Raw genomic sequence first — 55,625 nt, 5'->3', positions numbered from 1 at the left:
GATCTCGCCGAGGAGATGATCCGGCCAGTAGCGGTAACGCAGGCTCGTCAGGGTGTCGCGCATCGGCATTCCAGCAAGGCGTTCGATTTGGGAAGATCGACGTCCCGGGCGGGGCCGCCCGGGACGTCGAGCGGGAATGGTTCGACTATTTTTTCAGGTCACTGAGATTCCAGCACGCGGTCTGGCTGTCCGCGTTCTCCTTGGTGATCGGAATCAGCGTCGTGTATTCCGAACCCTTGATCGAGCCGGCCTTGGCGCCCGACGACAGCAGCCATTTGATCGTGCCGGCCATCTGCGCGGCCTGGGTCGGCACGTCGTAGCTCATGTTGAGATCGAACGCGCCGGACTTCACCAGTTCGCAGGCGCCCTTGCGCTCGCCGCCGCCGGAGGTCGCAACGAATACCTTGCCGGTCAGGCCGGCTTCCTTCACCGCGGCGGCGGTGCCGATGTCCATACCGTCCCAGAAGCCGACGATGCCGCAAAGATCAGGATTCTGCTTCAGCACCGTTTGGGTGATCGCCTTGGCCTTCGCGGCATCCCAGTCGGCCGCCTGGCTCGAGACCACCTTGATCTCCGGATGCTTGGCGAGCACGTTCTCGACGCCCTTGAGCGTGTAGGCGCTGGCGGCCGCCGAGAGCGCGCCCTGCACGATCGCGATCTTGTTCGACTTGCCCTGGCAAGCCTTCACAACCGCCTCGGTGTCCCGCTCGCCGATCTCGATCCAGTTGGCGCCGACGAAAGCCGACGAGCGATAGGCCGATCCCATGTTGATCTGGATAACGTAGATGCCTTCGTTCTCGGCGCGCTGCAGCAACTTGGCGTAGGTCTGGACGTCCGGATTGTGGATCACCATCACGGCCGGCTTCTCCGAGATCAGCGAGGTCACTGCCTGCGCGCCGGCATTGGTGTTCCAGTTGGGATCGCGGATCTCAAACTTCACGCCGAAGGGCTCGAGCTCCTTCTTCATGCCGGCGTACCAGCCTTCGGTGAGGTCGAAGTTCATGGCGACCGGAACGTAGGCCACCGTCTTGCCGGCGAGGGCTTCCCTGAACGGCTTCTGGAACGGCTCGTCCAGGCCCTGCTGGGCCAGAGCCGGGGCGGCGATGGCGGCAAGCCCAAGCGCCGCGGCGATCACCTTTGCAGTCCTGACAGCGTATTTCATTGCTTCCTCCTTGGTCGTGATTGAATGTTCTTGTGGCTTGGTTCAGATGTCGCCCTGCTGTGCCGTTTCTTCGTTGCGCGGATTCAGGAATGAATCCGTGATGACGGCGAGCAGCAGGACGACACCCTTGACGAGATTTTGTCCGGCGTAGGAAATGTCCATGATGGTCATGCCGTTCAGCATGGTGCCGATCAGCAGCGTGCCGATGATGACGTTGAGCACGCCGCCGCGGCCGCCCGACAGGCCGATGCCGCCGAGCACGACGACGAGGATGACGTCGTAGATCAGGGTCGAATTGAAGATGCGGGTCGGCATCGAGTTGACCGATGCCGCCATCACGAGGCCCGCGAAGCAGCCGATCAGCGCCGCGACGACGTATTGCAGCACGATGATCGGGCGCGAGGGGATGCCGGTGACGCGGGCGGCGTAGGGATTATCGCCGATCGCGTAGATATAGGCGCCCCAGCGCGTCTGGCGCAGCAGGAACGCGACCACGACGCAGGCGATCGCGAACATCACGATCGAGGTCGGAATGCCGAGGATGGTGCCTTGTCCGAGTCGCTCGAAGCCCTTCATGCCGTCGCTCCACTGCACGACGTCGAGCTGAAACAGCGCGGCCTGCCCGAGGCCGGCGAGCAGCAGGCCGGTCGCCAGCGTCGCAAACAGCGAAGGGACCTCGGCATAGGCGATCAGCCAGCCATTGACCAGGCCGAACGCGATCGTGAGCAGCACGGCCGTCACCAGCGCGGTCGGCAGCGAGTGGCCGTTCTGCACCATCTGCAGCACGAGCCCCGGCGGCACCGCGAGCGCTGCGATCAGGGAGATGTCGATGCCGCGCCCGATCACGACGATCGCCATCGCAAGCCCGAGGATGCCGAGCACCGCGACGTTCTGCAGCAGCGTCAGCATGTTCTCCGGCGTCAGGAAGCCGCGCAGGAAGATCGAGAACGCCAGGAACAGCACGGCAAAGACGGCGAAGACGATCTCCTGTTGATTGAACCGCAATCGCTTCATTGCCTCGTCCTTCCTGCGGCTATGGGTGCGCCGTCTGCCTGGATCTCGTGCGGGAGCCGGTCGCGACGCGGCCGGGCCGCGTCCTGGCTGCGACCGCAGCGTCGACGAATGCGCCGACGGTGTTGATGTAGGCCTCGATTGAGGTGCCGCGTCTGCGGTACTTGGCGCGTTTGACGTACCAGTCCTGCAGCAGCGGTTTGATCAGCGAGGCCGTCAGCGTGACCTGGTCGATCGCGAAGACACCGCTGGCGACGCCCTGCTTGAGGACGCCGGCGATGATCTTCTCGGTCATCACCTCCATCTCGATGGCGCGCTGGCGCTCCGCCGGAGGAAACGATTTCGCTTCCATGAAGCAGAACACGAACCAGGGCTGCATCGCCTCGCTCATGCGGACATGGGTCGCGATAATCCAGTGCAGATGCTTGCGCGCATCCTGCTTCACATCGGCGGGCGGCGAGTTGAGGACCTCCGCCACCGTTTCGGCGACCTCGCCGAGGATCATCGACAGCAGCGTCGGCTTGCTGTCGAAGTAGGTGTAGAGGCCGCCCATGCTGAGGCCGGAGGCCTCCGCGAGCTGGCGCAGCGTGGTGGCGTGAAAGCCGTGCTTGTTGGAAAGCGTGAGCGTGGCGCCGATGATGCGCGTGAGATTCGGAACGGCGAGATGGGTTTTCTGGACCCGGATGGAATCCCGATGACGTTCGAGGATGCGTGCGCAAAGCACGTCCATCGCGAACGCATTCGCCGTCCCCGGTCGCTGACGCGCGAGACCCACGTTGCCTCCCTGGCTATGCTCCCGGACCATTTCATTTTGTTGCTGGTCCGGGCTGGGCTCTATGCCCTTGCCTAATTCCTAGCCCACGAAATGGCGCCCGGAAAAGGGGGATGATGAAATTTTCTGAGGGAGCGCTCGCTCGTTTTTTGGTCCGCGGCCGTGTTTGCCGAGCCTGGGCGCGGCGGCGCTCTGGCTATCGTCGGGAACTTTTCGCGCTGAAAGCACAGCACAAATTCCAGGTAGTCTGGTCGACCAGCACGCCGGTTAGACGGGCGTCACATTCCGATGATGGGCGTGTGGGAAGCTCAAGAGCGCAACGGCTTGCTGATTCGATGCGAAAATCTGACGTGACGTGCCCCCACTGCCAGGCCGGCTATCGCCGGATCGAACTGACGTCGAAGGGCGGCGTCGCGGGTGAGTTTCGCTGCCTGGTGTGCGACCACATCATCGAGCTGATGGATGGCTCGACCGATGTCGCCTTTCGGCTGACCGTGCAGCCGGGCAAGACGTCCTACGCCTACTAGAGCTTTCGGTTCGCGTGAAGGACACGTGCTCAAACACAGGGTAGCAGCGCCGGTCGGTGGCGCCATGATCAACGCTGCTGCGGCAGGTTGACCTCGCTCCTTCGCGCCTCCTGGCTGCGGCGCTCGGCTTCGCCGCCGGATCGGGACAGCATGCCGATCGCGACGATCGCCGCGGCAAAGCCGGCGGCGGCGCCGACGCCGAGCGCCCAGCGCGGGCCGAGGTGATCGGCGACCCAGCCGACGATCGGTGCGCCGATCGGCGTGCCGCCGAGCGCAACGCCGAGCCGCAGCGCCATCACCCGTCCGCGCATCGCCGGCTCGGTCGAGAGCTGCATCAGCGCGTTCGAGGTGTTGGTGACGGTCAGCGCGGCGACGCCGATCACGACCAGCGCCGCGGCGAACAGCCAATAGCTCGGCGCCAATGCGGCGAGCGTGCAGCCCAACCCGAAGATCGCGGCGCCCAGCATCAGCGAGCCGAAGCGCGGCTCCTCGCGGCTCGCGGCAAGCAGCGCGCCCGACATCGTTCCGAGCGCCATCATCGACGACAGCAGGCCGAAGCCGCGCGCGTCGGTGTGGAATACGCCGACCGCCATGGTGGAGATGAAGATCGGAAAGTTCAGTCCGAAGGTCCCGATCAGGAACAGCATGATCAGCGTCGCCCTGAGATCGGGCCGGGACCACACATAATGAAAGCCCTGCATCACGCTGCCCTTGGTGCGATGGGCGCGCGCGTTCGGGCGCAGCTCGGAGGTGCGCAGCAGAGTCAGCGACGTCAGCACCGCCAGGAACGATGCGCCGTTGAACAGGAATGCCCAGCCGGTGCCGACGGAGGCGATGATGAGGCCGGCGACGGCCGGGCCGATCATGCGCGCGGCGTTGAACGAGGTCGAGTTCAGCGCGATCGCGTTCGAGAGGTTGGTATCGCTGACCAGCTCGGCGACGAAGGTCTGCCGCACCGGGGCATCGAGCGCTGCCGCGCAGCCGAACAGGAACGCGAAGGTGTAGACGTGCCAGAGCTGCACCAGCCCGGTGACGGTGAGAATGCCGAGGATGAGTGCCAGCGCGCCCATCGTCGCCTGGGTCGCCATCAGCAGCTTGCGCTGGTTGAAGTGATCGGCGGCAAAGCCGGTCCACGGCATCAATAATAGCTGTGGCCCGAATTGCAGCGCCATCACGATGCCGACGGCGGACGCGCTGTGATTTGTCAGCTGGGTGAGAACCAGCCAGTCCTGCGCCGCGCGCTGCATCCAGGTGCCGATGTTGGACACCAGCGCGCCGGCCGCCCAGACCCGGTAGTTGAAGCTCGCGAGCGATCGAAAGACGCGTCTCATGTTCTCTGAGGTTCATTCCCGCCGTGAAACCGCCCGAACCGCCGCGCCAGGAACAGGCCGATCAGAAGACCGCCGAGACCGAGCGCTGCGACGTCGCTGGTGGTTCGCAAGCCGAAGTCGCCGACGCGGCAGACCAGCAGATATCCGACCGCGAGGTTGAAGAAGCCCCACACGATGTTGACGGTCGATGAGGACAGGCCTTCGCCGGGCGGCTTGGCGAACGGGCTCTGGAACGCTTCGCCCATCATGCCGGCGACGACGTGGGGGATCGCATTGGTGAGGAAGGCGCCGCCGAAGAAATAGGCGACAAGATCAAGCCAGTTCATGCGCGTTGGTCCTTTCAACGAGATCGATGATCGCCTGCGTCGAGCCGGTTTCGCCGAGTCGCGGGAACACGTGCTCGATGCTGTAGGCATGTGCGTGCGGCCGCGCATCGGTCATGGCGTCGATCGCAAGCGTGACGTTGAAGCCCGCTTCATAGGCCTGTCTCGCCGTCGATTCGACGCCGCCCGCGGTGGCGACGCCGACGATCACGACTTGCGTGACGCCACGCGCTCTCAGCAGGCTTTCGAGGTCGGTGCTGGCAAATGCGCCTCGCGTTCGCTTGGTCACGACGATGTCGCCGGGCTGTCGGTCGAGCTCCGGAATGAGATCGGTCCATCCGTCGGGAAGCGGGCCGCCAAATGGATTTCCAATTGGATTTCCAATTAGATTTCCAATTAGATTTCCATGGCGCGGCGCCTGCTCGGTTCGTCCCGGCGAGCTGCCGTCGACATTGACCAGCGCGACCGGCAGACCGTGCCGTCGGAACGCAGCGCCAAGCGCGGCGGCGCGAGCCACGATGTCGCCGATCGGGTGGGCGAAGGGCCAGCCCATGAGGCCGCTTTGTAGATCGATGACGATCAATGCGGTGATCGGATCGAGCGTCGTCAGGGCCATGGTCGTTACCTTTCTCGCAAGCTGTCGCAGTGCAGCCGGCTCAATCCTCGACCAGCCGCTTCAGCAAGCCGACGGCGGCGGCGAGTTCGTCCTGCTCCCGCGCCGACAGCCGCGCGGCGATGGTGCGCGACAGCCAGTCCTGCCGTGCGGCGCGGCCGGTGCGCAGCCGCTCGCGGCAGCTATCGGTGAGCGACATGATGGTCTGCCGGCCGTCGTCCGGATCCGGCACGCCGCGGACCAGGCCGGCGGCCTCGAGCGCCGATATCGCCGAACTCATCGACTGCGGACGCATGCCCTCTGATCGCGCCAGGCTGGACACGGTCGCGGGGCCGTCCTTTTCGAGGCGAAGCAGCACCGCGACCTGGGAGGGCGGGAGGTCCTCGCGCTGACCCTGCTCGCGAAGCCGCCGCTTCAGCGTTCCAATCAACAGGCGAAGATCTTCGGCCAGCGCGGATGTGCGCGCCGAGCCGGGACGGGCCGGTACATTGCTCATGCCGAATCGGATAGCATATATGAAGGTAAACTGTAAAGATTATCTTCGCAGTTTATCTGCATACGTGTCCTGCTGCAGCCAGCCGACTGGTCTGACGCTGCTCGCGGCCGGATCGGCGCGGCACGCGGGGCGTCCGCGCGTGTGACGCCGGCCTCAGCGCGGAATGAAATGGATGGTGAGGGCTTCGAGCGCCTCAGCGCAATGGCGCGCGCTTACTCGGGCGCAGCGTCGCTGCTTGCCGCGGCCTCGTACATCTCGCGCGCGCGCCTGGTCACGGCCGCATAGCGCGCCGTCGCGCTGAGGCTCATCAGGCCGGCGCGCACCAGTCCGAGAATGGCGCGTCGGGAGTGGAACGGTCCGGTCTTGCTCGCGGCATATCCGCGCGGATAGAGCTGCAGGCGACCGGCGAGCGCTTCCTGCAACGCCATCTTCTGGGTCGCGCTCAGGCGCCGGCGCCGCGCGGGCTTGCTTGCTTCCGCCAGCATGCGCAGCTCGATGCCCGACGGTTTTCGTGGTGCGCCCTTCATTGTCAGCTCACATTCCGGCCGACTGGCGCGACCTTTCGCGAGGCCCGGCGCCCGGCCGGCATCGCCATGGACGCCGGCATGTGGCACATCATGGCTTGCGCTGTTGCTCATTCGTGAGACAGAACCGTATTTCGAGCAGCCGCGGCATCTGACGAAGGTCAGGACCGGTTGTGACGAAAGTCATATTCGTTTGCGACCGCTGCCGGCTTACGCCAGAGTGGGCTGCTCGCTGAGCTGATGGGCAACGCATGATCGATCTGAGCGCGGATTTGCTTGCGGCCGCAGAAGCCGACGTCATCGGTCTCGCCGTCATCGGCGCCGATCGAAGCATGCAGCGGAAGATCGGCCGGCTGGTCGAGTGGCTTCCCGCAACCGGCGTCGATTGCTGCGAGTGTGTGTTGCTGGTCGGCATGGAAGCCGAGCTGGCGGCGCTTGCCAGCGGCCAGCGGGACATGATCGCGCTGGCCGGTGTGCGTGGCGCGTCGCCTGACATCACGCAGCCGATGACGGCGGTCGTGCTGTGGAACGGCGCGCAGTCGCATTACTTCGTCATCGCCATGCCGGATTTTGCCGGCCGTCAGGTCGAAACGCTGCTCGGCAGCGAGCGCCGCGCCCGGCGCCTGATGGAGCAGCAACTCGAGGCGGCGAGCGCGGAGGTGCGCTTTGCCTCGCTGGCGCGGACGCGGCTGCGGCTGGCGCGCGATCTGCACGATACGCTGGTGCACTCGATCGTGGCGCTGCTGACCCAGATCCGGCTGATCCGGCATTATTTGTCGGCCGATCCCGCCCGTGTGGCGGACAGCCTCGCGACCGCTGAAGATGCGGCCGCGAGCGGCCTGAACCGCGCCCGCGAAGCCATCGACCGCCTGCGCACGCCCGACGACCTGAAGCTTGATCCCGATGTCGAGGGGCTGCTCAGCGACTTCGCCGCGCGCAGCGGTGTCAGGGTGTCGATCCAGATCGACGAAGCGGCGCGCCCCGGCCTGCGCGATTGCGGCTTGACGGTTCAGCGCATTCTCAGCGAGGCACTGCGCAATGTTCAGACGCATGCGCGGGCGCGCCGCGTCTCCTTTCACGCCTTCGACGAACCGGCCGCGGTCGGCCGCAAGCTGATTGTCGAGATCCGCGATGACGGCCGCGGCTTCGATCCCGCGGTCCCGACGCCAGGACATTTCGGATTGATTGGCATGGCCGAATTTGCTGAACTTGTCGGCGGCAGCTGCGCGGTGGAGAGCGCGCCCGGGCAGGGAACGCTGGTCCGGATCTCGCTCCCCGTGGCGGTGCCGCCGGCGGCGTCTGCCGGCGTGCTGGCCGATTGAATTCGTTGCCGCGCATGCAACGCGTTTTCGAGAGGATGACGGAAAGCCCGTGAGCAGAATTGAGAAGATACGGGTGCTGATCGCCGAGGATCAGACGCTGATCAGGGAAGGTATCGCGACGCTGCTCGCCCAGCAGAACGACGATTTCGAGATCCTTCCCGGCGCGGCCGACGGCGAGCAGGCCATCGAATTCGCGCGGCGCTATCGGCCGGATGTCATCCTGATGGATTTGCAGATGCCGCGGGTCGACGGCATCGCCGCGACCCAGCGGATTCTCCGTGAATTGCCGCAGACCCATATCGTGGTGCTGACGACGTTCGAGACCAACGACCTGATCTTCGAGGCGGTGAGCGCAGGCGCCAAGGCGTATCTCTTGAAGGACGCCAGGATGGAGGAGATCGCCTCGACCATCCGCGCGGTCATCAACGGCCAGTCCGGGCTTTCGCCCGGCGTCGCCGCGCGCATCCTCGATGAGTTCAAGCGGCTGCGCGGCCCGCGCGTCTCGGCGAAGCTGCCGGTTCGCGATGGGCTGACGGCGCGGGAGAATGAAATTCTTACGCTGATCGTCGAGGGCAAGAGCAACACCGAGATCGGCGAGCAGCTGCATTTGGCCGAAGGAACCGTGAAGAACTATGTCAGCACGATTCTGGAGAAATGCCAGGTCAAGAACCGTACAGAACTCGCAATAAAGGCAATAACTTACTAGAAATAATTGGCCGTGATCGCACAACCACGCGGTTGATCCGGCTGAGATTGCTCGCCTTTCTCTGGGCCGCGCCCGCAAAATTGGCTATAGGGTTGTTTCGGATTTGCTTTTTGACACCGCAGGTCCGGATTGCGCGGCTACGAGTAAGCGGGAAATGACCATGAAGGGTATCGAGCGCCAGACCAAAGGTACGGACGGACCGGCGGACGCTGCGGCGGCCGGCAACGGCGTGGATCCGGCGGCGCATGGCATGGCGGCGATCGATCAGGTTCGCGACCTGCTGTTCGGCGGCGCGCAACGTTCGCTCGAGACCAACCTCTCGGGTCTGCGCGAGGAGATGCAGGCATCGCTCAAGCAGATGCAGGCGGACTTCACCAACGAGCTCACCGCGCTTTCTGCGCGGCTCTCCGACCTCGAGCGTGATACCGAGCAGAAGCGCCTCGACTCGCTGAAGGATGTCGGCGCGGCGATCACCCAGCTCGGCTCGGTCATCAGCGGATTGGGATCCGGCCGCACGGGCAAATAGCATGGCAGCTGCTGCCGGCCAGAACCGCGAGATCGAGCAGCTCAAGACATTGCTGTTTCAGCCCGAGGCGACGCGTCTGACGTCGCTGGAGGCCGACCTCGACTCGCTGCAGCGCTATGTCGGCAACGCCGACCGCCTGGAGACGGCAACCGCGGGCATCCTGGTCGAGGCGCTGGAGCGCGCCGAGGTCAACCGGCCGCGCGAGCTCGCCAGCGCGATTGCGCCGGTCGTGGTCTCGGCGATCCGCAGCGAGATCAAGAACTCGCGCGAGCAGATGATCGAGGCGCTCTATCCGATCGTCGGCCGTCTGGTTAGCGCCGCGGTGGCGAATTCGTTCAGCGAGCTGGTTGCCTCGCTCGAGCAGCGCATCAATGCGTTGACCTCGGCGCAATTGTGGGTCGGCCGCGTCAAGTCGCTGGTGACGGGACGCCCGATCAGCGAATTCGTGCTCGCCGATCAGCCGCCGCAGATCAACAGGCTCCTGATCATCGAACGCGGCAATGGCCGCCTGATCGCGGACTGGAAACGCGATGCGGCCGCCGACGAACGCGCCGATCTGCTCAGCGCGATGGTCGCGGCGATCCTGGAATTCTCCGTGCAGGCGCTCGCCGGCGAAGGCAATCTGCAGACGCTCGATTTCGGCGGACGGCAGCTCGCGCTGCGCGCCTCGCCCCGCTTCATCCTGGCGGCGGAGTGCCTGGGACCGCTGCGGCCCGCCGACAACGCCAGGATCAACTCGTTGTTCTTCGATGCGATCGAGCGCATCGACCGCGGTGCGGATTGCGACGGGCCGATGCTGGCGTCGCTGGCAGCCGCGATCGAGACCGACGATACGCCACGGCGAATCGCGAGCCGGCGCGGCAAGGTGATCCTTTTCGCCTTGCTCGCGGCATTGGCCGCGCTGCTGCTCTGGCTTGCCGCGACATCGGTGACGCGCGGCCTGTTGGAGCGGCGGACCCAGGCGGCGCTGGAACAGCTCGCCGCAAAGCAGCCGTTGCTGGCCTCGTTCCCGCTGCGGCTCGACTTCGATCACGGCAGCCGAAGCGTGGCCGTTTCAGGCATCGAGCCGAGCCAGCTGGAAACCGCGCCGTTGATCGATGCGCTCGCCGCGGCCGCGGCACCGTACAAGATCGTCAACCACATCGGTCTGGTGTCCGCACCCGAGCAAATCGCGGCATCGCAGGCCGGCATCGCGGGCCTGCAGCAGAGCCTGACGCGCCTGCAGGCGAGCCTCGACCAGATGCGCGAGGCGATCGGTGCGCAGGCGAAGTCGGGCGACCAGAAATATGCCGCCCTGACCGAGCAATATGACAGGCTCGGCGAGCAGTATGCCAAATTGGCCGAGCAATATTCGAAGCTGCAAGCCGTCGCCGACGGTCCGGCGGCGCGGCTCGACCGCTTCATCGCCACCACCGCGATCTTCTTCGCGAACAATTCAGACGAAGTCCTCGACAACGACCAGGCCGATCAGCAGCTGCGCGAACTCGCCGGACTAATGGCGAACAACGATCTCAGGCTGCGCATCGTCGGCTATGCCGATCAGAGCGGCACGGAAGGCACCAACCGGACGCTGGCGCGCAAGCGGGCCGAGCAGGTCCAGCGCAGGCTGACCGCGCTGGGGATCGATCCGTCGCGGCTGATTTTGGTTTCGCGCGCGGCGACGATGCCGATCACCGACCGGGTCGACGCCACCGTCGGCGGCAACCGCCGCGTGGCGTTCGAGACGGTCTATCGAGGCGAAGTGGCCCGCTGATGCTCACCGCGAAAGTCATGCTGCTCGGCGACATGGGGGTCGGCAAGACGTCGATCCTCTATCGGCTGATCTACAACCGGTTCGAGGGCCAGTACAAATCGACGCTGGGCGTCGAGATCCTGAGCCACGACGTGGCGCCGGCGGATGGCAGCGATCCGACGCGCCTCGTGCTGTGGGACACCGACGGCGATTTCGGCACGCAGATCTTCGACACGGTCTATGTCACCGGCGCATCCGCCGCCATCATCGTGTCCGACGTCACGCGGCCGCAGACGGTGACCCGCATGGTGGAACTGGTCCGCGGCTTCGAGGAGCGCTTCCCCGGCCGGCCCTACCGGGCGCTGCTGAACAAGATCGACTTGCCGGAAGCCGCGGGCAGCGCGGGCGCGATTGCCGGGCTTGCGAAGTCGAGCGTCAAGTCGGTCAGCGCCAAGACCGGCGTCGGCATTGCCGAGAGCTTTATCGAAGTCGCCCAGACCATCCGCCGCCGCCAGCTCTAGTTAGCGACAACGCGCACACGTCTGTGTCAGCCGTCCCGACTTCTCGGGGCTGGCGAATCGGGCCGGGACGGCTGACTTCATCGCACGTGGGGCGTACGATGAAAGGCTCTCGCGCGGCCGCAGAAAGCCGCACGCTTTCCCCGCCGACAGCACCACGCCGTCCCACACTCCGATAGTGACGATGGTCATCTTCCGCTCGGCCAATGGCCTGCCTATCGTCCGCCCCGTCACTGGAAACAGCCACGGGACGAACGGTGTCTCGGGCGCACGGAGCGAGAGATCATGAGCATTTTTGGAAGCATCATGGGGGCAATCTTCGGCCACGGCGCCCAGGCCAAAACCGCTGAGAGCACGACGACGGCCGCGCCCGGCGCAGCGCCATCGACATCGACGTCTGCATCTGCTGCGCCCGGCACGGCGGCGCCACAAACCGTCGACGTCGCCGCGATCGTCGACAAGGCGGCCGCGGCGACCGGCGAGAAGCTCGACTGGCGCAGCTCGATCGTCGACCTGATGAAGGCGCTCGGCCTCGACAGCGGTCTTGCGGCGCGCAAGGAGCTCGCGAAGGAGCTGCACTACACCGGCGATACCAGCAACACCGCCACCATGAATGTCTGGCTGCATCAGCAGGTGATGGCCAAGCTCGCCGCCAATGGCGGCAAGCTGCCGGACGACATCAAGACCTGACGTCCCGCCTCGAGCCGTGCGCGGCGCTCGCGCCCGCACGGCTCCGAACGATGTGTATTGCGTGAGGAGCAGTTGCGATGACCTCATCTCATCCTGCCATCCTGAACAGGCCGCGCGCTGGTGTGGTGCGGTCCGCCGTATTGGTCGGCGCGGCACTCGGATCCGTCGCGCTGGCGCTCGGCATCGATATCGCCATCGCCCGCGCGGATTATTCCGGCGACGAACCGCGGCCGGAAAATTCGAATGTGCAGCGCGCTACGCAGAACCCGCCGCCGGCGCGGGTCATCCTGCCGGCGCCGTGGGAGCAGGCCGCGCCTGCGCAGCCGGTCGCGGCACCCGCGAAGCCGGCCGATCGCAAATAATCCTTCGCCCCCCTTGGAGCGGTCGGCGACCCGGTCGCCGGGCCGTGCCACGGCATTCATTTGGAAAACAGGAGATCACATGCTGAAGGAATTCAGGGAATTCGCCATGAAGGGCAACGTCGTCGATCTCGCCGTCGGCGTGATCATCGGCGCGGCATTCGGCGCGATCGTCTCGTCGATGGTGGCCGATATCATCATGCCGATCATCGGCGCGGTCAGCGGCGGGCTCGACTTCTCCAACTATTTCACCGCGCTGTCGAAGTCGGTGACCGCGACCAACCTGGCCGATGCCAAGAAGCAGGGCGCGGTGCTGGCCTGGGGCAGCTTCCTGACGCTGACGCTCAACTTCCTGATCGTCGCCTTCGTGCTGTTCATCGTGGTCCGCCTCATGAACCAGCTCAAGCGCGAAGCGCCCGCGGCGCCGGCCGAACCGCCGAAGCCGACCAAAGATCAGGAGCTGCTCACCGAGATCCGCGATCTCCTCAAGTCCCGCGCGTAACGAGTGGCGCTTGTGTCCCTGCGTACAGCCCCCAGCTCTGGAGCCTCACCATGCCAGATCAGGTCAAGCTGCCCCGAAAATTGTCGCAAGAGCCCGGCGGTGCAGAGCCGCTACGGCCGAGCCACCGGCGGGTCATCGAGGAGCTCGATCGCTGGGCCAACAGTCCCGGGCTGCAGCCGCCGAGCGATGAAGAAAAACCGGACGACGACAAGCGCTAGGCGGCCGTGACCTCGCATGGCCGGATCGCGGCCGTTTCGGTCAAGCCCGCCGGGCCGTCGCGATCAGCGCGGTCGACGGAATCGCGAAGCTGTCGCCGACCCGCCTGCGCTCGATCTCGGCGCGGAAGGCGCGCGCGACTGCGGCGCTCTGGTCTGCATCGAGTCCGCTCCAATGCGGCATGAACTCGAACAATTTGTCGACGTCACCGGGATTGGCGACATTGAGTTTGAAGTCGTGGGTGATCTCTGTGACGACAGGATCGGAGAAGCCGGCGGCGACGAGCGCAGCGGCGAGGCGGCCGGGGTCGGCGAGCTCGGCGAGGCCCGTGCAGGGCATCGGCGTGACATTGTCGGGATAGAGCCGCCGGATGATCTGCGAGAGCAAGAGATGCACGGCGGCGCCATCGGCGCTCTTCCAGACCGCAATCGCCGCCGATCCGCCCGGTCGCGTCACCCGTGCCATCTCGCTGAGGCCGGTGCGCCAGTCCGGAAACAGCATCACGCCGAACACCGACACTGCCGCATCGAAGGCGGCATCCGGCAGATCGAGCGCCTGGCCGTCCATCTGCCGCGCCTCGATATTCGCCACACCATGCGCGCGGACACGCGCCACCATGCCGGCGGAGAAATCGATCGCGGTGACCTCGGCTCCGGTGCGGGCGGCGGCCAGCGCCGCGGCGCCCGTGCCGGTGGCGACGTCGATCACCCTGGATGACGGGTCGATCGGAAGCGTTGCGACCGCGGCGTCGGCGAACAATGTCGTGAACGGCTGCGACTGCGCCTCATAGGCGGCGACCATTTTGTCCCAGTGCGCGGGATCGTTGTACGGCAGAGGTTTCGCCTGCTCACTTGACTGCATGAATCTGATCCTCGAGACTTTGTTTGTGTTTGGCGAGCCGGCGCTTGAAATCCTTCGCGAGCGCAACGAGCGTCACCGCGCCGAGCCGCTTCAGGAACAGCGCCTCGACCTCGCGAAACGTGTCTCCGAGCGCGTCGTTGACGGCCTGTTCGACCAGGCAGCCGGAATTTTCCGAGCGATGGCCCATCGCAACGATCGTGGGCGCGCCGACCGCGCGATAGATGTCCGCGAGCGTGATGTCGGCCGGATCGCGCGCCAGCGTCCAGCCGCCGCCATGGCCCTTCTCCGAATGCACCAGACCCTGCTCGCGCAGCCCCGCCATCACGCGGCGCACCACCACCGGGTTGGTGGCCATCGCCTGCGCAAGTTGCTCCGACGTCACCGGCTCGCCTGCCCCGATTATGTGGAGCAGGCCATGCAGGACACTGGACAGGCGGCTATCGCGGATCATGTAACGTCATATGTTACATGAAGCGGCGGCCGTCAACGGGGCGATGGCGGGCTCCTGGTCGCCCTCCTACCTCCCCTTGAAAAGGGGCTTTGCTCGTCAGAGCAAAGCGGGTGGGGATCAGCTCGCTCCACTTGCAGCGTCGTCTGCGGCTGACCCCCATCCCGACCTTCCCCCTTTCAGGCAGGGGTGTCCGGGGAAATTCAGGCATAGCGGAGCTCCATCTGGTCAGGTGAGATGGTTGATTTCCGACGGCTGGGGTTGATGGGCGGAGGTTTGTCGATGGCAGCGAGGGATCGACGCGTGAGCAGGAGCTGGCCGACGAGTTCGGCGAACCTGAGCGGGAGCATTTTGATGCAGTTGGTGTGAGCGGCGATGCGCAGCAGCAGGTAGGCAATCATCGCAGCGAGCACCTGAAGGCGGATCGCGTTGTCGTTGGCGCCGAGGAACTTGCGAATATCGAGATGCTGCTTGATCCAGCGGAACAGCAGCTCGATTTGCCATCGGCTCTTGTAGAGGGCGGCGATCTCGACGGCGCTACGGACAAGGTCGTTGGTCAGGAGTGTGATCTTGCCGCCTTTCTCGCGTCTGATCTTGATGCGGCGGAGCGGGATTGGAAGGCGCGAATCGCCCTTGCTGGTGAGCTTCACCTCGTCATCGGCAAGGATTTCGAAGCCATCCCCGTTACGCTTGCGGATGGCGCGATGCCTGAGCGAGCGAAGACGGATGCTCGTCTTCGCCCGGGTAACGAAGAAAGCCTTGCTATCATTGATCTTCTGCCACCAGTCGAAACGGCAATAGCCCTTGTCAAACACATAGGTGGTGGCGGGCTGGATTGGGGTCTGTCGGCCGATCTCGATGTCATTGACGTTCGCGGCCGTCATCTCGACGCAGGTCGGGACATCGCTCCTTGGGTCGTAGACGACATGCAGCTTCATGCCGCGGATGCGGCCGTTCCACGTCGCCCAACTGCAGACCTTGCCGAGCGGGATCGGACTGGCGTCGATCAGACGCACCATCTCCATGCCTTCACTCCGCAGCTGGCGACGCGCCATCGCCGACAGCGCCGCAAAGGTTTGCGCGAAAATGCCGATCGGACGGCGGGCATTGGCATCGGACAACGTCGAGCGCGACAGCTTGCCGGTTCCCAAGTGATAGTGATGCTGCGAATTGGCGTTGAAGCCAGTCACCACCCCGCGCAGACTGCTGTTGCCGCTAAGCTGGGCATAGATCAGCGCCACCAGATGATCCCAGCTCCTGAACGACTTGTCGTAGGCATCCCCGTCCAGACGATCCACAACCGTCTGAAACTGCCGTCGATTGATCGGTTCAAGCAGCCTTCCAAAAATGCTACCGCGATATCGCATGCTCGGCCCTCTGTGTCTCGACAACCAGAAAAGACCGATTTGCCTCGGTCCTGCCGAGCATGCACCGCGACACAGTGAATCATTCCCCGGACACCCCTGCCTTTCAGGGGGAAGGAGAAGTGATCAAGGACCTGCACGTTGGCTTTGATTGTTTAACCGGGATTCGCGTGCCGGATTTCGCGGCGGCGCCCGTTTAATCCGCATCGGGGACTTTGGCAGGGGCGGTATCGTGGGCAGCGTGGCGGTCGATCGGATGTTGCGGGATGCGGTGGCGCATTATGGCGCGGGCCGCGCGGCGGAGGCCGGCACGCTGTGCGGCGACATCCTCACCGCCGATCCCGAGCATGTTCCGGCGCTGCATCTGTCCGCCGTCATCGCCTTCGTGACCGATCGTGCCGCGGAAGGCGCGGTATTGCTCAACCGGGTCTTCAACCTCGATCCGGATCATGCACCGGCGTTCGCCACGCTCGGCGACGCGCTCGCCGTGAAGGGCGAGCACGAAGGTGCGGTGGCGGCGTTCGAGCGCGGCGTGATGCTGCGGCCGCAGGATGCCGGCCTGTACATCAAGCTCGGCGTCGCATTGTGCGATCTGTCGCGCTTCGACGAGGCCGAGACCGCGTTCCGGCGCGCGATTGGGCTCGATGGTGGGCTGACGCGGGCGCGGTTCAACCTCGCTGTCGCGCTGGCCGGGCAGCAGCGGCCGGTCGAGGCGGAACAGGCCTATCGCGAGGTGATCGCGCGCGATCCGGTCTACCGCGGCGTTTGGCTCAACCTCGGCAATGTGCTGAGCGATCAGAAAAGGCACGAAGCGGCCGCCACGGCCTATCGCCGCGGACTTGCCGCGGATCCTGACAATGCCGGACTGCATTGCGGCCTCGGCGCGGCGCTCTATCGCCAGGGCTTGCTGGCGGACGCAATCCTGCACTACCGCCGCGCGATCGCACTCGAGCCCGGCAACATCGCGCCGCAGCGCCTGCTGGCGATGGTGCAGCACGAGGCGGGCGAGCGCGAGGAGGCTGTCCGCATCTATCGGCAGGTCTCGGCCCGCGACCCGTCCGATCACGTCATCCTCAACAATCTCGGCGCCTGCCTGTTCGAGCTCGGACAGGTCGACGACGCCATCGCCTGCGCGGAGCTCACACTGGCGCTGAAGCCGGACTACGCCGCCGCGCACACCAATCTCGGGATCATCTTCGAGGCGCAGAACCTGGTCGAGGCTGCGGTCGCCGCGCATCGGCGCGCCATCGAGCTCGAGCCGCTCTATGCCAAGGGCCACGCCAACCTCGCGGTCGCGCTGCGCAATGCCGGCGAGATCGATGCGGCGCTGGTGGCCTCGCGCCGGGCGATTACGCTCGATCCCAAGCAGCCGCTCGCGCACTACAACCACGCGCATTTCCTCCTGATGAACGGCGAGTTCGAGGAGGGCTTTGAGGAGTATCGGTGGCGCCGCAAGACCAAGATGCTCAGCGACGGCGATCCCGTGTTCGACGAGCCGGAATGGCAGGGCGAGCCGCTCGCCGGACGTACGCTGCTGCTGTTTGCCGAATATGGACTCGGCGACGCCATCAATTTCGTCCGCTATGTGCCGATGCTGACGGGCAGAGGCGGCCGGATCATTCTGCAGGTGCAGCCGGCGCTGGTCGCGCTGCTGCGGCCGATGCTGCCTGATGTCGCGGTGTTCGCGCGCGGCGAGCCGTTGCCGCCGTTCGATCTGCAACTGCCGCTGCTCAGTCTGCCGCGGATCTTCCGCACCACCGTCGAGACCATTCCCGCAGCGACATCCTATCTGCGGGCGGATGCCGGCAAGCTTGCGCGCTGGCGCGAGGCGCTCGCCGGCGTGACCGCGCTGAAGGTCGGCGTGGTTTGGGCCGGCAATCCCAGGCACAAGGGCGACCGCCAGCGCTCGCTGCCGGCGGACGCCGTGCTGCCGCGGCTGGTCACATCGGGCGTGCAGCTCTACAGCCTGCAGAAGGAGCCGCGGCCGGACGATGCTCCGGTGCTGCGGCGTCTTGGCGCAGGTATCGTCGACCTCGCGCCGACGCTCGGCGATTTCGCCGACACCGCGGCGGCCGTCTGCGCGCTCGATCTCGTCATCGCCGTCGACACCTCGGTGGCGCATCTCGCCGGCGCCCTTGGCCGCCCGGTCTGGATGTTGTGTCCCTACGCGCTCGACTGGCGCTGGCTGCGCGACCGCGCCGACACGCCCTGGTATCCGACCATGCGGTTGTTCCGCCAGGACAAGCCGCAGGCCTGGGACCGCGTGCTCGCGCGCGTGTCGGAAGAGCTTGCGCGCGTTGCGGCCGGCGAGCGGGAGTTGCTGTTGCCGGCAGCGGCGAAGTGATCGGCCATCACCCCGCACTCATCCCCTGCGCGCCGCCGAGCAGCTTGGCGTTGAGCCGGCCGCCGTCGAACAGCATTTCGTTCACCGCGCCGTCGACGTCGGAGGAGGTGACCTCGCGGCCGCCGTCCCTGACAATGCTGGCCTGGGCGAGACGGCGCATCAGCTCCTTGATGAAGGCGGCGCTGACGCCTTCGGTGCGTCGCACGGCGTCGTCGATGACGGGCTGTTCGAGCGGCAGGCCCTTGCCGTAGAGCCGGATCAGCTTGCCGCGTCCGGTCTCGTCGGGCAGCGGCACCTCGATGGCCTGGTCGATGCGGCCGGGCCGGCCGGCCAGCGCGCTCTCCAGCTCTTCGGGACGGTTGGAGGTCAGCACGAACAGGATGTCGCAATCCTCCTTCAGGCCGTCCATCTCGTTGAGCAGCTTGTTGAGCAGGGATTCCTCGCACGGCCCGCCCATGTCCTCGCGGTCGCGCGCGATCAGGTCGACGTCCTCGATCACGACCATGGTCGGCTGCAGCAGCCGTGCGAGGTTCATATAGGCGCCGAGCAGCCCGACCTGCTCGGCGGTGATGATCAGCGTGGTGTGATCCGGCAGGTTGGTGGCGAGATAGCGGATGGTGTGGGTCTTGCCGGTGCCGGGCGGGCCGTAGAGCAGGATGCCCTTGCGGGTCGACTGGCCAAGCTCGCGCAGCAGATCGCGGCTTTCGACAAAGCCGAGCACATTGCGATCGAGCAGCCGCAGCGTCCGGTCCGGCAGGATCACATCATCGCGAGCGACCGTCGGCAGGCGATGCACGGTCAAGCCACGCGAACGTCCGCGATAATTGGCGCCATCCTCAAGCGACAGGATCTTGCCGCGATAGGATCGCGCTGCATGCACGGCGGCTTCCAGCTCGGCGAAAGTGCGCTGCACGAAAGCGTTGCCGGTCGCCCCGGCGGGCAACGCGAGCTCGATTCGCAGCGACGGTTCGTGATCATATTCGCGATGGAAGGTCAGCAGCACGGCGTAGCGCAGTTCGCCGGTTCGGCACAGCCATAGTCCATTGGCGAGGCATTTCACCGGCTCGGCCTCGCCGATATCGACATCGCGATATTGCGGCGGCGCGATCGCCGGCGCATTGCGGCCGGCCTTCATCAGCGCCGCGAAGTCCAGCGTCTCGTAGCGATATTCTTCATGGATGCCGAAGAAGTGGATTGGATCGGTGAACAGCTTGTCGATTGCGACCTGAACGTCGGCGCGCATGTGGCCCGGAAACTGTCGCGCCCGTGTCACGATCAGGTTGCGTGGCACGCCGGCGAAATGCCAGTCGAGCGCAACGTAAGCGGACCGAAACGTCTCGCCCGGCAATTCTTCCGAGCTGCGCCGTGCAGCGAGCAGGCAGTCGCTGCACAGCGACGCAGTCGTACCGGAGATCAGAATCTCCGTCACGGCCCTCGGGGCTTCGCAGAGATCGCAGGGGCGGCTGGCGTCGGCCGACTCGGTGGTGATCATCAACGGCTGGCCGTTGGAGCGGATCAGCCACTTCGCCGAGTTGAAGATGGCTCGCGCGACCGGTCCCGGAAAGGGGCCGCACGGAATGGCGCCCTTGGCCTCGATCAAGGCAGCGGAGGCGATGGCTTCCTGCTCGGATTTCCCAAACACCGTACGCAACAAATCCTGCACGAATTCCAGCGGGGTTTCATCGTCGTCGTGAATGAAGAGCCGCACCGGACCGTCGTCGCTAAACACGTCGTGCATGAGACCCCCGAAACGCAATCGGGAACAAAAGAACAAAATAAGAACATCACGGCGGCTCCTGCGCGTCAAGCGAAAGATTCTGCCGTCTCATCCCTGACGTGTAGTGAGCCGATCGGCCGGGAACGCGCACTGGAAGTGTAAACGCGGCTCAACGCCTGTGACGATTGTGTTGCGGCAAATGCCAAGAGATGGCCGTCACAGCGGCAAACTTCCGACACACCATCGGGGCGAAAAGGAGTATCCGACATGGCGCGAGCGCGAGAGCAGATTCCTCCCAAGGGTTTGCGGTCGCGCAGTTATTTTATGAGGCCCTCGTGTCGCACAAACTTCGCCTTGCGCTGCTTCTCGTCTTCACCTTGTTCGTCTCTCCCGCGCTGGCGCAGCCGGCCACCAAGCCGGCGCCGCCGCAACCCGCTATCGGCGACGCGCTGACGCCCGAGCAGGCGAAACGTGCGCTCGACACGCTGCAGGACGACAAGAAGCGCGGCGAGATCATCAACACGCTGCGCGCCATCGCCAATGCCTCGCCGCAGGCGGCGGCGCAGCCGGCGCCTGCGCCCGAGCAGCATTCGCCGATCCCGCTCACCGCCGACAGCCTCGGCGCACAGCTGTTGCTGATGGTGTCCGAACAGGTCGGCGAGATGTCGCGCGAGGTCGCCGACGTCGCGCGCACGCTGACACATTTCCCGGCGTTCTATTACTGGTTCGTGCGCACCGCCAATGATCCGGTCGCCTATGGCCTCTTGATCGATATCGCCTGGAAGCTGGCGCTGGTGTTCGGCTGCGCGCTGGCCGCCGAATGGGTGGTGTTCCGCCTGATCAAGCGGCCGGTCGCGTTCCTGGAAGCGCGGCTGCCGCAGACCGCGCGCATGCCGGTGCAGACGCTCGCCAGCGTCGATCCGCCGTCGTCGGTTGCCGACGTCACGCCGGCGCCCGAGTTGCAGCGGCGCCGGCTCAGCCTGGCGCGGGCCTGGCAGTCGCTGGTCCGGCTGCCCTTCGTGCTTGGACGCCTGCTACTTGAATTGCTGCCGGTCGTCGTATTCGGCGGCATCGCCACCGCGCTGCTCGGCACCGAGATCGGCGATCAGTCGACCACGCGGCTCGTGATCCTTGCCGTCGTCAACGCCTATGTGTTCTCGCGCGTCTTGATCTGCGCGGTGCGCGCGCTGGCGGGACCGTTCGGCCTGTTCCGCGTCCGTGCCGAAACCGCGGCCTATATCGAGATCTGGGCCCGGCGCATCGTCGCCGTCGGCGTCTCGGGCATCGCCTTTGCCAATGTCGCGCTGCTGCTCGGGCTGCATCGCGCCGGCTATGCCGCGCTGATCCGGCTCGTGATGCTGGTCGTGCATCTGTTCGTCGTCGTCATCATCCTGCAGTGCCGCCGCCAGGTCGCCGACGCCATTCGCGCGCCGGCCGATCGCACCGGGCTTGCGGCGCGGACGCGCAACCGGCTCGCGGCGCTCTGGCATGTGCTGGCGATCGCGCTCGACCTCGCGCTGTGGGCAGTGTGGGCGCTCAACATCCGCAACGGCTACTCGCTGCTGCTGCAGTATTTCGTCGGCACCGTCGCGGTGCTGCTGGTCACCCGCCTCGTCACCATGGTGGTGCTGAGCCTGATCGATCGCGGCTTCCGCATCAGCCCGGAGCTGATCCAGCGCTTCCCGGGGCTCGAGACCCGCGCCAACCGCTATCTGCCGCTGCTGCGCAAGGTGGTCACGGCAGTGATCGCCTTCATTGGCTTCGTCGCGCTGCTCGAGGTCTGGGGCGTCGATGCCATCGTCTGGTTCTATGGCGGCCAGATCGGAAGCCGCCTGATCTCGGCGCTGGTGACGATCGGCATTGCCGCGCTGGCCGCGGCCGTGATCTGGGAAGTCGCCAATGCGCTGATGGACCGGCAGATCGACACCCTGTCGCGCGAGGGGCATTACGCCCGCGCCGCGCGCCTGCGCACCTTCCAGCCGATGCTGCGCACCGCGCTGTTCTGCATGATCGTCGCGGTGGTCGGCCTCACGGCGCTCAGCGAGATCGGCGTCAATGTCGCGCCGCTGCTCGCCGGCGCCGGCATCGTCGGCATCGCGATCGGCTTCGGCTCGCAGAAGCTGGTGCAGGACCTCATTACCGGGCTGTTCCTCCTGATCGAGAACACCGTGCAGGTCGGTGACAACGTCACGGTGTCGGGCCTCTCGGGCGTGGTCGAGAACGTCTCGATCCGCACCATGCGGCTGCGCGCCGGCGACGGCTCGGTGCACGTGGTGCCGTTCAGCGCGGTGACCACGATCACCAACTCCAGCCGCGGCGCCGGCAATGCCGCGGTCAGCGTCAACGTGTCCTACAAGGAGGACACCGACCGCGCCGGCGAGGTGCTGAAGGACATCGTCGCCCAGATGCGCCAGGAGACGGCGTATCGCGCATTCATTCGAGGCGACCTCGAATTGTGGGGCGTCGACAAGGTCGACGGCTCGGTCGTGACCATCGTCGGCCAGATCCGCTGCACCGATAGCGGCCGCTGGGCGGTGCAACGCGAGTTCAACCGCCGCATGAAACGGCGCTTCCAGGAGGAGGGCATCGAGATCGCCTCGATGGGCCAGACCATCCTGATGCAGCTTCCTCCACCCTCCGAGCCCGATACCAACGCCCAGCCGCGCCGCGCGGCGGGCTGATCCGGCGCACCGCTTCACCTCGCCCCGCTTGCGGCAGGGGTGTCCGGGGAATGATTCACTGTGTCGCGGTGCATGCTCGGCAGGACCGAGGCAAATCGGTCTTTTCTGGTTGTCGAGACACAGAGGGCCGAGCATGCGATATCGCGGTAGCATTTTTGGAAGGCTGCTTGAACCGATCAATCGACGGCAGTTTCAGACGGTTGTGGATCGTCTGGACGGGGATGCCTACGACAAGTCGTTCAGGAGCTGGGATCATCTGGTGGCGCTGATCTATGCCCAGCTTAGCGGCAACAGCAGTCTGCGCGGGGTGGTGACTGGCTTCAACGCCAATTCGCAGCATCACTATCACTTGGGAACCGGCAAGCTGTCGCGCTCGACGTTGTCCGATGCCAATGCCCGCCGTCCGATCGGCATTTTCGCGCAAACCTTTGCGGCGCTGTCGGCGATGGCGCGTCGCCAGCTGCGGAGTGAAGGCATGGAGATGGTGCGTCTGATCGACGCCAGTCCGATCCCGCTCGGCAAGGTCTGCAGTTGGGCGACGTGGAACGGCCGCATCCGCGGCATGAAGCTGCATGTCGTCTACGACCCAAGGAGCGATGTCCCGACCTGCGTCGAGATGACGGCCGCGAACGTCAATGACATCGAGATCGGCCGACAGACCCCAATCCAGCCCGCCACCACCTATGTGTTTGACAAGGGCTATTGCCGTTTCGACTGGTGGCAGAAGATCAATGATAGCAAGGCTTTCTTCGTTACCCGGGCGAAGACGAGCATCCGTCTTCGCTCGCTCAGGCATCGCGCCATCCGCAAGCGTAACGGGGATGGCTTCGAAATCCTTGCCGATGACGAGGTGAAGCTCACCAGCAAGGGCGATTCGCGCCTTCCAATCCCGCTCCGCCGCATCAAGATCAGACGCGAGAAAGGCGGCAAGATCACACTCCTGACCAACGACCTTGTCCGTAGCGCCGTCGAGATCGCCGCCCTCTACAAGAGCCGATGGCAAATCGAGCTGCTGTTCCGCTGGATCAAGCAGCATCTCGATATTCGCAAGTTCCTCGGCGCCAACGACAACGCGATCCGCCTTCAGGTGCTCGCTGCGATGATTGCCTACCTGCTGCTGCGCATCGCCGCTCACACCAACTGCATCAAAATGCTCCCGCTCAGGTTCGCCGAACTCGTCGGCCAGCTCCTGCTCACGCGTCGATCCCTCGCTGCCATCGACAAACCTCCGCCCATCAACCCCAGCCGTCGGAAATCAACCATCTCACCTGACCAGATGGAGCTCCGCTATGCCTGAATTTCCCCGGACACCCCTGCGCTTGCGGGGAGAGGTCGAATTCGAGCGAAGCTCGAATTCGGGTGAGGGGAAGTCTCCGCGAGAGTATCTGCTTCCGTGTGTGCGAAGGCAGCCCGAGCCAACCAGCGGGAATGCTTGCCGGCGCGTCTCACGATTGCGACACGTCTCGCGACGGTGAGACGCCGCCAGCCTTGCCAAGCCCGCTGACCGGCGCGCAGCCGGCCGAAATCCGGCCGTTCTCACCCATTCCCTGCGACTTCCTCCGCTGGCACAGCGCTTGCTGATCGTCATGCAATGCGCGGCAAGACGCATTGCACAACTGAACCCAACGCGAAGGAAGGAAACGCACATGGAGCTTGGCTACTTCACCATGCCCTCGCACCCGCCGGAGTGCGGATTGAAGGAGGGCCACGACTGGGACCTGCAGACGCTGCGCTGGCTCGACGAGCTCGGCTATCAGGAAGCCTGGATCGGCGAGCACCATACCGCACCCTGGGAGCCGCACCCGTCGCCTGATCTGCTGGTGGCGCAGGCGCTGCTGCAGACCAAGAATCTGCGCATCGGGCCCGGCGGCTTCCTGCTGCCGTATCATCATCCCGCCGAACTCGCGAACCGCGTTGCGATGCTCGATCATCTCTCGAACGGGCGCCTCAACTTCGGCGTCGCGGCCTCGGGCCTGCCCAGCGACTGGGCGATGTTCAACGTCGACGGCATGTCGGGCCAGAACCGCGACATGACCCGCGAGGCGCTCGAGATCATCCTGAAGATGTGGTCCGAGCCGGGACCCTGGACGCACAAGGGCAGGTACTGGACGGTGAGCAAGCCGGACACGATGTTCGACTTCCTCAAGCCGCACATCAAGCCGTTGCAAGGGCCGCACCCGCCGATCGGCGTCGCCGGCCTGTCGAAGAATTCGGACACCTTGAAGCTCGCCGGCGAGCGCGGCTTCATTCCGATGAGCCTCAACCTCAACCCGGCCTATGTCGGCAGCCACTGGGATTCGGTCGAGGCCGGCGCCGCCAAGACCGGCCGCAAGCCGAGCCGCAAGGACTGGCGGCTGGTGCGCGAGGTGTTCGTGGCGGATACCGATGAGGAGGCGTGGAAGCTGTCGACCGGCGACATGATGGGCCGGATGATGAGCGAGTACTTCCTGCCGCTGCTCGGCCATTTCGGCTTCAAGGACTATCTGAAGCACGCGCCCGACGTGCCCGACAGCGACGTCACTGTCGAATATTGCGCGCGCCGGAATTGGATCGTCGGCTCGCCCGCGACGGTCACCGAGAAGATCGAGAAGATCTACCGGGAGGTCGGCGGCTTCGGTGTCCTCTGTGTGTTCGGCTTCGACTACAAGCACAAACCGGAAGCCTGGCGGCACTCGCTGGACCTGCTCAAGAACGAGGTGATGCCGCGGCTCAAGCATCTCGGCGCCGAGTTCGAGAAGGCTGCATGACAGCTGCGCGGGGTGCGGGGCTTGCCTCGCACCCCGCCTCGCATATCTTGAACGAAGTGTTTTTACCGAAGCATGATCCGGAGGATCATGCTCAAACAGGGTTTGCGGCATGACGGTCGACGCACAGAGTTTCAAGCAGGCGATGCGCCATTGCGCGGGCGCCGTCGCGCTGGTGACGGTCGGCTCCGAGACCGGGCAGCGCACCGGCCTGACCGTGACCTCGGCCTGCTCGCTGTCGGACAATCCGCCCTCGGTGCTGGTCTGCGTTAACCGTAACGCCAGCGCGCATCAGCGCATCCGCGAGGAGCGCCATTTCGTCATCAACTTCCTGAACGAGGACCACGCGCTGCTGGCGCTGACCTTCTCCGGCCAGAAGGGCGTCAACGGCGACGACCGTTTTGCGTTTGGGCGCTGGACCACCGGCGCCACCGGCGCCCCGGTGCTGGAGGATGCCGTCGCGGCGTTCGACTGCGTGCTGGCGCAGGAGCTCGAGACCAAGACCCATTCGATCTTCATCGGCGAGGTCCAGCACGTCCGCGCCGCGACCACGGTCGACCCGCTGATCTATCTGCGCTCCGGCTTCCAGAGCGTGCGCAACATCCATGATCCGGTCGAACTCGGCGACCTCGACGCACGGCGTGTCAGCTGGAACGAGTTTTCGTAAGGCTTGCGCTTAAGGCCTTCCCCCGCATCTCTTGATGATCTGCGCGCCGGCCATCTCGCCTGACGGCAATTCGGTTGCCTGAGACCTGCTGCTCCGTAGCGAGCCTAATCCTCGAACAGCACGCGCTCATTGGCGAAGATGTCCGCGAGATGCCGGGCAACGGTGCCGACGAGAGGGTCATTTCGGTCGCGGCGCCGGGTGACGAGCCAAAGTTCGCGTGGCGGCGGGGCGTGCGCGAGTTTGCAGGCACACAGCTTCCGTTCGGCTCGGCCGATGAAATGCGGAAGCAGGGCTATGCCCGCGCCGGCCTGTGCGGCCGCGGCCTGCGCGGCCTGGTTGCTGGTCCGGAAGGACATGCGCGCATGGGGAAATTTCCGGAACAACCACAGCGCTTCGGGAAGATGGGCATTGGCCTCGTCGAAACCGACGAACACGGGCTCGTCGCCGGCGACGTGGTTGGATTTGCGCTCGGCGCCGAGCAGCCGGGAGACCTGCTTTACGTCACCGGCGATACGCTTTGGTTCGAAGGCACCGCCGAGGTCGCGAGGCGGTTTTCGCCCAAGCTCGTCGTGCTGTTCACGGGCGCCGCGGAGCCCCGCGGCCGTTTCCATATGACGATGGGCAGCGAGGATGCGCTGGAGGCTGCGCACGCCTTTCCCGACGCAGCACTTGTCGCGGTCCACAACGAAGGTTGGGGCCATCTGCGCGAAAGCCAGGACCAGCTTTTGGACGTCTTCGCCAAGTTCAATCTGGCGGCCCGTCTGACCCGGCTTGAAAAGGGCAAACCGCTGCCACTGTCATGGTGAGCCGGCCGTGGCAGAGCCTGAACACGGCTTACCGCGGCGCCGCGTTTGATGGCGTGGGCCCGGCGCGGCCGTGCGACCGCTGGCCGAGCCAACGCTCATGTGAGGCGTCGCTGTCCTTGCCGTGGTCCCGCGGACGCTGCGCTGCTATGACCCCGGCGTTCTCACGACCAGTTTGATGTTCAGAAGATTGACCCCCTTGAAGGGGTTCGGCGCGCTTTCGATCGTTCCTGTGCCCGTCGCATTCGCATAGGCGCCCGTGCCCGAGAGGATCGTATATTCGCCGTTTGATTTTCCGTCCTTGATCGCGCCGGTGTAACGCGCGGTGATCGCGCCTTCCTCGAACGTGTAGGTGCTGTAACCGTAATAGGAGCCCGAGCCCTTCAGCATGTCTCCTGAATGGACGAACTCCTTCACCCCGATATGGCCATCACTGAAGATGGCGACACCAAAGAACTTGCCGGAAACGACCGTCTGCCCCTCGACGTTTGCTGCCTCGATGACCTTGACGTCGACAGGCTTGGTGACGAGCTTGAACTCGAGCACCTTCTCACCCGCTAACGCGGTCGACCCCGCAACGACGATTGCCGCGCTGGAAACGAAAAAGGTGATAAAATTCCGCATAGACTCCTCCTGCGTTTGCTGAAATCAAATCAAGGAGTGCACAGCGGGCTATACGTCATGCCCAGCATTTGCGTTGCAGCACGAAAGAGAGCCCGCGGTGATATCCCGGCAGCGGCCGAAGCTTTCGGTACCCCAGCACGCTGGCTGGAACGCACGCATTAGTCTACGTGACGGTAAGAGGTTCAGCAAGCGTAGCCACCAACGTCTCATGCTCGTCAGACGACGCATCGGATGACAGGTTCCGCGACATCAGAACAGCCGTGGCATGCTATAGTATGGTTGCGTGCGGGAGAGCGATCGAGGAGGTAGCGCCAACTCACCAATCCTTCTCCCCGCTGCCGTGGGCGACCGCGCGCGGCAACTATCGAAGTTGCTGCGGATCGACGTATCCATGACGATCCGGCAAGCATGTCTCAAGAAACCTCGTCACCGACAAGGAGTATCACCATGAAGATCGTTGTGATCGGCGGTACCGGACTGATCGGCTCAAAGACCGTTGCCATTCTGCGCCAGCGCGGCCATGACGTCGTCGCCGCCTCGCCGAAGAACGGCATCAACGCCATCACCGGCGAGGGGCTGAACGAGGCGCTGGCCGGCGCGGCCGTCGTGATCGACCTCGCCAATTCGCCCTCGTTCGAGGACAAGGCGGTGATGGAGTTCTTCGAGACCTCCGGCCGCAACCTGCTGGCGGCGGAGAAGCCGGCCGGCGTCAGGCACCATGTCGCGTTGTCGATCGTCGGCACCGACCGCACGCCCGAGAACGGCTACTTCCGCGCCAAGGTGGCGCAGGAGAAGCTGATCGAGGCGTCCCGGATTCCCTACACCATCATCCGCGCGACCCAGTTCATGGAATTCGTCGGCGCGATCGCCGATGCGGGCGCGGTTGGAAACACGGTGAGGCTCTCGCCCGGCCTGTTCCAGCCGATCGCGGCGGAGGACGTGTCCGCGCTCGTCGCCGATATCGCGCTCGAGCCGCCGCGCAACGGCATCGTCGAGATTGCAGGTCCCGACCGCGCGCCGTTCAACGAGATCGTGGCGCGGTACCTGAAGGCAAAAGGCGACCCGCGCGAGGTGGTGAAAGACCCTGACGCGCTTTACTGGGGCGGCCGGGTCGAGCAGCACTCGCTGGTGCCGCTCGGCGAGGCGCGCCTCGGCCGCATCGATCTGAACGAATGGCTGCGCCGCGCGCGGCCGGCCGCCTGACGGTATCGGCTATTTGAGCCACACCAGCAGCGGGACGGGCGCGCGTCCTTCGCAGGACAGCGTGCCTTCGTAGTTGCGCGCCTTGCGGGCGCTGTAGGTGCAGGGCGCGCCGTCCAGCACCAGCTCGGCGGTGACCTGCGAATCCGCGCCCGTGATTTGCAGCTTGATCTCTCCGGCGCGTTCGTCCGGCCCGTCCTGCGTGCAGATGCCCACATGCTTCATCTTGAGCGGTCCGGAGAACTGCCTGGGCGCGCCCGGCGCGCTTTCGGTGAGATGTCCGGTCAGCTCCCATTCGCCGAGTACGCCGGCCTGGCCGAGGATCTCCATCGCACCGAGCGGCGGCGTATGGCAAAGCGATAGCGCAACGGCGCCGAGCAGCGCCGCTCCACCGTTGCGCCATGTCGCCCGTGGCATCACAGCTTGCTTCCGGTCGTCTGGCGCAATTCGATCAACTCCGGCCGCGACAGATCGGCATCCGCGGTGAGCCGGGCAATCTGATCGGCGCATTCCCGGATCTTGGCCTGATCGCCAGCCGCCTTGGCGCTCTTGATCATGCCGAGATAAGTCGCCAGCCGGTTGGGCTCCTTCTTGAGCACGGCTTCATAGGCGGCGAGCGCGTCGGCGGCCATGCCGCGATCGAGCAGCATCGCCGCGTAGAGCTCGCGCGCCGGCGCCAGCGGTCCCGGGGTGACGGGATGTTTCTCGGTCTTGTCTTCCGCCTCCGCGGCGGCATTCATCGCGCTGAGCGCATCGTCGTATTTGCCTTCCGCGTACAGCACCCAGGCGCTCGCGATCTGCTGCTGGATGTCGACGATGTTGGACCAGTAGGCGTCCTTGGCGTCCTTCAACTTGTCGCGCAGCTCGATCAGCTTGGCGACATCGGCTTTGGCGGCGGCGGGGTCACCCGAGCGCGCGGCGCCGACCGCGCGGGCGAAATAGGTGATGGCATCCGCATAGGCGTATTTGGTGGGATGCACTTGAAGCGCGGCGGCACTCTTCCAGTCGCCGCGTTCGAAGACATAGCGGGCCTGGCTTGCCGCCACCGCGAAGGGGCCTGCGAACCGGTCGAGCTTGAACTGGAGCTTGCCGAGCTCGTCGATCACAGCACGTGCCTCCTTGTCCTGGCCGAGCTGGAGATAGGCATAGACCAGATAGTCCATCGCGTGCGCCTGGTCCTGCTGTTCGCCGTCTTGCTTGGCGATGCGCGCGGATTCCTTGTTCGAGGCGATCGACTCCTTCCAATAGCCGACGCGCGTGAAGATGTGCGACGGCATGTGCTGGGCATGCGGCGCGTGTTCGGCGATCTTGGCATAGCGCATCGCCGCGGGGAGGCCCTTCTCCGCGAGCGCCGGGTAGTCGTAGAGATGGATCAGATAGTGGGCGATGCCGGGGTGCTCGGGCTGGCGCTTGAAGATCGGTTCGAGCAGCGCCGCGCCCTTCAGCTGGTTGGCGTAGGTCTTGTCGCCCGGCGAGGCCGCGACGTTGAGCGTGATCGCATAGGCGATCTGCGCCTCGTCATCGTCGGCATAGTGCATCGCGACCTGCTCTTCGGCGGCGAGGAATCGCTGCACGCGGGTGCGGTGATCGACCTTGTCGTAGTCGACATACATCGCCGCGATCGCATCGATGTATTCGCGCTCGCGCGGGGTGCCGGCATTCAGCGCCTGGCCTTTTTTCGCAGCTTCAAGGCCGAGCGGAAGGTTTTCCGGCGGCGGCGGCGCGTGCGGATTGTAGAGATAGCTGAGCGCGATGCCCCAATAGGCGATGGCGCATTGCGGGTCGGCCTCCAGCGCCTCCTCGAAGGTGCGCCGCGACGCGCTGTACCAGAACGAATGCTGATACAGCATGGCGCGATCGAACAGCTCCTGCGCTTCGGGCTTGCAGGATGTCACGAAATGGACTTTGCCCAATCGTTGCTCAGTGGAATCCGAGGCGGCAGGCTGCGAAATGGTCGCGGCAATGAGGCCAACGACCACAGCGAGGGGAAACCGTGTCATGGGACCCGCTCCGTGGCGTTGAAGGCGAAAACCGTACGATATCACCTTTCCCGCACCGCCGGAACAGCGGGGGCGTTCCGATCTAGCTGTCCAGCGCGATCCCTAACGCCTTGATCTTCCGGTACAACGTCGCGCGGCTGAGCCGGAGCGCCTTGGCCGCGTCCGTCACTCTTCCGTCATTGGCGCGCAATGCATCGACGATCGCAGCGCGCTCGCTCGCGGTGTGATCGGCCTCCGCGCCGCGTGCGCTGAACGGCGGCAGATCGAGATCCGCCTCGGTGATGACGCCGTCCTCCGCGGTGGCGCCGGCGAGCCGCAGCACGTGGCGAAGCTGGCGCATGTTGCCGGGAAACGGATAGGCCATCAGCTGCGCCCAGGCGTCGGCCGCGATGCGGCAGTGCGGCGCTTCCTCGTCGGCGATCTGTGCGATGACGTCCTTGCGGTCGGCACGCTCGCGCAACGCGGGCAGGCGGATCTCCATGCCGCGCAGCCGGTAATACAGATCGGAGCGGAAGCTGCCGTCCTCAGCCATCCGCGCCAGGTCGCGGTGCGTGGCGCTGATCAGGCGGATGTCGACGGTGACAGGCTTCAGCGCGCCGAGTGGCCAGACCTCGCGGTTTTCCAGCACGCGCAGCAGCCTGGTTTGCAGCGAAAGCGGCATGTCGCCGATCTCGTCGAGGAACAACGTGCCGCCGCTGGCTTGCACGATCAGCCCCTTCGATCCCTCGCGCCGCGCGCCGGTGAAGGCGCCGGCCTCGTAGCCGAACAGCTCGGCGTCGATCAGGCTCTCCGGCATCGCCGCGCAGTTCAGCGCGACATAGTTGCGGCCGGCGCGGTTGCTCGCGGCATGGATGGCGCGCGCGAACACGTCCTTGCCGGCGCCGGTCTCGCCATGCAGCAGGATCGGCAGGTCGAGATTGCCGACCGTCATCAGCCGCTTCACGCCCTTGATCAGCACGGGATCGCGGCCCGCCAGCCGGTGCAGGCCGGAAAACTGTCCGGCCGGCTTTTCGCGCGGCGGCGTGGATGGTGGACGCGGCGAACGCGCCCGCACCGGCGGCGCCAGATGGCCGCGGCCCCACGGCGTGCCGTCGGCGCGGCGCAGCGCGACCTGCTCGTCCGCGGCACGCGTCGCGCGATCGTCCAGTTGAACGAGATGCGACAGGTCGATGCCGTCGTCGATCATCGCATCGGTCAGCCCGAACGCGGCGCGCGCGGTGCGGCAGGCGCCGACGACACGGCGATCGTCGTCATAGGCCAGCATGCCGTGCCCGTCGCCGGGCAGCATCGCGATCCAGGAGGCGCGGTAGCGCCGGCGGAAGAACGACTGCTCGATCCGCCGCGTCGCCTCCGTGGTGACGGCGAGCGCCAGCTCATGCGCGCTGCGGCCGAGGTCGCTGCGGCACGAGGTGATGTTGACGGCGCCGGCGAGCCGCCCGGCATGATCGAACAGCGGCGACACCGCGCAGGTGAACATGTGCCACTGCTCGCGGAAATGTTCGTCGCCATGCACCAGGATCGGCCGCTGCTCGGCGAGCGCGGTGCCAAGCCCGTTGGTACCCTCGAACGTCTCGGCGAAGTTCGAGCCGGTGTAGATCTTCCACTCAAGGAACATCCGCGCGTAGTCGCCCCCGGGCAACCGGCTCACCAGCATGGTGGCGTTGGGATCGGCGAGATTGACGCAGTAGCCGGAGTCGTGGAGCACGCGGGCGAGGTCCTCGAGCTCGGGGATCGCGACCTGGATCAAATCCTCCATCGGCTCGGCGATGTGCCGGATCTCGGCCTCGGTCAGGGTCTGCGGCGGCCCGCGCCGGGCCGGATCGAGGTTGTGATTGACCAGGCAGCGCCGCCAGGACGCGGCGATCCGCGTCTCGGTGTCGACGCCGGCCACCTGGTTGGCCGCCGACAGAACACGGGCGACGTGATTTGAGGCCGAAAGATTGGCCATCCAGAGGTCTCCACCCCTAATTTTCCGCGAAGTCTGGCAGTCCGCGGCCGAATGTCAATTGGCCGACGGCGTCGCGGGACTCTTACCTCCCCTTGCAAAGGGGAGGTCGCTTTGCTGGTGAGAGCAAAGCGGGTGGGGATCTGCTCTCTCGGCTTGCAGCATCGCCTGCGGCTGACCCCCATCCCGACCTTCCCCCTTTCAGGGGGAAGGAGAAGGCGTAGCCCGGATGGAGCTCCGCGTAATCCGGGGCGGTCGTGCAACGGGCGAGGGCATTCCCGGATTTCGCTGCGCTGCATCCGGGCTACGGGGATGACTTCATCTCGCCGGTCGTGAGCAGCACGAACGAACGCCCCACTGCCCTGTACGTGCCGTCGAACGCAAACTGCGCGCCTGCCGGCTGTTCCGGCGCGTTGGTATCCAGCAGCAACGACCAGCGCGGTCCGGCTGACGTCCGCGGCAGCTTGAAGTCCACCTCGCCCTCAAAGCTGTTGAGGATAACGAGCACCGTGTCGTCCTCGCCCTCGCGCGCGATCGCGGTCTTGCGGGCGCGGCCGTCGAGCACGACGCCAAAGCATTTGATCCAGCCGGTGCTCCAGTCGGCCTGCGTCATCTCCACGCCTGTCGTGCTGATCCAGACCACGTCGCGGATCTCGAGTTGGGGATCGCGATCGCCGGAGAGGAAGCGGCTGCGGCGCAGGATCGGGTAGTCGCGCCGCAGCTTGATCATCCGCTTGGTGAAGGCGAGCAGCTTCCCGCCGTCGTCGGAAAAATTCCAGTCGAACCACGAGATGTCGTTGTCCTGGCAGTACGCATTGTTGTTGCCGCGCTGGGTGCGGCCGAACTCGTCGCCGCCGAGCAGCATCGGCGTGCCCTGCGAGGCCAGCAGCGTCGCCAGCATGTTGCGCTTCTGCCGTTCGCGCAAAGTGCGGATATCCGGATTGGCGGTCGGGCCCTCGGCGCCGCAATTCCAGGAGTGGTTGTCCGACGAGCCGTCATTGTTGTGCTCGCCGTTGGCCTCATTGTGCTTGTTGTTGTAGCTCGCCCAGTCGTTCAGCGTGAACCCGTCATGGGCGGTGATGAAGTTGACGCTGGCCCAGGTGCGGCGGCCCTCGCGGTTGAACACGTCGTGCGAGCCGAGCAGCCGCGGTGCCAGGCTGCCTGGCGCCGCCTCGCCGCGCCAGAAATCGCGCACAACGTTGCGGTATTTGTCGTTCCACTCCGCCCAGCCCGCCGGGAAGCCGCCGACCTGGTAGCCGCCGGGGCCGCAATCCCAGGGTTCGGCGATCAGCTTGACGGTCGCGAGCAGCGGGTCCTGGTTCATCGCCTTGAGGAAGCCGGACTGCTCGTCGAAGCCGTAGACCTCACGTGCCAGGATGGTGCCGAGATCGAAGCGGAAGCCGTCGACATGCATGTGGCCGGCCCAGTAGCGCAGGCTGTCCATCACCATCTGGATCACCCGCGGATGCGACAGGTTCACCGTGTTGCCGGTGCCGGTGTCGTTGATGTAGTAGCGCCGCTTGTCCGGCAGCAGGCGGTAATAGCTCGCATTGTCGATGCCCTTGAACGACAGCGTCGGGCCGCGCTCATTGCCTTCGGCGGTGTGGTTGTAGACGACGTCGAGAATGACTTCGAGGCCGGCGCCATGCAGCCGCGACACCATCTCCTTGAATTCGCGCAGGCTGTTCGGCACGTCGGCGGCGTAGCGCGGATCCGGCGCGAAGAAGCCGATGGTGTTGTAGCCCCAGTAATTGGTCAGGTGCTTGTCGAGCAGGTTGCTGTCGTTGATGAAGGAATGCACCGGCAGCAGCTCGACCGAGGTGATGCCGAGCGCCTTGAGATGGTCGATCGCAGCGTTCGAGCCGAAGCCGGCATAGGTGCCGCGCAAATGTTCGTCGATGCCCGGGTGCTGTTTGGTAAACCCCTTGACGTGGGTCTCGTAGACCACGGTCTCGTCCCAATGCACGTCCTGCCGCTGCGCCTCCTGGACCCAGTCGAAATTGGGATCGACCACCACGCATTTCGGCATGAACGGCGCGCTGTCGCGCTCGTCGAAGGTGAGGTCGTCGCCGCTCTCCATCTTGTAGCCGAACACCGCCGGATTCCAGGTCAGGCTGCCGGCATGGGCGCAGGCGTAGGGATCGAGCAGCAGCTTGTTCGGGTTGAAGCGGTGGCCGCCGTCCGGCTGGTAGGGACCGTAAACGCGATAGCCGTAGAACGTCCCCGGCTGCACGCCATTGATGAAGCCGTGAAACACCTGGTCGGTGTATTCGGGCAGCTCGAAGCGATGCGTCTCGCGCTCGCCGTCGAACAGGCACACCTCGACCTTGGTGGCGTTGGCGGAAAACACCGCGAAATTGGTGCCGTGGCCGCTCCAGTGGGCGCCCAGCGGATAGGGCAGCCCCTCCTCAATGACGTAATCGGACATCGGTCCCCCAAGGCCCCTGACAGGCCGTCAGATCAATCTGCAACAAACGCCGCCGCGCGGGAAACGTTGCATGGGCTAGTTTAGCGGCAGTTACGCTTGGTTCGTATGACGCGGGCGGAACGAGATGCAAGGCTCGGCAAGAGATGTCGCGAGAATGCGGTCGTATGACTCTCTGCCACAATCTCGATGTCGTCCCGGGCAAGCGCAGCGCGACCCGGGACCCATAACCACGAAAGCAAATTGGCTTGCAAAGCTGGAGCCACAGCGTGCTTCGACAACGCAACCCCGTGGTTATGGGTCCCGGCCCCCGTGTGCAATTGCGCACTAAGCCGGGACGACAGCGGAGGGCTTGTTGAGTGCTATGCTAAATCAGCCGCATGCCCTTGAAGCTGGTATGCCCGTTCTTGCCGACGATGATGTGATCGTGCACGGCGATTCCGAGCGGCTTTGCGATGTCGACGATGGCTTTCGTCATCTGGATGTCGGCCTGCGACGGCGTCGGATCGCCGGACGGATGGTTGTGCACCAGGATCAGCGCAGTGGCGGACAATTCCAGCGCGCGCTTGATCACCTCACGCGGATAGACCGGGGTGTGATCGACGGTGCCGGTCTGCTGCACCTCGTCGGCGATCAGCTGGTTGCGCTTGTCGAGGAACAGGAGGCGGAACTGCTCCTTGTCGGCGAACGCCATGCCGGTGCGGCAATAGTCGATGACGTCGTTCCAGGACGACAGCGCGATGTTGCGCCTGATCTCGCCCTTGGCGATCCGGCCGGCGGCTGCGGCGAGCAGCTTGATCTGGTTGATCGAGGCATCCTTGACGCCCTCGACCTCGCGCAACCGCGCCACCGGCGCGTGCACCACCTCGGCGAAGGAGCCGAACTTCTTCAACAGCGCCTTGGCCAACGGCTTGGTGTCGCGGCGCGGGATCGCGGCGAACAGCGCCATCTCCAAGAGCTCGTAGTCGGTCAGCGCGTCCGGCCCCGCCGCATAGAACCGCTCGCGCAGCCGTTCGCGATGGCCGTGATAATGTGGCGTCTCGTCGGGCTGATCGGGGCTGTCACTGGCTTTGGCGGGCATCGGCCACAACCATGCCGTGCTCGCGGCGATTTGCAAGAGCCGATGCAACTGCCGGGTTTGCCACGATGCTTCGGGCGAATTACCGTCGGCGGCAACGGTTCGAGAGAAAAGAGGGGGAGGGCCGCGTGACATCATTCAAGGTGATCCGCTCGCGCGCCGAGAAGCGCAAGGGCGGGCCGAAGGCGCTGGAGAAGCTGCTGCGGCCGCCGGCGGGCGCCAAGGCGCTGGCAAAGCTCGGCGACGACCGCGTGCTGGCCGAGATGACCAGGCGCGTGTTCTGCGCGGGCTTTGCCTGGAGCGTGATCGACGCCAAATGGCCGGGCTTCGAGGAGGCGTTCCTCGGCTTTCAGCCCGCCAAGCTCGCCTTCAAGCCCGACGAATTCTGGGAAAAGCTTGTCAGCGACGCCAGGATCGTGCGCAACGGCGCCAAGATCATGTCGGTGCGCGACAACGGCCGCTTCGTGCAGGAGATCGCGCGCGAGCACGGCAGCTTCGGCAAATTCCTTAGCGCCTGGCCGTCATCGGATGAGGTCGGACTGCTGGAGCTATTGGCTAAGCGCGGCAGCCGGCTCGGCGGCAACACCGGACAGATGCTGCTGCGCTTCCTCGGTTGGGACGGATTCGTCACCTCGCGCGACGTCGTCGCCTGCCTGCGCGATGCCGGCCTCGATATCGCCGAGGAGGTCAAGTCGAAGCGCGATCTCGCCAAGGTGCAGGCGCAGTTCAACGCCTGGGCGGAGGAGACCGGACTGTCCTATCTGCATCTGTCGCGGATCTGCGCGATGTCGATCGGAGAGAACCACACGCCCGAGGAGATCATCGAGCGCACGCGGAGCGATTATTGACGAGGACGGTTACAGCTCAACCCGATTAGACCTGAACCCACGGCTTCTCGCCATGGCGTTCGGACAGCGTGAAGATCTCGACGCCGTCCGCGGTGACGCCGACCGAGTGCTCGAACTGCGCCGACAGCGAACGGTCGCGGGTCACCGCGGTCCAGCCGTCGGACAGGATCTTCACATGCGGCTTGCCGAGATTGATCATCGGCTCGATGGTGAAGAACATGCCGGGCTTCAAGGGCGCGCCTTCGCCGGGGCGGCCGATATGGATGATGTTCGGCTCGTCGTGGAACAGGCGGCCGAGGCCGTGGCCGCAGAAGTCGCGCACCACGCTCATGCCCTGCGGTTCGACAAAGCTCTGGATCGCATGGCCGATATCGCCGGTGGTGGCGCCGGGCTTCACCGCGGCGATGCCGCGCATCATCGCCTCATAGGTCACCTCGATCAGCCGCTCGGCCTTCCGCGCGATGGCGCCGATCGCATACATGCGGCTGGAGTCGCCGTACCAGCCGTCGACGATGAAGGTGACGTCGACATTGACGATGTCGCCTTCCTTCAGCGGCCGGTCGCCCGGCATGCCGTGGCAGACCACGTGATTGATCGAGGTGCAGGTCGAGTAGCGATAGCCGCGATACATCAGCGTCGCCGGATAGGCGCCGTGGTCGAAGGCGAACTTGCGGACGAACTCGTCGATGACGGAGGTCGGGATACCCGGCTTGACGATGTCGGTGAGCGCATCGAGGCATTTCGACACCAGGGCGCCCGCCTTGCGCATGCCGGCAAAGCCGCTCGGTCCGTGCAGCTTGATCTGACCGGTCTTGCGAAGCGAGGTGTCGGTGGCGTCGATATAGCTCATGGGCGGGCTGTTTCTGCGGGCAAGGGGCTGATTTCAGGCCCTAATTTAATGATCGGCGCGCCCGGCGCAAGCCAAGGTTGGGCATGGGGACATGTCCAAACGGCTTGATTTTCAGGCCATATCCGGAACAGCGGCCACCGCTGCGGCGAAAAGACCGCGCTCAAGCGCTAATTGGAGACCTCGACCACGCTCTCGACCGGCAGCGCGCCGCCGCGGATGCGGAGTTCCCGCACCGGGTAGGGCACCCGGATGCCCTCCTGCTTGAAGGCGTCCCACAGCGACAGCATGACGTCGCTCTTCACATTGTCCATGCCGTCGGGGTCGGCGATCCAGAAGGTCAGGGAGAATTTCATCCCGGCCTCGGCGAATTCGGTCAGGATGCAGTTCGGCGACCGGCCCTTGGTGGCGCGCGGATGGGCCGCCGCGGTCGTGATCGCGAGCTTGCAGACCTGCCGCGGATTGGCGTCGTAATTGGTGGAGAAGGCGATCTTCACCAGCGTGTTCTTGTCGGTATAGGTCCAGTTGGTGACCTTCTGCGTCACCAGGTCCTCGTTCGGGATCAGGAACTCGCGGCCGTCGCCGGCGGCGACCGAGATGTAGCGGGTCTTCATCGCGCTGATCCGGCCCGAATTGTCGCCGATCGTGACGAGATCGCCGGGCTTCACCGATTTGTCGACCAACAGGATCAGGCCGCTGATGAAATTGGCGACGATCTTCTGCAGGCCGAGACCGATGCCGACGCCGGCCGCGCCGGTGAACACCGCGAGCGCGGAGAGGTTGATGCCGACCGCGCCGAGCGCGATCACGATCGCCGTCACCATCAATCCGATGCGGATGATCTTGACCAGCAGCACCTGGATCGACGGCGTCAGATCGGTGGCGCGGTTGATGCGGCTCTCGGCGAAATTGCCGGCGAGGTTGGTCAGCCACAGCGCCACGATCAGGAGCGCGCCGGCCTTGATCAGCAGCAGCGGAGAAAGGCGGAGGCCGCCGACCACGACCGCATACGCATCCAGCGTGTCGGCCGCCCAGTCGAGCTGGCCGATGATGCTGAGGGCGGCGACTACCCATGCCGCGATCGAGACTGTTTTCACGATGAAGGCGTTGTCGATCACCGAGGTGACGAGGCGGATCACCAGCCAGGCCAGCGCCAGCTTGGCGGAGACCGCGATCAGATAGCTGCGGCTCGGCCAGGTCGCGTGCCACATCACGATGCGGGAGATGATCATCAGGACCGCGAACACGGCGGTGGAAGCGCTCTTCACCATCACGCGGGCGAAGTGCCGGAGCGGCAGCGGCCAGCGCATCGCCAGCGACGACATGTCGACCCGCGCATGAATGGCGGTATCGGCGGCGTAGGCGAGGCCCGCGGCGGCGAGGATGATGCCGAATTGCAGATAGAACCAGGGCGAGGCGACCTCGGCGCCGACCGAGCGCGCCGCCATTTGGATCGATTCGAGGACGTCCTTCCAGTTCATGTCCATCGGCAAAATCTCAACTCGAAGCGCGGGTCAGCCAAATGTGATTCGAATGCGCAGGCAGAATCCCACAAAGGCGCGCACGCGACCATCGATACAACACAGTGTCGGGGCGACCTAGGGCTGATGAGACCGGGCACATTGCCGCTTATGGCAGAAATCGGTTGGCGTCCCAGTGTGGCGACGATAAGGATGCAATTGCAAGTATTTGAGACCTCCGAAGGCGCATGGCATCCCTCGACTCCGTCAGTATAGCGATCCTGCTCGGTGCGGTGCTGGTGATGGCCGGCATCCTGTCGAGCCTGCTGGCCTTGCGGTTCGGCGCTCCCTTGCTGCTGGTGTTCTTGCTGGTCGGCATGCTGGCGGGCGATTCCGGCCCCGGCCGGCTGCAGTTCGACGACGTCCGCACCACCTATCTGGTCGGCTCGGTGGCGCTGGCGCTGATCCTGTTCGACGGCGGATTGAAGACGCGGTTTGCCAGCATCCGCACCGTGCTGGTGCCCTCGATGGTGCTGGCGACCGCCGGCGTGCTGTTGACCGCGCTGATCACAGCGCCGGTCGCCCGTTTCGTGCTCGACCTCAACTGGACCGAGTCATTGCTGGTCGGCGCCGTCGTGGCCTCGACCGACGCGGCTGCCGTGTTCCTGCTGGTGCACACCCAGGGTCTGCGGCTACGCCCACGCGTCGGCGCGACGCTGGAGGCGGAATCCGGCACCAACGATCCGTTCGCGATCTTCCTCACCTTGATGCTGGTCGAGTTCATCTCGATCGGCCAGAGCTCGGCCTCGCACATCGCGCTGGAGTTCATCCAGGAGGCGGTGTTCGGCGCCATCATCGGGGTGATCGGCGGCCGGCTGGTGGTGATCGCGCTGAACTATGTAGCGCTGCCGCAGGGCCTGCATGCGCCGTTCGTCACCACGGCGGCACTGGTGATCTTCGGCGGCTCGCAGATCGTGCATGCCTCGGGATTTCTCGCGGTGTATCTCGCCGGTATCATCATCGGCAACCGGCCGACCCGCGCGCATAATTCGGTGGTGACGTTCCTCGACGCCGCGACCTGGCTGGCGCAGATCGTGATGTTCGTGCTGCTCGGCCTCCTGGTCTCGCCGCATCGCCTGCTCTCCAGCGCCGGCGGCGCGGTGCTGGTGGCGTTCGCGCTGATGCTGGTGGCGCGGCCGCTGGCGGTGCTGATCTGCCTCGCACCGTTCAAGTTCAACTGGCGGGAGAAGGTCTTCATCGCCTGGACCGGCCTGCGCGGCGCGGTCGCGATCTTCCTCGCCTCGATTCCGATGCTGGTCGGCCTGTCGAAGGCCTATCTCTATTTCGACGTCGCCTTCGTCGTCGTCATCATCTCGCTGCTGTTGCAGGGCTGGACACTGGCGCCGGCGGCGCGGCGGCTGCACGTCGCGCTGCCGCGCGCCGAACGCGGCCCGCGCCGCGTCGAGCTCGATTTGCCCGGCCAGCTCGAGCAGCAGCTGGTCGGCTATCCGGTGCGGCCGAAGAGCCTGTATTTCCGTCGCGGGCTGATCCCGTCCTGGTCGAAGCCGACGCTGGTGATCCGCGACGAGCGGATCCTGACGCCGACCGAGGCCGATCCGGTCGCGCCCGGCGACTACATCTATTTGCTGGCGCCGCCGCAGCGCGCCGAGGCGCTCGACCGCTTCTTCGTCGACATGGCGCCGTCGAGCGCGCCCGATCCTCATCTGCTCGGCGACTTCATGGTGTCGGCGGAGCATACGCTCGGCGAGCTCGCCGAGATCTACGGCGTCAAGGTCGACGAGCACCAGGCCAAGCTGACGCTCGCCGACTATTTCGACATCAATCTCGACCGCGCGCCGAAGGAAGGGGCCGAACTGGCGCTCGACGAGATCGTGCTGGTGGCGCGCAGCATCAGCGGCGGCCGCGTCAACGTGGTCGGCCTGCGCCTGCCGGAGGAAGAGGAGAAGGTCGCGCCGCAAACGCGAATGCAGATCGTCAAGCGCAAGCTCGCCGACATCTGGGCGTCGGTGGCGGGGGTCTGAGCCGCGCCGTTAGGTCTTGCGCAGGAAGTTCGAATCCGGTGCGAACTTCCTGATCATGTCGGACAGCCCGTCGTTGGCCGGCGGACCGGATGAGCCCTTGGACACCGCGTCCGGCTTGGTTTCGCCCTTGATTTTCTGGCCGGAAATCTCGGCCAGCGCCGCGAGCAGCGTCTCGTCGAGATTGTCGGCCGCTGTCTTCGCAGGTGGTGTCGTCGCAGCTGGCGTCGTGGCGGGCGCAGCGGGAGCCGGCGGAGGTGGCGTCGGTGGAGTGGGCGCGACCGCGCGGATTTCGGGCTCGCGCCTCGCCGGCGGCGCTGACTCCGGTGCCGGCTTGGACACATCCTTGGACGCGTCCTTCGACGCATCCTTGGGGGCGTCCGCGCGCCGGGCGGCGGCCTCGCTGACGGCGGCGATCAACGATGCTTCGAGGGCGGCGGGCGTGTCGGCCGGCATGGGCGGCGGTGTAGCCGGCATCGGCGGCGGTGTGACCGGCACCGGCGGCGGCCCGGCGGGCTTCGCGTCCCGGGTTGCGCGACCGAACAGCGGTTCCCGCTGGATCGCCGCCTGCGGCCGGCCGTCGGTGGCCTTGCCCGGCTCCTTTCCAGGCTCCTTGGCAGGCTTGAAGAGACCCGCGCGTTCGGCGGCCATCTTGGCGGACGCCTCCTCGACCGTGGCGAGCAGGGACGCTTCGAGAGCGTTTGCGCGATTGCTTGGCGAAGCCGCCGGCTTGGCGGCAGGGATGATCACCGGCTTTGGCTGCGGCGGGGGCGGCAGCGGTGGCGGCCGAGATGCTTCGACTGGTGCCGGCGGCGGCGGGATCGGCTGACCGTCCCCGGCGCGCGCGATGATGCCGTCGACAATCGCCGCCAGGCGGCCCTTGTCGGGTGCGGCCAGATAGCTCGCCGCCAGCTCGTCGACATATTGCGGGCCGTAATCGGCGAGCACATTGGCGATCTGGGCGAGGTCGGGATCGCTGTCGACAAGCCGGCGCCAGGCCTCCCGGTCGTAAGTCTCCCGGTCGTAAGCCGCGTCCCCCTTCTTGTCGGGCCAGGCCACCCGGCGCGGCTGACGCTGCCCGGTATCCTGGCCTGCGATCGGGTCGAGGGTCGGCGGCTGCAGCCCGTCGCTGAGGCGAGGCGGGGTAAATCCCGAGGCGCCGGCCGGCACGGCAGCATCGGCCGGACGCCGGCGCCGCTCGTCGACCTGCAGCGCGATCAGGCCGACGCCCATCAGCAGGAAGCCGAGCGCGGCCCACGAAATCGTGGCGCACAGCAGCCCGCCGATCAGCAGCAACACCCAGCCAGTCAGTCGCACAAATTCACCCTTCCCCATCCCCGATCGGACGTCCCCGACGCGGGCCTAGCAGACAAGATAGGCTATCTTATGCCGACTTTCGGAAAAACGGCCAGCTACCCGCCCGCCGTCAGCACCTTGACACCGCCGAACGCGGTCACCTGGCCGCGGCGCAGCATCACGATCTGGGTGGCGAGCTGGCGCAGCTCGGCCGCGTCGTGGCTGACATAGACCATCGGGACGCCGGCCTCGTCGCGCAGCCGGACCAGATAGGGCAGGATCTCGAGCTTGCGGCTTTCGTCGAGCGCCCCCAGCGGCTCGTCGAGCAGCAGCAGCCGCGGCTTGGACAGCAGCGCCCGGCCGAGCGCGACGCGCTGGCGCTCGCCGCCGGAGAGCTTTCCGGGACGGCGGTCGAGCAGGGCGCCGATGTCGAGCAGGTCGACGACGCGCCGGTGTTGGGCGGGATCTTCGGTGAGGCCGTTCATGCGGCGGCCGTAGTCGAGGTTCTGGCGGACATCGAGATGCGGAAACAGCCGCGCGTCCTGGAACACGTAACCGATGCGGCGGCGCCAGCTCGGGACGTGGATGCCGGTCGCGGTATCGTCGACGGTCTCGCCGTCGATCACGATGGTGCCGCGGTCGGGACGCAACAGTCCCGCGATGGTGTTGATCAGCGAGGTCTTGCCGGAGCCGGACGCGCCGAACAGGCCGGTGACGCGGCCCTCGCTGCTGAACGAGGCCGCAAGCGAGAACTCGCCGAGCTGCTTGGTGATGTCGACGCGCAGCATGGCTAAAGCGCGATGAGATTGAGTTGAATCGTCATCGCGCTTTAGCTCCTTGTTTGAGCATGACCTCTTCGGAAAACCGCTTCACACTTTTCCGGATCATGCTCTATTGCCCATGCAGGCGCGCGGTGGCGCGACGCGCGAACACTTCAGCCGCGACCAGTGCGCCGACCGCGAGCACGATCGAGATGATCACGAGCCGCGCGGCGGCGGGGTCGCCATCCGGCGTCTGGATCAGCGAATAGATCGCCGACGAAATGGTCTGGGTCTCGCCGGGAATGTTCGAGACGAAGGTGATGGTCGCGCCGAACTCGCCGATCGCCTTGGCAAAACCGAGTACCATGCCGGCCAGCACGCCGGGCAGCGCCAGCGGCAGCGTCACGGTTGCGAACACCCGCCAGGGCGCGGCGCCGAGTGTCTCGGCCGCCTGCTCGAGCCGGCGGTCGACCGCTTCGATCGAGAGACGGATCGGGCGCACCAGGAGCGGAAACGACATCACGCCGCAGGCGAGCGCCGCGCCGGTCCAGCGGAATGCGAACACGATGCCGAGATGGTCGGCCAGCCAGCCGCCGACCAGGCCGCGCTTGCCGAAGGTCAACAGCAGCAAATAGCCGGTGACGACGGGCGGCAGCACCAGCGGCAGATGCACGGCGGCATCGAGCAGCGACTTGCCCCAGAAATCGCGCCGCGCCAGCAGCCAGGCGAGCGCTACCCCGAACGGGGTCGCCACCAGTGTTGCGATAACGGCGACCCGCAGCGACAGCAGGATCGCCGTCCATTCGGTCGGCGAGATCTCGAACACGTGCTTAGGTCGTCGGGCTGATCAGGAACTTGAAGCCGTATTTCTCGAGGATCGTCTTCGCCGCGGACGAGCGCAGGAAGGCAAGGTACTCGGCGGTCTCCGGCTTCGCGGTCGTGGTCGCCGCGACCGGATAGATGATGGCCGGATGGGTGTCGGCCGGGAAGGTGCCGACGATCTTGACGCCCGGCTCGACCTTGGCGTCGGTCGAGTAGACGATGCCGAGCACGGCTTCGCCGCGCGCCACCAGCGTCAGCGCGGCGCGCACGCTCTCGGCCATCGCGAATTTCGGCTCGGCCGCCTGCCAGGCGCCGAGCTTCTCCAGCGCGGCCTTGGCGTATTTGCCGACCGGCACCGCCTTGACGTCGCCGGTCGCGATCCTGCCGTCGCCGGCGAGCTTGGCGAGATCGAAGCCCGGTCCGATGTTGACGTTGTCGATCTTGGAATCCTTCGGCGCGATCAGCACGATCGAGTTGCCGAGCAGGTTCATCCGCGTCTGCTCATTGATGTTCTTCTGCTTGATCGCATAGTCCATCCAGTCGGTGTCGGCGGAGACGAAGACGTCGGCCGGCGCACCCTGCTCGATCTGCTTGGCAAGCGCCGAGCTCGCGGCATAGCTGGCGGTGATCTTGACGCCGGTCTTGGCGGTATAGGCTGCATCGATGTCGTCGAGCGCGTTCTTCATCGAGGCGGCGGCAAACACGGTGAGCGTCTTGTCCTCCGCGCTCGCGGGCGAATGCAGCGCGCCGAGCAGGATGACGAAGGCGGTGAAAAGTCCGGCAAGCCTTGAAATTGAAAGTCGTGGCATGGAAAGCGCTCCGTGCGGGTTCGCGCGCGAACGATCGCGCGCAAATCAGGCGTTGGGTTGGGGTCTGGCCTGCGACGAACGGAAGCGCTGTTCCGCTGGTCCCCGATGGACTTACGGTCCTCAGGGATATCGCACTGCAAACATAGCAGGCTGGGGCTTACGGTAAAGGCGACCGTTTGTCTAACCGCTCGTCCTATTCGTCCGCCGGCTGGATCGCGATCGACAGCGAGTTCTCTTTTGAGCCGCTGACCTGCGGCACGAAGGGGCTGGCGGCGAGGTCATATTTCACGGTCTTGCGGATACCGTCGCAATCGGTCGCGCCGCTGAACGCCTTGGGCTTCAGGAGATGCCCGTCCTGCACCAGGTCGACCCAGGCTCCGGCCGACAGGCTGACGGTATAGAGCCCGGCCTTCGGCGCGGCCTTGAAGTTGGTGAAGCCGGCGAAGGTGCCTTCCTTCGGCGCGCGCTCCGGCGGGGTCGGCAATTTGGCGTCGCCGGGGGCCACCAGCGCCAGCGTGATCGCGGTCGCCGGCAGCGCCGTCTGCTCGCTTCCCGATACGACCCGGGCACGATTGGGTGCGGTCAGCGCGGCGCGCGCACGGTCGATCGACCATTTGAACTTGTCACAGCCGCTCGGCTCCTCCGCCGCGACAGCGGAGGTCGAGACGAGCACGAGCGATGCGGCGAGGAGCGATTTGCGCATGTCTGGTCCATTCATGATGACGGATAGAATAGATCAGCCGCCCCGATCCATCGCCCGAACGCGCTTACGGCGCGACGGCACGAGATCATATCGCAGTTCGAGCCGGCCGGCATAGCCGCCTGACGAAGATGTCATTGCCCTGGCAGCTGCTGTTTGGCGTCGGGGGCGTTCAGCACCGTCCTGCAGTCAGCCGGCATCTGCGCCAGCGTCATCGGCGGGCGGGGTTTCGGCGGCTTCGGCGGAGGCTTCGGATGCAGCACCGAATCCTTGAACCAGAAGGCGAGATCGGACGGCTTGCAGCCTTCGCCCTCCGCCTGCGCCTTCTGGCTCTCGCAGGTCGGGCTGCCGGACGGACATCGCATGCGAATGTGGAAGTGGTAGTCGTGGCCCCACCACGGCCGTATCTTCGACAGCCAGCCGCGATCGCCCGTGGCCTCGCGGCACAGCGCCTTCTTGATCGCGGGATTGACGAAGATGCGCTGCACCGCCGGCTCCCGCGCCGCGTCGCGGATAACGAGTACGTGGCCCGGCGTGAAGACGCGCGGATCGATGTCGAGCCGGTCGTCGCGCACCATCATCACCGCCGACATCTCCTCGCGGTCCTCGCGCGACAATTTGCGATCGGGCATCGGCGTCAACCAGATGTCGGCGTCGAGTCCGATCTGGTGGCTGGCATGACCGGAGAGCGCGGGGCCGCCGCGCGGCTGGCCGATATCGCCGACCAGGATGCCCGGCCAGCCGGCGTCCTTGTGCGCGTTGGCCGCAAGCCGCTTCAGCAGCGCGATCATGTTGGGGTGACCCCAGTAGCGGTTGCGCGACAGGCGCATCACCTGCCAGGTCTCGCCGTTGAGCGGCATCTGCGCGGCGCCGGCGAGACAACCCTTGGTGTAGCCGCCGATCGACCGGGTCGGCAACGCCGCCGGCAGCACCTTGCGCGCGAACAGCTGCTTCGCCCCGATCTTTGGATCGTTGGGGTTGGCGAGCGGCGGCAGCGGCTGTGGATTGAGCGAGCCCCTGTCCTGCGCCCGCGCGGAGATGGTGCAGGCGACGACGGCTAAGATCAGGAGTGGGAACAGACGCAGGCGGGGTGTCATTCGGATCACTCTGTCGGCGCAAGGCTAGCATGGATTCGGAGCAGGCGGACCGCGCTTTCATCCCATTCGCTTGATCGCCCACAGGGTGGATTAAGATTACCCGCGGCTTCCAGGCTCCGATGTGAGCCACGCCACTTTACAAGCGCACGTTGTGGGCGACATCATGTCCGCAATAATTTCAGGGTAGGCGTTATTGTGACAAGCGTATCGTGCGTACGGCTGGCGTTTGCCGCCACGATTGCCGCGCCGATTTTGGCGCTCTCGCCGGCGCGGGCCGACGTCGTCGTTCACATCGATAAATCGTCGCAGCGCATGGCGGTCAGCGTCGACGGCGCGAGACGCTACAACTGGCCGGTGTCGACCGGCCGCCGCGGCTATGGCACGCCGAGTGGAGTCTTTCGTCCGCAGATGCTGGCGCGCCGCTGATACTCGAAGAAGTACTATAACTCGCCGATGCCGCACTCGATCTTCTTCCACCGCGGCTTTGCCATCCATGGAACATACGAACTCACGCGCCTTGGCGGGCCGGCCTCGCATGGCTGCGTGCGCCTGCATCCCTCGCACGCCGCAATGCTCTATGGGCTGGTCGAGCGCAACGGCCGCGGCGGCACGCGGATTGAGATCACCAACTAAGGTATGATCCGGCAAAAATGCGAAGGCTGAGGCGCACCGCGGATTAACCGCACGATAACCCTGCCGCACGCTGACAAACATTGGTGCGCTTGAAGCGTCTTCGGCGCATTCATTGTGCAATCGCGCGCCGGTTTACGCTTCCTTCACCAAGCGCCGGCGCTTCCATGCTGCGAATCTGTGCCGTGCGCCGCTGGCCCACCGGAAACGAACTCGCGCCCGGCGTGAATTCGCCTGCAAAGCAGGCATGCAAGGGCTTCTCAGGCAGCGCAGCTACTCGCCAAGAGATACCAATTTTTCAGAGACTTATCGCAGATATATCGCCGAACTGGAATGCGCGTGGGGCGTGCGATACCGATGATGCGGCCGAAGAAAAACACCAAGAAACCGAACCAGGCCAAACTGTCCCGTCCTCGGGGCCGTCGTCCCACACCGATGCCGAAAGTGTCGGGCAGATCGCGCCGCCCCCGCGGTCGAGATCGGCGAACTGGTGCGCCAGCGCGCGCAGGCCGAGGCCGCGATCGCCGAGGCGCGCAAATCCAACGCGCGGCTGCGTGAGGCGATCGACATCCTGCCGCAGGGCATCGTGTTCCTGGATCCGGAAGGCCGCTACACACTCTGGAACAAGAAATACTCGGAAATCTACAAGCGCAGCTCCGACCTGTTCGAGCACGGCGCGCGCCTCGAAGACACCATCCGCATCGGTGTCGCGCGCGGCGACTATCCTGAGGCTGCCGGCCGCGAGGAAGAGTGGATCGCCGAACGGCTCAGGAAGATGTACCAGCCCGGCGAGCGGCACGAGCAGGTGCTGGCCGACGGCCGCGTGGTGTTGATCGAGGAGCGGCTGACCGCAGATGGCGGCATCGTCGGCCTGCGCGTCGACATCACTGAACTGAAGCAGCGCGAGGCGTCGTTCCGCCTGCTGTTCGACGGCAATCCGGTGCCGATGATCCTGTGCGCGCTCGACGGCGAGCGGATCCTCGCGGTCAACGACGCCGCGATCGCGCATTACGGCTATGTCCGCGCCGAATTCGAGCGGATGACGATCAGGAGCCTGCAGGCGTTCGATGCCGAGCTGCCTTGGGCGGCAGGCCGCAGCAGCGACGAGCAGGCGGCGCGGACCTGGAAGCATGTACGCGCCGACGGTACGCTGATCGACCTTGCGATCTATTCGCGCCAGCTGATGCATGGCGACCAGCCGGCGATGCTGCTCGCGCTGATGGACATCACGGAACGCAAGCGCGCCGAGGCGCGGCTCGCCTTTATGGCCCAGCACGACAGCCTGACCGGCCTGCCCAACCGCAATCTGCTGCGCCAGCAGATGGACGAGATGCTGCAGCACACCCGCCGCTCGACCGACAAGGTTGCGGTGCTGATGCTGGGTCTCGACAATTTCAAGGCGGTCAATGAGACGCTCGGTCACGCCATCGGCGACAAGCTGCTGCGCGCGGTCGCCAAGCGCCTGCGCTCGACGTTGCGCGAGGAAGACGCGCTGGCCCGTCTCAACTCCGATGAGTTCACCATCGTGCAGGGCGGCGTGATGCGGCCCGAGGACGCGGTGCTGCTGGCGCGGCGGATCTTGGACGCGATCGGCGAGCCCTATCTGCTCGAGGGGCATTCGGTGGTGATCGGCGCCAGCATCGGGATCGCGATGTCGCCCGGTGACGGCGAGGATTCCGAAAAGCTCCTGAAGAGCGCCGACATGGCCTTGTCGCGCGCCAAGAGCGAATTCCGCGGCACCTTCTCCTTCTTCGAGGCGGAGATGGACGCGCGTGCCCAGAGCCGCCGCAAGATCGAGATCGACCTGCGCGATGCGATCCAGAACGAAGGCCTGCGGCCCTATTACCAGCCGCTGGTCGATCTTGCGACCGGGCGCATCACCGGCTTCGAGGCGCTGGTGCGCTGGCCGCATCCGGAGCGCGGCATGATCTCGCCGGGCGAGTTCATCCCGGTGGCCGAGGAGACCGGGCTGATCAATCCGCTGGGCGCGCTGATGCTGCATCGCGCCTGCATGGACGCGGCGCAATGGCCGGATGACGTGCGTGTTGCGGTCAACCTGTCGCCGCTGCAATTCCGTACCGGCAACCTGCTGGCGCTGGTCACCGACGCGCTGCGGCAATCCGGCCTGCCGGCGCGGCGGCTCGAGCTCGAGATCACCGAGACGCTGCTGCTCGAGAAGAGCAGCCAGGTGCTGGCGACGCTGCATGCGCTCCGCGCGCTCGGGGTGCGGATGTCGATGGACGATTTCGGCACCGGCTATTCGAGCCTCAGCTATCTGCGCAGCTTTCCGTTCGACAAGATCAAGATCGACCAGTCGTTCGTGCGCGACCTCGGCGCGAACCCGGACGCGCAGGCGATCGTGCGTTCGATCGTCAGTCTCGGCATCGGGCTCGGCGTCACCATCACCGCCGAGGGCGTCGAGACCGAGGCGGAGTTGAGCCGCCTGCGCGCCGAGGGTTGCCACGAGGGCCAGGGCTTTCTGTTCAGCCGCGCCCGGCCGAACGCCGAGGTCATCAGCCTGCTGAAGGCGCAGCGCGTCGCGACGGCGCTGGTGGCGTAGTGGAGCCTAGAGGCAGAGATGTTACCTCGATCGAGCGTCGGGCTCCCCTTACCTCGCCCCGCGTGCGGGGAGAGGTCGGAACGCATCGTTAGATGCGTTCCGGGTGAGGGGGATTCTCCGCGAACGCAGCTATTACCGAATGTGCGGAGACGGCCCCTCACCCCAACCCTCTCCCCGTAAGAACGGGGAGAGGGAGCGCACCGCCGTCGCCTTCACGCCCTACGATTCTTTCTTGTTGAGATGATAAGTCAGCGCCAGCGCCACGCAGTGGCGCAGCGCGGGCTCCGGCAGCTTGCCCGCGACATCGAGCAGGATGGCGCGGTTGCCGCTGTAGCTGAGCTCGGGATAGAGTTCGCGGAAGGTCTCGACCAGATTGGTCTGGCAGTGGAAGTAGACCGCGACCTGGTCGGCAGCCGGCTTCACCTGATCGATCCGGACCGTGCTGCCGCTGCCGGTCTCCGGCGTGAGGTAGCTCGGCTGGCCCCACTTCAATGTCTCTTCCAGCGCGCCGACGCCTTTGGTTGCCTTCGCGGTCTCGAAGATCAGCCGCCGCAGCGCCAGCAGCTTGGCTTTGACCGGGGCAGGGTACGCGTCGAACAGCGCAGCTGCCGGTTTGGTGTGCGGCCGTCGCGCCGCCTTGCTGGTCGATGTTGCCGGCTTGCGCATAATGGGCTCCGTGAGGAGGACGTACCTAGATCTATCTACCACAGCGCCTTGAAGGTCATATAGACCGCCATCAGCGAGACGAAGACGATCATCGCGCTGCGTAACCGCGCGCGGTCGATGCGGTTGGCGGCGCGGGCGCCGAGATCGGTGCCGGCCAGCAGGCCGACGATCACGCCCGCCAGCACCGGCCAGGACGCCAGCGAGCCCTCGCTCCAATAGATCCAGGCCGAGGGGATCGTGGTCGGGATCAGCGACATCACGAGGCTCGCCATCTGCGCCTGATGCTGCGGCACCCCGAGCACGGCGCTTAAGCCCACTACGGTCGCCAGTCCGCCGCCGATGCCGAGAAAGCCCGACGACAGGCCCGCCAGCAGCCCGACAATGAGCAGCGCCGGCCAGGATATTTCGCGCGCGGTGCCCTTGTCGTCGTGCTTCGCCTGGTCACGTCCGCCGCGCAGGATCAGCATCGCGTCGAGCACGACGAGATATGCCACGTAGGTCCAGCGCAGCGCGGACTCAACGACATGGTTGGCGGCGAGTGCGCCGGCCGCGCCGCCGGCGACGAAGCCGACTGTCAAGAGCGCGATCCAGCGCAACGGTGTGCGGTTGCCGCTCTGCCAATAGCGCCGGATCCCGGTGAGGCTGGTCGGCGGCACCTGCGCGACCAGCGAGATGCCTTGCGCGACGTGCTGCCCGGCGCCGAGCAGCAGCACCGAGAACACGACCAGTCCGCCGCCGGGGCTGACGCCGAGCAGCCCGGCGGTCAGACCGCCGGCGAGGCCCGTGCCGATGCCGGCGAGGAGGTCGTGGACGATCACCGCATCCCCCGTCAGCGCCTGGCGGCAAGGCCGGCAAGGAAGATGTCGAAGGCGTGCATCGCCTCCGCGGTCGAGACGGTTTCGCCCCACAGCCGTTGCAGCACGATGCCCTGGAACATCGCGACCATTGCCCGCGCCGCGCCGCGCGGCTGCACGCCGCGGTCGATCGCGCCGCTCTTCTGGCCGCGCCGCAGCAGGTCCACGATCAGGGCGATCGGCTGGCGAATTCCGCTCACCACCTGGTCGCGGACCACGTCGTCGCGCAGCGCCTCCGCCCAGAGCTGCAACGCGACGCGGCGGGCGCGCAGGCCTTCTTCCTTCTGCAGGTCGCCGAGAAAGCCGCGGGCGATCGAGCGCAGGCTCTGCAACACGTCGTCCGGTGGACCCTCAAGCGCCAGCAGCGCGCTGTCGCGGCCATGGCGGCTTTCGCCGATCGCCTGGATCAGCTCCTCCTTGCCCGTGAAATGCCCGTAGATGCAGCCGGCGCTGAGCCCGGACTGCTTGATCACGTCCTGGATCGTGGTCTGGTGAAACCCCTGGCGGGCAAAGCAGATCTCCGCGGCCTGCAAAATCTCCTCGCGGCGGATCGCCAGGGTCTCGGGTTTCACCTTCGGCATTGTCGGGTCCTTGACAGGTCGCGGCCGGCCGATGCGGCGGGCTTGACGATCATTCGCCGTCACTATAAAGAACGAATATTCGTTTTGTAAAGAGGGGAGGGCTGTCGGCATGATCGGCTTTGCAAAGCTTCTGTGGCATCCGGGCGCGGCTGAGATGGCTCATGTCGAGCTGCCGTCGACCGGTGCGCGGATCGCGTTCCTGCTTGCGTCGTTCGCGATCGTGCTGCTGTTCGAGGCCGCGTTTCCGCTATTCAGCTATGGCCGCAGCGACCGGCTGCGCAATATCGGCCGCAACGCCGCTATCACCGTGATTTTCGTCGGCGTGAACCTTTTGCTCAGCCCGCTGTCGCCGCTGGCCGCGCAATGGACGCTGGACGCGAAATTCGGCCTGTCGCACTGGCTCGGCCTGTCACCTCTGAACCAGCTCCTGCTCGGCATCATCGGGCTCGACCTGTTCGCCTATTTCGCCCACGTCTCCATGCACAAGCTCGGCTGGATGTGGCGCTTCCACCGCATGCACCATGCCGACCGCTTCGTCGACGTCACCACGGCCTTCCGCGAGCATCCCGGCGAGACGCTGTGGCGGATCGGCTGGCACATCGCCGGCGTGGTCGTGTTCGGAACGCCGGCCTGGGTGCTGGTCAGCTATCTGACGCTGTCGGCGCTGAACGCCCAGTTCGAGCACGCCAATATCCGCCTGCCCGAGCGGCTCGACCGCTGGCTGCGGCTCATGTTCGTGACGCCGAACATGCACAAGATGCATCATTCGCGTCATCAGCCGGAGACCGACAGCAATTATTCGAACCTGCTCTCGATCTGGGACCGGCTCGGCGGCACCTATAATCGTGGTCCGCGCTTCGCGGAGCTGCGCTACGGTCTCGATGGCTTCGATGATCCCGAGAAGCAGTCGCTGCGCGGCCTGCTCAAGATGCCGTTCATGCGCGATTGGGGGCGGGTCGACGCTCGGCCGGACGACAAGTCCGACCGGTCCGCTCCGCCGCCCGTGCTGCCCTGGCCATGACTTGAAGCCCGGCGCCGCCGCTCAGGCGGCGTTGCGCAGTCCGGCGAGGAAGGTGTCGACGCTGTGCGACAGCGCGGCGGCGTGATCGCCGAGCTGGCCGGACGTATCCAGCACATTGCCGGTGAGGGCCCGCGACTGGCCGGCGGCCTCGCTCGCGCCCGCGATATTGGCGGAGACCTCGACGGTCCCGGTGGACGCCTGCTGCACGCTGCGGGCAATCTCCCGCGTCGCCGAGTCCTGCTGCTCGACGGCGGCCGCGATCGCGGTGGCGATACCCGAGATCTCGCGGATGGTGCCGCTGATGTCGCCGATCGCGCTGACGCAGTTGCCGGTGGCGGACTGGATCGCGCCGACCTGGCCAGCGATCTCCTCGGTTGCCTTCGCGGTCTGGCTCGCCAGGTCCTTCACCTCGGCAGCGACCACGGCAAAGCCGCGGCCGGCCTCGCCGGCGCGTGCGGCCTCGATGGTGGCGTTGAGGGCCAGCAGATTGGTTTGGCTCGCGATCGCGCTGATCAGGCGCAGCACGTCGCCGATCTTCTCTGCCGATGCGGCGAGGCTCGTCACCATCTCGGTGGTCTCCATGGCCTTGGTCACGGCGCTGTCGGCGACGCGGCTGGAATGGGTGACCTGGCGGCCGATCTCGGTGATCGAGGACGCCAGCTCCTCGGTTGCGGCTGCGACCGCATTGACGCTGGCGGATGCTTCCTCGGACGCGGCGGCTGCCGCCGAGGTCCGTTCGGAGGCGCCGTTGACGCTGGCGGTGATCTCGCCCGCGACGCGCTGCATGTCGCCCGAGGACCGCGCGACGGCGGCGACCATGCCCTTGACGTCGGCTTCGAAACGATCGGCCATCTGCCGCTGCAAGGCCTGCTTGTCGGCCTCCGCCTTCACCTTGTCGGCCTCCTGCGCCTCGCGCAGCGAGGAGGTTTCGACCATGCTGCGGCGGAACACATCGACCGCCTTCGCCATCGTGCCGAGCTCGTCGCGGCGCTCGCTGCCGGGTATGGTGACGCTGGTGTCGCCGCTGGACAGGCGGTTCATGACCGCGGTGATCGCGGTGAGCGGCCGCGACAGGCCACGGCCGAGCAGGAACGCGAGCAGCACGGCGGCGGCCATGATCGCGATCACGCCGAGGATCAGATTGCGCTGCGCGCTCGCGGCGGCGGCTTCATAGTCGCTGGTGTCCTTGACGATCTCGAGCACGGCGACCGGTTCGCCGGCGTAGTTCTTGATCTGGCCGAGATAGAGCTCGACCGCATGGCCGTCGAGAACGGCGTCGCGCAGCAGGGCCGCACCGTTCATCACACGCTTGAGCTCGTCCTGGGTCGCGACCACGGTGTCGCCGAAGGTCGAGGACAGCCGCTTGAAGCTCTGGCCGTCGAAGGAGTGCACCGCGAGGTCGATGCCGAAGCGCTTCTTGGCGCGGTCGACGAATTCCTTGCCGAAGGCGGCGCCGACGTCGACATTGGCCAGCGTCTTGCCCTCGTGCATGATCGGGGTCATGCCGAAGATCGAAAGCGCTTCGCGGCCGGGCTCGACGCCGACGATCGGCTTGCCGGTCCTGTTCGATTCCACCACCGTGGTGCGCCGCGTCGAGGCGTCGTCGCCGAATACCTTCGGCGCGTGGACCCGGTAGAAGCCAGTTGCCGGGGGCTGCCAGAACGAGATCAGCGGGATGCCCTGCGCCTTCATCGCTGCCCAGGAGGCGCCGAGCAGCCTTCCGAGGCCGTCGCGGTCGCCCTTGGCGATAGCATCTTCGACCGGCGGCAGGGCGGCGATGACAGCCGAGACCGCAAGCGCGGCGCGCCCCTCGTAGTCGATCGCCGCAATCACGCTGTCATATTGCAGCTTGAGCTGCTGATCGAGCGCGAGCCGCGTCAGCGCCCGCTGCTGGCTGATGGAGAAGCCGCCGAGGATGGCGCAGGCGACCGCGACAGTCAGCGAAATCGCCAGAATCAGGCGGGCGGCAATCGATCGAAGCGTGAACATGGGACCAGCGAAACTCCAGGCATTAGCGCCGTCCGCAAAGTCGCAGAAAAAGCTTAACAACCGGATGTTGCGCCGCCGGTATTCGTGCCGCGACCATGGCCGCCGGTGCTACTTTCGTACTGTTCAACGTCTGGCCTGACAGGGCCGGCCGGCTGCGCGCATCAATAGGCATGTGTCACTCAGGGGCGAACGCGGATGATCGTACTCCCTTTGCGTCGACCGGTCGGATTCAAGGCAGCGACGGCCTCGTCGAGAGTCGTGACGTTGCCGATGTTCGTCCGCAGGCGTCCGTCCCGCACCCGCTGGACGATCTCAGTCAGTTGGGAACGATCGGACTCGACGACGAAGTCGACCGCCAGGCCGTCGGAGGGTCGCGCCTCGGCCGGCCCAACGATCGTCACCAGCGTTCCTCCG

The 55,625-nt window shown here is 65.8% G+C and carries 54 protein-coding genes and 1 pseudogene (2 of these 55 cut by a window edge); 22 read left to right on the top strand and 33 right to left on the bottom strand.

Going from position 1 to position 55,625, the window contains the following annotated elements; all coding sequences use genetic code 11:
* The 4 genes from ACVIHF_RS32105 to ACVIHF_RS32090 all read right to left on the bottom strand — a co-directional run.
* Positions 1-69 carry the 5' portion of an ABC transporter permease gene (locus ACVIHF_RS32105; RefSeq protein WP_456793122.1) on the bottom strand. 2,058 nt of this gene lie to the left of the window's left edge, so 69 of the gene's 2,127 nt are visible here — the first part of the coding sequence; its start codon is at positions 67-69; the stop codon falls past the left edge of the window.
* A gap of 76 nt (positions 70-145) precedes the next feature.
* On the bottom strand, positions 146-1,162 hold the full coding sequence (locus tag ACVIHF_RS32100; RefSeq protein WP_028340412.1) for a sugar ABC transporter substrate-binding protein: 1,017 nt from the start codon (positions 1,160-1,162) through the stop codon (positions 146-148).
* Between the two features lie 42 nt (positions 1,163-1,204).
* Entirely contained in the window at positions 1,205-2,176 is a 972-nt protein-coding gene (locus ACVIHF_RS32095) for an ABC transporter permease (protein WP_253588656.1), read from the bottom strand.
* Positions 2,177-2,195: 19 nt separating this feature from the next.
* Positions 2,196-2,903 carry a TetR/AcrR family transcriptional regulator gene (locus ACVIHF_RS32090; protein ID WP_456794141.1) on the bottom strand — a complete coding sequence of 236 codons (708 nt, stop codon included), beginning with the start codon at positions 2,901-2,903 and terminating at the stop codon, positions 2,196-2,198.
* A 392-nt stretch (positions 2,904-3,295) separates the two neighbouring features.
* Between ACVIHF_RS32090 and ACVIHF_RS32085 the strand changes: the two genes are divergently transcribed.
* Positions 3,296-3,472 carry an MJ0042-type zinc finger domain-containing protein gene (locus ACVIHF_RS32085; RefSeq protein WP_310881097.1) on the top strand — a complete coding sequence of 59 codons (177 nt, stop codon included), beginning with the start codon at positions 3,296-3,298 and terminating at the stop codon, positions 3,470-3,472.
* Positions 3,473-3,540: 68 nt separating this feature from the next.
* Here ACVIHF_RS32085 and ACVIHF_RS32080 read toward each other — a convergent pair whose 3' ends face one another.
* The 5 genes from ACVIHF_RS32080 to ACVIHF_RS32060 all read right to left on the bottom strand — a co-directional run bounded on the left by ACVIHF_RS32080 (position 3,541) and on the right by ACVIHF_RS32060 (position 6,762).
* On the bottom strand, positions 3,541-4,803 hold the full coding sequence (locus ACVIHF_RS32080) for an MFS transporter (protein ID WP_028335916.1): 1,263 nt from the start codon (positions 4,801-4,803) through the stop codon (positions 3,541-3,543).
* Complete coding sequence (locus tag ACVIHF_RS32075; RefSeq protein ID WP_016848133.1) at positions 4,800-5,129, bottom strand: hypothetical protein; 330 nt, start codon at positions 5,127-5,129, stop codon at positions 4,800-4,802. Before ACVIHF_RS32075 ends, ACVIHF_RS32080 begins: the two co-directional genes overlap by 4 nt.
* Entirely contained in the window at positions 5,116-5,742 is a 627-nt protein-coding gene (locus tag ACVIHF_RS32070; RefSeq protein ID WP_456793121.1) for an isochorismatase family protein, read from the bottom strand. Before ACVIHF_RS32070 ends, ACVIHF_RS32075 begins: the two co-directional genes overlap by 14 nt.
* A 40-nt stretch (positions 5,743-5,782) precedes the next feature.
* Positions 5,783-6,235: a MarR family winged helix-turn-helix transcriptional regulator gene (locus ACVIHF_RS32065; protein ID WP_253606287.1), complete on the bottom strand. Its 453-nt coding sequence runs from the start codon at positions 6,233-6,235 to the stop codon at positions 5,783-5,785.
* A gap of 212 nt (positions 6,236-6,447) precedes the next feature.
* Positions 6,448-6,762, bottom strand: a complete 315-nt coding sequence (locus ACVIHF_RS32060) for a hypothetical protein (protein WP_225161524.1) — start codon at positions 6,760-6,762, stop codon at positions 6,448-6,450.
* A 248-nt stretch (positions 6,763-7,010) separates the two neighbouring features.
* Here ACVIHF_RS32060 and ACVIHF_RS32055 point away from each other — a divergent pair, with 248 nt between their 5' ends.
* From ACVIHF_RS32055 to ACVIHF_RS32015, 9 genes are all read left to right on the top strand, one after another.
* A complete protein-coding gene (locus ACVIHF_RS32055) occupies positions 7,011-8,081 on the top strand; it encodes a sensor histidine kinase (protein ID WP_456793120.1) in 1,071 nt (356 codons plus the stop codon).
* 49 nt (positions 8,082-8,130) lie between these two features.
* Entirely contained in the window at positions 8,131-8,787 is a 657-nt protein-coding gene (locus ACVIHF_RS32050) for a response regulator transcription factor (protein WP_028335911.1), read from the top strand.
* A 160-nt stretch (positions 8,788-8,947) separates the two neighbouring features.
* Positions 8,948-9,313: a hypothetical protein gene (locus ACVIHF_RS32045; RefSeq protein ID WP_233442850.1), complete on the top strand. Its 366-nt coding sequence runs from the start codon at positions 8,948-8,950 to the stop codon at positions 9,311-9,313.
* 1 nt (position 9,314) lies between these two features.
* Positions 9,315-11,066: an OmpA family protein gene (locus tag ACVIHF_RS32040; protein ID WP_456793119.1), complete on the top strand. Its 1,752-nt coding sequence runs from the start codon at positions 9,315-9,317 to the stop codon at positions 11,064-11,066.
* The gene (locus tag ACVIHF_RS32035; RefSeq protein ID WP_456793118.1) at positions 11,066-11,566 is read left to right on the top strand and encodes a Rab family GTPase; all 501 of its coding nucleotides are present in this window, start codon (positions 11,066-11,068) and stop codon (positions 11,564-11,566) included. Before ACVIHF_RS32040 ends, ACVIHF_RS32035 begins: the two co-directional genes overlap by 1 nt.
* A gap of 282 nt (positions 11,567-11,848) precedes the next feature.
* Positions 11,849-12,253, top strand: a complete 405-nt coding sequence (locus ACVIHF_RS32030) for a DUF3597 domain-containing protein (RefSeq protein ID WP_456793117.1) — start codon at positions 11,849-11,851, stop codon at positions 12,251-12,253.
* Positions 12,254-12,330: 77 nt separating this feature from the next.
* Positions 12,331-12,615 (top strand): hypothetical protein, encoded by a 285-nt coding sequence (locus ACVIHF_RS32025; RefSeq protein ID WP_456793116.1) that lies wholly within the window; start codon positions 12,331-12,333, stop codon positions 12,613-12,615.
* A 79-nt stretch (positions 12,616-12,694) separates the two neighbouring features.
* On the top strand, positions 12,695-13,114 hold the full coding sequence (gene mscL / locus ACVIHF_RS32020) for a large conductance mechanosensitive channel protein MscL (protein ID WP_225647147.1): 420 nt from the start codon (positions 12,695-12,697) through the stop codon (positions 13,112-13,114).
* Positions 13,115-13,164: 50 nt separating this feature from the next.
* Positions 13,165-13,332 (top strand): hypothetical protein, encoded by a 168-nt coding sequence (locus ACVIHF_RS32015; protein ID WP_168857300.1) that lies wholly within the window; start codon positions 13,165-13,167, stop codon positions 13,330-13,332.
* 40 nt (positions 13,333-13,372) lie between these two features.
* Here ACVIHF_RS32015 and ACVIHF_RS32010 read toward each other — a convergent pair whose 3' ends face one another.
* From ACVIHF_RS32010 to ACVIHF_RS32000, 3 genes are all read right to left on the bottom strand, one after another.
* The gene (locus tag ACVIHF_RS32010; RefSeq protein WP_456793115.1) at positions 13,373-14,191 is read right to left on the bottom strand and encodes a class I SAM-dependent methyltransferase; all 819 of its coding nucleotides are present in this window, start codon (positions 14,189-14,191) and stop codon (positions 13,373-13,375) included.
* Positions 14,178-14,642, bottom strand: coding sequence for an Rrf2 family transcriptional regulator (locus ACVIHF_RS32005; protein WP_456793114.1), 465 nt, complete (start codon positions 14,640-14,642; stop codon positions 14,178-14,180). Before ACVIHF_RS32005 ends, ACVIHF_RS32010 begins: the two co-directional genes overlap by 14 nt.
* A gap of 200 nt (positions 14,643-14,842) precedes the next feature.
* Entirely contained in the window at positions 14,843-16,006 is a 1,164-nt protein-coding gene (locus tag ACVIHF_RS32000; protein WP_253605569.1) for an IS4 family transposase, read from the bottom strand.
* 253 nt (positions 16,007-16,259) lie between these two features.
* Here ACVIHF_RS32000 and ACVIHF_RS31995 point away from each other — a divergent pair, with 253 nt between their 5' ends.
* Complete coding sequence (locus tag ACVIHF_RS31995) at positions 16,260-18,347, top strand: tetratricopeptide repeat protein (protein WP_456794140.1); 2,088 nt, start codon at positions 16,260-16,262, stop codon at positions 18,345-18,347.
* A 7-nt stretch (positions 18,348-18,354) separates the two neighbouring features.
* Here the strand turns inward: ACVIHF_RS31995 and ACVIHF_RS31990 are convergent, their stop codons facing one another.
* The gene (locus ACVIHF_RS31990) at positions 18,355-20,085 is read right to left on the bottom strand and encodes an ATP-dependent Clp protease adaptor ClpS (RefSeq protein WP_310881090.1); all 1,731 of its coding nucleotides are present in this window, start codon (positions 20,083-20,085) and stop codon (positions 18,355-18,357) included.
* 314 nt (positions 20,086-20,399) lie between these two features.
* Between ACVIHF_RS31990 and ACVIHF_RS31985 the strand changes: the two genes are divergently transcribed.
* The 4 genes from ACVIHF_RS31985 to ACVIHF_RS31970 all read left to right on the top strand — a co-directional run bounded on the left by ACVIHF_RS31985 (position 20,400) and on the right by ACVIHF_RS31970 (position 26,156).
* On the top strand, positions 20,400-22,745 hold the full coding sequence (locus ACVIHF_RS31985; protein ID WP_456793113.1) for a mechanosensitive ion channel family protein: 2,346 nt from the start codon (positions 20,400-20,402) through the stop codon (positions 22,743-22,745).
* A gap of 133 nt (positions 22,746-22,878) precedes the next feature.
* Complete coding sequence (locus ACVIHF_RS31980; RefSeq protein WP_253605569.1) at positions 22,879-24,042, top strand: IS4 family transposase; 1,164 nt, start codon at positions 22,879-22,881, stop codon at positions 24,040-24,042.
* A gap of 349 nt (positions 24,043-24,391) precedes the next feature.
* Positions 24,392-25,492: an LLM class flavin-dependent oxidoreductase gene (locus ACVIHF_RS31975; protein WP_456793112.1), complete on the top strand. Its 1,101-nt coding sequence runs from the start codon at positions 24,392-24,394 to the stop codon at positions 25,490-25,492.
* Between the two features lie 109 nt (positions 25,493-25,601).
* On the top strand, positions 25,602-26,156 hold the full coding sequence (locus ACVIHF_RS31970) for a flavin reductase family protein (protein ID WP_016847112.1): 555 nt from the start codon (positions 25,602-25,604) through the stop codon (positions 26,154-26,156).
* 104 nt (positions 26,157-26,260) lie between these two features.
* On the opposite strand, the gene ACVIHF_RS31965 is transcribed toward ACVIHF_RS31970, so the two are convergent.
* Positions 26,261-26,512 (bottom strand): LysR substrate-binding domain-containing protein, encoded by a 252-nt coding sequence (locus ACVIHF_RS31965; protein WP_456794139.1) that lies wholly within the window; start codon positions 26,510-26,512, stop codon positions 26,261-26,263.
* Positions 26,513-26,557: 45 nt separating this feature from the next.
* On the opposite strand from ACVIHF_RS31965, the gene ACVIHF_RS31960 reads away from it, so the two are divergent.
* Positions 26,558-26,962: a hypothetical protein gene (locus tag ACVIHF_RS31960; protein ID WP_456793111.1), complete on the top strand. Its 405-nt coding sequence runs from the start codon at positions 26,558-26,560 to the stop codon at positions 26,960-26,962.
* Between the two features lie 144 nt (positions 26,963-27,106).
* On the opposite strand, the gene ACVIHF_RS31955 is transcribed toward ACVIHF_RS31960, so the two are convergent.
* Positions 27,107-27,583, bottom strand: coding sequence for a hypothetical protein (locus tag ACVIHF_RS31955; protein ID WP_253606316.1), 477 nt, complete (start codon positions 27,581-27,583; stop codon positions 27,107-27,109).
* Positions 27,584-28,030: 447 nt separating this feature from the next.
* Here ACVIHF_RS31955 and ACVIHF_RS31950 point away from each other — a divergent pair, with 447 nt between their 5' ends.
* Positions 28,031-28,786, top strand: a complete 756-nt coding sequence (locus ACVIHF_RS31950; protein ID WP_456793110.1) for an SDR family oxidoreductase — start codon at positions 28,031-28,033, stop codon at positions 28,784-28,786.
* A gap of 9 nt (positions 28,787-28,795) precedes the next feature.
* Here the strand turns inward: ACVIHF_RS31950 and ACVIHF_RS31945 are convergent, their stop codons facing one another.
* The 5 genes from ACVIHF_RS31945 to radC form a co-directional block, all read right to left on the bottom strand.
* A complete protein-coding gene (locus tag ACVIHF_RS31945; RefSeq protein ID WP_310881086.1) occupies positions 28,796-29,200 on the bottom strand; it encodes a hypothetical protein in 405 nt (134 codons plus the stop codon).
* Positions 29,200-30,783 (bottom strand): hypothetical protein, encoded by a 1,584-nt coding sequence (locus ACVIHF_RS31940; RefSeq protein ID WP_456793109.1) that lies wholly within the window; start codon positions 30,781-30,783, stop codon positions 29,200-29,202. Before ACVIHF_RS31940 ends, ACVIHF_RS31945 begins: the two co-directional genes overlap by 1 nt.
* Positions 30,784-30,865: 82 nt before the next feature.
* On the bottom strand, positions 30,866-32,731 hold the full coding sequence (locus ACVIHF_RS31935) for a sigma-54-dependent Fis family transcriptional regulator (RefSeq protein WP_310881084.1): 1,866 nt from the start codon (positions 32,729-32,731) through the stop codon (positions 30,866-30,868).
* Between the two features lie 301 nt (positions 32,732-33,032).
* Positions 33,033-35,156 carry a glycogen debranching protein GlgX gene (gene glgX / locus ACVIHF_RS31930; protein ID WP_310881083.1) on the bottom strand — a complete coding sequence of 708 codons (2,124 nt, stop codon included), beginning with the start codon at positions 35,154-35,156 and terminating at the stop codon, positions 33,033-33,035.
* Positions 35,157-35,520: 364 nt separating this feature from the next.
* On the bottom strand, positions 35,521-36,234 hold the full coding sequence (gene radC, locus ACVIHF_RS31925) for a RadC family protein (protein ID WP_057019521.1): 714 nt from the start codon (positions 36,232-36,234) through the stop codon (positions 35,521-35,523).
* Between the two features lie 125 nt (positions 36,235-36,359).
* On the opposite strand from radC, the gene ACVIHF_RS31920 reads away from it, so the two are divergent.
* Entirely contained in the window at positions 36,360-37,079 is a 720-nt protein-coding gene (locus ACVIHF_RS31920; protein ID WP_168858339.1) for a DNA-3-methyladenine glycosylase I, read from the top strand.
* 25 nt (positions 37,080-37,104) lie between these two features.
* Here ACVIHF_RS31920 and map read toward each other — a convergent pair whose 3' ends face one another.
* Together map and ACVIHF_RS31910 are read right to left on the bottom strand one after the other, a co-directional pair.
* The gene (gene map / locus ACVIHF_RS31915) at positions 37,105-37,929 is read right to left on the bottom strand and encodes a type I methionyl aminopeptidase (protein ID WP_028340441.1); all 825 of its coding nucleotides are present in this window, start codon (positions 37,927-37,929) and stop codon (positions 37,105-37,107) included.
* A gap of 167 nt (positions 37,930-38,096) precedes the next feature.
* On the bottom strand, positions 38,097-39,413 hold the full coding sequence (locus ACVIHF_RS31910; RefSeq protein WP_456793108.1) for a mechanosensitive ion channel family protein: 1,317 nt from the start codon (positions 39,411-39,413) through the stop codon (positions 38,097-38,099).
* A 221-nt stretch (positions 39,414-39,634) separates the two neighbouring features.
* Between ACVIHF_RS31910 and ACVIHF_RS31905 the strand changes: the two genes are divergently transcribed.
* Positions 39,635-41,428, top strand: a complete 1,794-nt coding sequence (locus ACVIHF_RS31905) for a potassium/proton antiporter (RefSeq protein ID WP_456793107.1) — start codon at positions 39,635-39,637, stop codon at positions 41,426-41,428.
* Between the two features lie 9 nt (positions 41,429-41,437).
* On the opposite strand, the gene ACVIHF_RS31900 is transcribed toward ACVIHF_RS31905, so the two are convergent.
* From ACVIHF_RS31900 to mepA, 6 genes are all read right to left on the bottom strand, one after another.
* The gene (locus ACVIHF_RS31900) at positions 41,438-42,742 is read right to left on the bottom strand and encodes a hypothetical protein (RefSeq protein WP_456793106.1); all 1,305 of its coding nucleotides are present in this window, start codon (positions 42,740-42,742) and stop codon (positions 41,438-41,440) included.
* Between the two features lie 95 nt (positions 42,743-42,837).
* Positions 42,838-43,509, bottom strand: coding sequence for a molybdenum ABC transporter ATP-binding protein (gene modC / locus ACVIHF_RS31895; protein WP_253606332.1), 672 nt, complete (start codon positions 43,507-43,509; stop codon positions 42,838-42,840).
* 103 nt (positions 43,510-43,612) lie between these two features.
* On the bottom strand, positions 43,613-44,308 hold the full coding sequence (gene modB, locus ACVIHF_RS31890; protein ID WP_057019516.1) for a molybdate ABC transporter permease subunit: 696 nt from the start codon (positions 44,306-44,308) through the stop codon (positions 43,613-43,615).
* A gap of 4 nt (positions 44,309-44,312) precedes the next feature.
* A complete protein-coding gene (modA, locus tag ACVIHF_RS31885; protein WP_310883171.1) occupies positions 44,313-45,098 on the bottom strand; it encodes a molybdate ABC transporter substrate-binding protein in 786 nt (261 codons plus the stop codon).
* Between the two features lie 208 nt (positions 45,099-45,306).
* The gene (locus ACVIHF_RS31880; protein WP_456793105.1) at positions 45,307-45,816 is read right to left on the bottom strand and encodes a hypothetical protein; all 510 of its coding nucleotides are present in this window, start codon (positions 45,814-45,816) and stop codon (positions 45,307-45,309) included.
* Between the two features lie 131 nt (positions 45,817-45,947).
* The gene (gene mepA / locus ACVIHF_RS31875) at positions 45,948-46,910 is read right to left on the bottom strand and encodes a penicillin-insensitive murein endopeptidase (protein WP_253606338.1); all 963 of its coding nucleotides are present in this window, start codon (positions 46,908-46,910) and stop codon (positions 45,948-45,950) included.
* 195 nt (positions 46,911-47,105) lie between these two features.
* On the opposite strand from mepA, the pseudogene ACVIHF_RS31870 reads away from it, so the two are divergent.
* Positions 47,106-47,543 (top strand): annotated as a pseudogene (locus tag ACVIHF_RS31870) (L,D-transpeptidase).
* A 487-nt stretch (positions 47,544-48,030) separates the two neighbouring features.
* Entirely contained in the window at positions 48,031-50,100 is a 2,070-nt protein-coding gene (locus ACVIHF_RS31865; RefSeq protein ID WP_456793104.1) for a putative bifunctional diguanylate cyclase/phosphodiesterase, read from the top strand.
* Between the two features lie 219 nt (positions 50,101-50,319).
* On the opposite strand, the gene ACVIHF_RS31860 is transcribed toward ACVIHF_RS31865, so the two are convergent.
* The 3 genes from ACVIHF_RS31860 to ACVIHF_RS31850 are packed head-to-tail and all read right to left on the bottom strand — an operon-like array spanning position 50,320 to position 52,201.
* Entirely contained in the window at positions 50,320-50,766 is a 447-nt protein-coding gene (locus ACVIHF_RS31860) for a DUF1801 domain-containing protein (protein WP_253606344.1), read from the bottom strand.
* A gap of 35 nt (positions 50,767-50,801) precedes the next feature.
* Positions 50,802-51,584: a sulfite exporter TauE/SafE family protein gene (locus ACVIHF_RS31855; RefSeq protein ID WP_253606346.1), complete on the bottom strand. Its 783-nt coding sequence runs from the start codon at positions 51,582-51,584 to the stop codon at positions 50,802-50,804.
* An 11-nt stretch (positions 51,585-51,595) separates the two neighbouring features.
* The gene (locus ACVIHF_RS31850; RefSeq protein WP_253606348.1) at positions 51,596-52,201 is read right to left on the bottom strand and encodes a TetR/AcrR family transcriptional regulator; all 606 of its coding nucleotides are present in this window, start codon (positions 52,199-52,201) and stop codon (positions 51,596-51,598) included.
* A gap of 109 nt (positions 52,202-52,310) precedes the next feature.
* Between ACVIHF_RS31850 and ACVIHF_RS31845 the strand changes: the two genes are divergently transcribed.
* Positions 52,311-53,222, top strand: a complete 912-nt coding sequence (locus ACVIHF_RS31845; RefSeq protein WP_456793103.1) for a sterol desaturase family protein — start codon at positions 52,311-52,313, stop codon at positions 53,220-53,222.
* A 21-nt stretch (positions 53,223-53,243) separates the two neighbouring features.
* Here ACVIHF_RS31845 and ACVIHF_RS31840 read toward each other — a convergent pair whose 3' ends face one another.
* The gene (locus ACVIHF_RS31840) at positions 53,244-55,211 is read right to left on the bottom strand and encodes a methyl-accepting chemotaxis protein (protein ID WP_310883147.1); all 1,968 of its coding nucleotides are present in this window, start codon (positions 55,209-55,211) and stop codon (positions 53,244-53,246) included.
* A gap of 179 nt (positions 55,212-55,390) precedes the next feature.
* Positions 55,391-55,625: the 3' portion of an NADP-dependent oxidoreductase gene (locus tag ACVIHF_RS31835; RefSeq protein WP_253606354.1), read on the bottom strand. Its footprint extends 683 nt past the window's final position; the window shows 235 of its 918 coding nt (coding positions 684-918); its start codon lies beyond the right edge, outside the window; the stop codon is at positions 55,391-55,393.

The sequence above is a fragment of the Bradyrhizobium sp. USDA 4506 genome, assembly GCF_054058795.1.
This window is presented reverse-complemented; position numbering and strand designations above follow the sequence as displayed.

What these genes read in the sequence shown, in the direction of transcription:
- mepA (WP_253606338.1), bottom strand. Translation starts at nt 46,910, where the DNA reads ATGACACCCCGCCTGCGTCTGTTCCCACTCCTGATCTTAGCCGTCGTC.
- ACVIHF_RS31955 (WP_253606316.1), bottom strand. Translation starts at nt 27,583, where the DNA reads ATGCGGAATTTTATCACCTTTTTCGTTTCCAGCGCGGCAATCGTCGTT.
- ACVIHF_RS32060 (WP_225161524.1), bottom strand. Translation starts at nt 6,762, where the DNA reads ATGAAGGGCGCACCACGAAAACCGTCGGGCATCGAGCTGCGCATGCTG.
- ACVIHF_RS31845 (WP_456793103.1), top strand. Translation starts at nt 52,311, where the DNA reads ATGATCGGCTTTGCAAAGCTTCTGTGGCATCCGGGCGCGGCTGAGATG.
- ACVIHF_RS32070 (WP_456793121.1), bottom strand. Translation starts at nt 5,742, where the DNA reads ATGGCCCTGACGACGCTCGATCCGATCACCGCATTGATCGTCATCGAT.
- ACVIHF_RS32065 (WP_253606287.1), bottom strand. Translation starts at nt 6,235, where the DNA reads ATGAGCAATGTACCGGCCCGTCCCGGCTCGGCGCGCACATCCGCGCTG.
- mscL (WP_225647147.1), top strand. Translation starts at nt 12,695, where the DNA reads ATGCTGAAGGAATTCAGGGAATTCGCCATGAAGGGCAACGTCGTCGAT.
- ACVIHF_RS32055 (WP_456793120.1), top strand. Translation starts at nt 7,011, where the DNA reads ATGATCGATCTGAGCGCGGATTTGCTTGCGGCCGCAGAAGCCGACGTC.
- ACVIHF_RS32015 (WP_168857300.1), top strand. Translation starts at nt 13,165, where the DNA reads ATGCCAGATCAGGTCAAGCTGCCCCGAAAATTGTCGCAAGAGCCCGGC.
- ACVIHF_RS31995 (WP_456794140.1), top strand. Translation starts at nt 16,260, where the DNA reads ATGTTGCGGGATGCGGTGGCGCATTATGGCGCGGGCCGCGCGGCGGAG.
- map (WP_028340441.1), bottom strand. Translation starts at nt 37,929, where the DNA reads ATGAGCTATATCGACGCCACCGACACCTCGCTTCGCAAGACCGGTCAG.
- ACVIHF_RS31945 (WP_310881086.1), bottom strand. Translation starts at nt 29,200, where the DNA reads ATGCCACGGGCGACATGGCGCAACGGTGGAGCGGCGCTGCTCGGCGCC.
- ACVIHF_RS31905 (WP_456793107.1), top strand. Translation starts at nt 39,635, where the DNA reads ATGGCATCCCTCGACTCCGTCAGTATAGCGATCCTGCTCGGTGCGGTG.
- ACVIHF_RS31980 (WP_253605569.1), top strand. Translation starts at nt 22,879, where the DNA reads ATGCGATATCGCGGTAGCATTTTTGGAAGGCTGCTTGAACCGATCAAT.
- ACVIHF_RS31975 (WP_456793112.1), top strand. Translation starts at nt 24,392, where the DNA reads ATGGAGCTTGGCTACTTCACCATGCCCTCGCACCCGCCGGAGTGCGGA.
- ACVIHF_RS31935 (WP_310881084.1), bottom strand. Translation starts at nt 32,731, where the DNA reads ATGGCCAATCTTTCGGCCTCAAATCACGTCGCCCGTGTTCTGTCGGCG.
- ACVIHF_RS32095 (WP_253588656.1), bottom strand. Translation starts at nt 2,176, where the DNA reads ATGAAGCGATTGCGGTTCAATCAACAGGAGATCGTCTTCGCCGTCTTT.
- ACVIHF_RS32045 (WP_233442850.1), top strand. Translation starts at nt 8,948, where the DNA reads ATGAAGGGTATCGAGCGCCAGACCAAAGGTACGGACGGACCGGCGGAC.
- ACVIHF_RS32040 (WP_456793119.1), top strand. Translation starts at nt 9,315, where the DNA reads ATGGCAGCTGCTGCCGGCCAGAACCGCGAGATCGAGCAGCTCAAGACA.
- ACVIHF_RS31840 (WP_310883147.1), bottom strand. Translation starts at nt 55,211, where the DNA reads ATGTTCACGCTTCGATCGATTGCCGCCCGCCTGATTCTGGCGATTTCG.
- ACVIHF_RS31970 (WP_016847112.1), top strand. Translation starts at nt 25,602, where the DNA reads ATGACGGTCGACGCACAGAGTTTCAAGCAGGCGATGCGCCATTGCGCG.
- ACVIHF_RS32100 (WP_028340412.1), bottom strand. Translation starts at nt 1,162, where the DNA reads ATGAAATACGCTGTCAGGACTGCAAAGGTGATCGCCGCGGCGCTTGGG.
- ACVIHF_RS31860 (WP_253606344.1), bottom strand. Translation starts at nt 50,766, where the DNA reads ATGCGCAAGCCGGCAACATCGACCAGCAAGGCGGCGCGACGGCCGCAC.
- ACVIHF_RS31990 (WP_310881090.1), bottom strand. Translation starts at nt 20,085, where the DNA reads ATGCACGACGTGTTTAGCGACGACGGTCCGGTGCGGCTCTTCATTCAC.
- ACVIHF_RS31965 (WP_456794139.1), bottom strand. Translation starts at nt 26,512, where the DNA reads ATGTCCTTCCGGACCAGCAACCAGGCCGCGCAGGCCGCGGCCGCACAG.
- ACVIHF_RS32075 (WP_016848133.1), bottom strand. Translation starts at nt 5,129, where the DNA reads ATGAACTGGCTTGATCTTGTCGCCTATTTCTTCGGCGGCGCCTTCCTC.
- ACVIHF_RS31950 (WP_456793110.1), top strand. Translation starts at nt 28,031, where the DNA reads ATGAAGATCGTTGTGATCGGCGGTACCGGACTGATCGGCTCAAAGACC.
- glgX (WP_310881083.1), bottom strand. Translation starts at nt 35,156, where the DNA reads ATGTCCGATTACGTCATTGAGGAGGGGCTGCCCTATCCGCTGGGCGCC.
- ACVIHF_RS31960 (WP_456793111.1), top strand. Translation starts at nt 26,558, where the DNA reads ATGGGCATTGGCCTCGTCGAAACCGACGAACACGGGCTCGTCGCCGGC.
- ACVIHF_RS32090 (WP_456794141.1), bottom strand. Translation starts at nt 2,903, where the DNA reads ATGGACGTGCTTTGCGCACGCATCCTCGAACGTCATCGGGATTCCATC.
- ACVIHF_RS31940 (WP_456793109.1), bottom strand. Translation starts at nt 30,783, where the DNA reads ATGACACGGTTTCCCCTCGCTGTGGTCGTTGGCCTCATTGCCGCGACC.
- modC (WP_253606332.1), bottom strand. Translation starts at nt 43,509, where the DNA reads ATGCTGCGCGTCGACATCACCAAGCAGCTCGGCGAGTTCTCGCTTGCG.
- ACVIHF_RS32030 (WP_456793117.1), top strand. Translation starts at nt 11,849, where the DNA reads ATGAGCATTTTTGGAAGCATCATGGGGGCAATCTTCGGCCACGGCGCC.
- ACVIHF_RS31910 (WP_456793108.1), bottom strand. Translation starts at nt 39,413, where the DNA reads ATGGACATGAACTGGAAGGACGTCCTCGAATCGATCCAAATGGCGGCG.
- ACVIHF_RS32025 (WP_456793116.1), top strand. Translation starts at nt 12,331, where the DNA reads ATGACCTCATCTCATCCTGCCATCCTGAACAGGCCGCGCGCTGGTGTG.
- ACVIHF_RS32005 (WP_456793114.1), bottom strand. Translation starts at nt 14,642, where the DNA reads ATGATCCGCGATAGCCGCCTGTCCAGTGTCCTGCATGGCCTGCTCCAC.
- ACVIHF_RS31850 (WP_253606348.1), bottom strand. Translation starts at nt 52,201, where the DNA reads ATGCCGAAGGTGAAACCCGAGACCCTGGCGATCCGCCGCGAGGAGATT.
- ACVIHF_RS32000 (WP_253605569.1), bottom strand. Translation starts at nt 16,006, where the DNA reads ATGCGATATCGCGGTAGCATTTTTGGAAGGCTGCTTGAACCGATCAAT.
- ACVIHF_RS32035 (WP_456793118.1), top strand. Translation starts at nt 11,066, where the DNA reads ATGCTCACCGCGAAAGTCATGCTGCTCGGCGACATGGGGGTCGGCAAG.
- ACVIHF_RS31880 (WP_456793105.1), bottom strand. Translation starts at nt 45,816, where the DNA reads ATGCGCAAATCGCTCCTCGCCGCATCGCTCGTGCTCGTCTCGACCTCC.
- radC (WP_057019521.1), bottom strand. Translation starts at nt 36,234, where the DNA reads ATGCCCGCCAAAGCCAGTGACAGCCCCGATCAGCCCGACGAGACGCCA.
- ACVIHF_RS32010 (WP_456793115.1), bottom strand. Translation starts at nt 14,191, where the DNA reads ATGCAGTCAAGTGAGCAGGCGAAACCTCTGCCGTACAACGATCCCGCG.
- ACVIHF_RS32080 (WP_028335916.1), bottom strand. Translation starts at nt 4,803, where the DNA reads ATGAGACGCGTCTTTCGATCGCTCGCGAGCTTCAACTACCGGGTCTGG.